Source organism: Deinococcus aestuarii, assembly GCF_018863415.1.
Lineage (GTDB): Bacteria > Deinococcota > Deinococci > Deinococcales > Deinococcaceae > Deinococcus > Deinococcus aestuarii.
In genome coordinates this window covers 1-56,249 of the sequence record NZ_JAHKSN010000028.1, presented here as the reverse complement: position 1 = coordinate 56,249, position 56,249 = coordinate 1, and the positions used below count along the sequence as shown (strand labels likewise).

Below are 56,249 nucleotides of genomic sequence, written 5' to 3'. Positions count from 1 at the left end.
CCTCTCTAACCCGTCACCAGCGGCGCGGCGGTGTCCAGGACAACCTACACCCCACTGGCGAACTGCGGTAGGCCAGGGAAAAGAGCGTCTGGAACGCCCTCTTCCCGTGACACACGCCGTGGCGATCCGCGACCGGAACACCCCAGGAGACTTCACCGAGGCCCCGCGGAGTTCTTCGGGTGTTCCGCGGGCTGAGGAGAGGACGGCGTTCCCTCCCACTGGCGTTGGAGCAACACCACCTGACCCCGGTGGTAGGCGATGTGCCGCAACTGACGCGCCAGCAAGTCACTGAGCGCCCGCTCACCAAATGGGGTTTGCATCCGGTACTCCGGCGCGAACGCCTGCTCGGGAAGGCGTGAGTACCCCTCGCGGGATTGTGCTAAGGCCGCTTCAAGCGCCGTCAGAACAAGGCCTTGTGGACTCGCCTCGTTGACCGCCGTTTCCCCCTGAAGGGCCTGGGTCCAGGGTTCGTTCTCCCACCCGAGGTAGGCATACTTCGCCTTCGGCCCACCCCCTTGTTCTTCCGGGAGGTAGAGGCGGGTCCAGTCGAGGATGTGCAGGGCGATCCAGGCGGCCGAATGTCCACCACAGGGAGAACGGAGCGAAAACCTCTCCTCCGGGATTTCCTGCAAGGCCATCAGAAACACCTGATGCTCCGTCTCGAATTGTTGAAGCAGGAACGTCTTGATACTCATGGTCTCCTCCTTGAAGTTTCCCGGGCGTTTGAGGCCCGCCAGGACTTGAGAGGCGCGGGCTGACTTTGACGTGTTCGGTGAGGTCACTCCACCGCTGCGTTCAGGACCCGCCGTGGGCGGGCCTGCCTTGCCATCGCCTGCCCGATGGCGACGCTGCCCACGATGGACGGCACGGCGATGTAGAGGGCGAACAGCACCGCGCCGTCCCCAAGCGGCTGGACGTTGACCAGAAAGGCCGTCCACGCCGCGATGTACGACGAGCCCATCAGGTTGATGTGACGGCGGAGCCACAGGCCAGCCGCTTCCGCCTGTCCCTCTGAGCGCGCCCGCAACGAACGGCGCAACGCCCCCCAGCCGCCCAGCACCCAGAACAGGATCAGCACGCCGATGGTGAGCAGGAGCCAATTCCCCTGCCGCAGCGAGAGGGGGAGGGACAGGAGGCCCATGCCCACCATGCTCACGGTGTACCCCCGGCCGATCAGACGGTGCCAGCGCGAGTTCCGGCCGAACTTGGGCAGGAAGATGGCGAAGGCGCCGAGGAGGAAGCCCCCCATTCCAAAGACGATGTGTGCCGCGCGCAGAAGGGCGTGAACAACTTCGGGCATGGTCATTCCTCCGGTGGGGTGTAGTCCCGCAACCTGGCCTCGATGAGACCGAGTTGTTCACGCAACGCGAGAAGTTGCGTGGCTTCGATAGTGCCGAGCGTGTAATCGGCCAGGCCGACGGCGCGCGGAACAGCACGCTGGAGCAGGTCCCCTCCTTCCCGGGTGAGGGCGAGCCGGTGAGAACGGCGGTCCTCACCGGGGCGGCGCTCGATCAGGCCGCGTTCCACCAGCGCGTTCCCCAGGACGGAGACGGTGGCGCGTTCGATCAGCAGGTGGTCGGCCAGGACCGAGGGGGCGATGCCCTGTGCTCCTCCCTCCTCCCAGATGGCGAGCAACAGGCGGAACTGGGCCTGCGTGAGACCGAGCGCGGCGAAGTGCTGGTCGAAGCCGGTCGCCATCTTGGTGCCGATCCGCATCAGCGCGGTACAGAGGCGGGAGGTCAGCAGATCATCCATATAGTTAGCTTTATAACCGTTAGGTCTCTAGTCGTATGTAATCTGACCCATAGCGCTGAGCGGTGGACGATGAAGGGCGGGGGTTCGATGGCTCGCTTGTCCACCCACGAGGAGACGTTTTTCTCCACGACCCATCGGGCGACCTCCCGGACACCACCCGCCTGAGAGAGGATGACGACGGACCGAGCTGTCCCAGTGGTAGGACGGGTGGACCGGGACGTCTCCCCGGTCGCGTCAGGCCCGGCACGCGCGGGCGCAGCTCGGCCTCTTCCTGATCTGCGGGCCAAAACGCTTCCGGGAGGGTCGGCGGCTGGTGCTGGAGGCGCGGCGTGGGGGCAGTCCGCTGGCAAACGATTTCTACACGACGATCCCGGGGGGGGTTGAACCTGCCGCTGGGCGTGCTGGCGTTGGTGCGGTGAGACGAGACGCGGGTACCCGGGTACTCCCGACCAACCGCGTGCCCGCCCCTGAGGTCCCGCGCCTCCCCCCCATGTTGATGGCGGCCCGCTTTCCCGCGCTGGTAGGGTTGACGCCATGAGCCTGACGGGGCTGCTCAAAACGAGCCCGGACCTGCGCGACCTGCTCGACGCGGCCCTGAAGCCCGCCCCGGCGCTGCGCGTACCGCCCCCACAGGTGCCTCGGCTCTGCGCGCCCGACCGGGCGAACGTGGTGGGGACGGCCAACGACTACGCGCTGCGCTGGCGCCTCGAACGGTATTACCGCATCAGGGGCGTGCCGGTCGTCCTGGGTCCCTGGGTGGCTGAACATGGGGCGCAGCTCTCCCGGATGGGTTCGGTCGGTGCGGAGGCGGGCCCACTCGTGCAGAACCTCCTCGACGAGGGGCGGCGGGCCCACGCGCGCTTTGTCGGCGGGGACGAAAAGTATCTGAGCGCCGAGTCGTGCCGGGCCCTGCTCGGCCTCGCCGCGCTCGACTTTATCTACCGCCAGGGGGACGCCTCGGTCGTGTTCGCCGGGGTGCCAAAAGAGGATGTTCAGGACCTGATGGGGCTCGCGCGGGTGCGCGACGAGGCGCTGCTGGGCGGGGCCGGGCGGGTGGTCCTCAACCCGCACTTCGGCCAAGCCTCGGAGCTGGTGGGCGGCGCCGACGCCGATTTCCTGCTCGACGGCCTGCTGGTAGACCTCAAGACCGTGCTGCGGCCAAACCTCACCGCCGAGGTGCGCCGTCAACTGCTGGGGTACGTGGTGTGCTGGCAGCTCAACGGGGAGCGGGTGAACGAGGATCTGGCCGTGCGGCTGGAGGAGGTGGGCGTGTGTTTTGGGCGTCATGGGTACACCGTGCGGGAGGGGCTGGAGGAGCTGACCGACGTGGCCCACCTCCCACGTCTCGCCCGCGAGTTCAAGACGCTCGTGCGAGGGGTGGGACGAGGGCGCGGCGGTGTCTCCACCGTCAGACCCCAGACGTCCCCATCACCACGCCGGAAGACGGGCCAGTGAGGGGCCCGTAAGAACAGGCGTGGCACGATGCCAGCCCATGCGACGGATCATGCCTTTTCGGCAGAGAGAGGTTTGGCGCCGATCCCGTCGGTCCCGCCTCACCCCGGAACAGGCCGGGGGCAGGTCGCCTTCAGGAGACCTTTCCGAACGGGAACATCAGATTCGGTGGGGGCGCGTCCTCCTTCGGGTCCGGAAGATCACCCGGGCGCTCGTGGTACGGCCAGGCGTCGTCGGCATCCGCCGGGGGTCGGGGCCGGGCGACGTGGGGTTCGAGCATCAGGGCCAGCGTCTCCCAGTCGGGCGCGGGGGCCGCGGCCCGCAGCGCCCCGTGCACGGTCCGCAGCCGCTCGGCAGCGCGCCCCTCATCCCCGCCCCGAAGGTCATCCGCCGCCTCCCCCAGGGCGTACAGCAGGGTGGCGATATGGTCGTGATTGCTCATGTGGTGATTTCCGTTCCGGTTCTCCCCAGCCTGCCCCAGGCCCAGAGGTGGCTTCTCCACTCAACCCATTGTCCAGTAATGCAGTATTTACTGCATTACTGATCTACGCCTGAGATGGCATTTCTCCCTGGGCAGGATGCATTCAATGGGACGGCCACGGCACTTGCAGGAGGCTTGCGGGATTCGGAAAGCCAGGTTTTCCCATCCGGGTGGCCCCTCTCGGGCGCCTGCCGGGCAACGTTGCGGGATTCCGGGAAGGCGATAGGACACGTTGCGGCCCCGCCCCTCGCGTCCCAGGATGCCGAGTTCGACCAGGCGACTCAGGTCGAGCGCGGCGGTGCGGTCGGACGCGCCGGTCCATTCGCGGTACCCGGCGTTGGTGCTCCGGGCATGTGCTTGCAGGGAGGTGAGGGCTTGGCCCTGCCGCTCTTTGAAGCGCGCGAGCAGTTCGGGCAGGAAGGGATCCCGCCGCAAGGTCACGCGCAACCCGCCGCCGTCCTCCGCAAAGGTGGGTGCGGGAAGCCCCGCCTGGCGGGCCGCCCCGATCATGCGGGTGGTGCCAGTGCCCCAGCGCTCCACCAAGCCGGCCAGGTGAAAGGCGTCCGCGAATTGCAGGTTGCGCCGCCGGGAGGGGTGGCCGGGTTCCAGAAGTCCAGGACGTCCTCATGCACCCGGATCCGGGTGCGACCGCCGCTGAGATAGTCACGGTGGATCAGGGCGTTGACCAGGGCCTCGCGCAGGGCGGGAAGCGAATACGGCCAGACCTCGGCCCGCTGCACCCGCTCCAGCAGGCCGAAGTCTCCCCTCCCCTCCAGCGCGGCGCGGTCCCCGATCTCGTACCCCACTCCCAGGAAGACCCGCAGCGCCTCCAGGGTCTCCCCCACCTGCTCGACGAGCGGCCCGCCGATGACCTCCTGCTGAAAGATTCGCCCGCCTCTGAACTGCGCGATCTGCACCCTGCTCCTGCCCGCCGGGCCCTGCGGACGGCTCCCAAACAGCAGCAGGGCCGTCCGGGTGGGCTAGCCCTCGCGGACCAGGTTCAGGTTCTCCAGCACCCGCTGGGGCGTCACCCGCCGAGGCGTGGGGCAGGCAGGACCCGGCGAGCCGCAGGGAAGCGATCAGTGCCTCCGGCGAGGGGCGCGGGTGATGGCCGCCCACGCTGAATGGGAGGCCGCCCTGCCGGGCGTCCCAGCTTTGCCCGCTGACCTCCAGCGACCGCCGGGCGATCTCGTCCGGTGTCATTTCACGGTTGGAGCCGCCCACCCGCATGAAGGAGCGGCTCTGGTAGGCCACCAGGGTGGGGGACGGCCGAACGCTCAGGGTCAGAACCGTCTGCCCGTTCGGGGCGGGCACGCGCCGGACCTCCGGGGTCAGCCGCAGGGTGTCCACCACGCTGCTCACGATCCGCAACTCCTCCAGGTCGCTGGGGTCGGAACTCCCCACCGTCACCCCGTCGTTCTCGACCCCTAGGACCAGGGTGCCGCCCCGGGTGTTGGCGAAGGCGGCCAGCGCCCGAAGGCACGGCTGCGGGCCCGACCAATCACGCTTGAGGTCCAGGGTGTCACCCTCGACCAGGGGGAGGCTCAGGACCGAGGCGCCCCCAGACTTGATGCCGGCCCACAGCCCCAGAACTACGCGTTCAAGTATTGAAGTAACTCAGCAAAGCAGTACCTCAGCCGCGAAGTGTTTCAACCGGATCCAACATCGAACCCTCAGTCCTTGCTGATTGCAGTAAGGACTGCATTCCTGACTCCAGTATCGGTATGGAGCAGGGCGAGCAGGGCGCGCATGACCTCGCTGGCGTCGGCGTCCGCCTCCAGGGCGAAGCGCTTGAGATTCTTGTGCTGCTCGGGCTCCAGGTCGAGGGTGTAGCGCACCCGGCGCACCCGTGGCGGGGTGGGGGGCGGGGCCGGGGTATCCGACACCTGTGGGGCGGTCTCCGGCGAGGTGCTCACCGGCTTCTCCCGGGTGGTGGTGGCCCGCATCCGGCTCAGGACGTCGCTGGGTTTGCTCTTCGTCATGGCTGTGACACCCTGCCTTTCAGTTCCTGAAGCACGTCCGCGTACTCGCCCAGGTCATCCGCGAGGGCCAGGCCGAAGCCGTTGGCGTACCCCTCGCGCAGGGAGACCTCAGCGCCCAGGACATTCAGGCCCAATTCGAGCAGCACCTCGCGGGCGGCACGGGAGCTGCGGGTCCCCCGGCGCACGCGGGTGAGTAAGCACAGCACCTGCGGCTCGTGCAGCCCCTCCAGCTCCGCCAGCACCTCCAGGGTGGGACGCAGGCGGTCGAGGTCCATCAGGCTGGGAGGAATCGGGATGAGGACGGTCTCCGAGGCCAGCATCGCGCTGCGGGTGATCGCCAGCTCCCCGGGTGGGGTGTCGATCACCACGTGGGCGTACCCCTCGGCGAGCTGGGGCACCCGGCGGTGGAGGTCCCGCACCGGCGCGGCCACCACCGGCAGGGGGAAGTTCCCGGCGGTCTCACTCCACGACAGGGCCGAGCCCTGTGGGTCGGCGTCGATGAGCAAGGTCCGGCCCGAGGCCGCCAGGGCGTTTGCCAGGTACACGGCGGTCGTGGTCTTGCCCGACCCGCCCTTGAGGTTGGCGACGGTGAGTTTCATGACCCCTCCTGCAAGTGCGGCAGAATGCCAGGGGAGGCCACGCCCGGCGATCCACTCACCCACGCCCCCCCTGTCGATGGCCCCTCGTGGGCTGTGATGCGCCGCGTCTTCACTCGCGGGTCCGATAGACACGGCCAGTGCTGAATCACGCAAACACTGTACCACTCAAGTACGGAAATCAGCGGCAGTGCAAGTAAGTATTGCAGTATTTAAGTAGAGCAGCAGCTTGAATCTGGCGGTGGGGCTGAGCGCCCGAGGACACCGGGGGGATGGGTGGTCTCACCCGGCAGGCGTTGGACGCTGCCCCGGAGAGGAGTCGCCTGGAAGGACGAAGGGGTGGAGTGGCTCAAGTCCCCCGCCGTCATTCCACTGGAACACCTGTTGTTCCGGAGCCAGGCCACGGGCCGTGGGCACCGCCCCGCGGTCTTCAGCATTCAAGGAAGTCAGTATAGGTGTAATTACTGCATTACTGTTTCCGCCCGCGCTGAGGTCTCTGGGCCTGGACTCATCCGCCGTCCCACCGCCCAGGCGTGGGGGTGGAGCCCTGAAGCCCGGGATGCCCAGACGCTGTGAGATGTTCGGACGGCCAGCACACCCGAGGTGCCAGACCGAGAGGGGAGAGGGGCAGACCTCAGGTTGAGAAACGTTGTGCAAGCGGGCCATCGGCTTGCCGCCTCCGCCATGTGGCGCTGTCGCCGCAAGGCTTTCTCCGGGTAGCCTGCCACTCGGAGCCGCTCATGACCCGCCTCAAATACCCCCGCACCCCCCACCTGCCCTGGTCCCCTGGCGCGAGTCAGGACGACACCCGCATGGCGGACGTCCACAGCTTCGAGGGTCAGGAGGTGGTCGTGACCGAGAAGCTTGATGGCGAGAACACGACGCTCTACCGGGATGGCCTGCATGCCCGCTCCCTCGACCCCTGCCCCCACCCGTCCCGCGACTGGGTGAAAGGCCTTCAGGGCCGCATCGGGTACCTGATTCCCGAAGGTTGGCGGGTCTGCGGGGAGAACCTGTATGCCCGGCACTCGCTCGCCTACGAGGACCTGGAGTCGTACTTCTCCCTCTTCAGCGTCTGGGACGACACCAACACCTGCCTCGGCTGGGACGAGACCCGGCCGTGGGCCCGGGAATTGGACGTGCCAACGCCGCAGGAGCTGTACCGGGGGCCCTGGGACGAACGGGTGATCCGGGGCATCCAGGTGGCCGAGCGGGAGATGGAGGGGTACGTCGTGCGCACCACGGAAGGCTTTCCCTTCGCCGAGTTCGCCTCGCACGTCGCGAAGTGGGTGCGGGCCGATCACGTGCAGACGGACGAGCACTGGCTGCACCAGGCCGTTGTTTCGAACCGGCTGAGGGGGCAGGGATGAGGCCCTTCCTGCAACAGATTCAGGCGGGAGCACGGCCCGACTTCCCGGCCTTCGTGGAGGCGCTGGGTGACGTGCTGCCCCTGCTCGCCGAGCTGCGCCGCACGCCCCAGGACCCGGCGTGGCACGGGGAAGGCGACGTCGCCACCCACGCGGGCCTGGTGCTGGCCGAGACCTACGACCTCGCCGACCGGGAAGGGCTCGGGCCGGACGACCGGCTGGGGCTGGTCCTCGCCGCCGCGTTGCACGACCTGGGCAAGGCGCTGACCACCCGGCGGGCCGAGGATGCCGCAGGGGAGAGCCGCATCATCTCCCCACGTCACGCCGACCGGGGCCGCTCCTACCTGGCGTACCGACTTCCTGAACTGGGGTTGCCGTATCCGGTCATCCACGCCGTCATGGCGCTCGTCGGACACCATCATGACCTCGGGCGCACCCTGGAGTCTGGGAGCGAGCGGGCGTACCGGCGGCTGGCCCGACAGGTAAACCTGCCCCTGCTCTATCTGCTGGAGGTCGCCGACACCCGGGGCCGCCTCGCCGCCGACCGCACCTCGAAGCTGGAGGACCTGGACCTTTTCCGGCTGGGCGCCGAGGAGTACGGTGTCTGGAACAACCCGGACCCCTACCGGGAGTGGGCCGAGATCATCGACGGGGACCTCGCCGTTTTTCCCCCGGCGTACCGGGATCTGGTGCGCGAGGGGGGCATCCTCGACTACGAGGCGGGGCTGATCCAGACCTCCCACGAGGCCATCGCCCGGGGGTACGCCGCCAGGGCGGGCTTCCCCCAGCTCGTGGTGACCTGCGGACCCAGCGGCTCGGGGAAGAGCGCCTGGGTGGCCGAGCACCTGCCCGACTACGACGTGGTGTCCCTCGACCTGCTGCGGGAGGAACTGGCCGGGAAGCGGGCGGACCAGAGCGTGAACGGGCGGGTCTTGCAGGAGGCGAAGGAGCGGCTGAAAGCGTCGCTGCGCGCGAAACGTCGGGTGATGTGGGACGCGACGAATACCCGGCGGGACTTCCGGGGCATTCCGCTGCGCCTGGGCTTCGACTACGGGGCGCTGACGACGCTGGCGGTGTTCCAGCCGCCTCTGAGTACGGTCTTCGAGCGCAACCCGGCGAGAACCCACGCCGTCCCCGCCCATGTGGTGGCGAGTCAGGTGGAAAACGCCGAGTTCCCGTACCTTACGGAAGTCCACCGCACCCTCGTGCTCGACGAGTTCCTGCGCCCGGTGGCCGCGCGGGGGATGGGCCCCGTCAACTTCGGCGGATGGCCGCAGGGAGACATTCTTTAGGAGGCGCCTCCAGGCCACTGGCGGCTGCCGGCCGGGACCGTGTTCCCAGCCGGGACGTGACGCTGAACGCCCGGCCGTCACCGGGGAGCGACGGGGAGGCGCTGGTGACCGGCCACACCGGGTCGCTCTCCTCGTGGGGACGACCGGCGATGGCCGCTCGCTGGGGCACCCCCTCCTCGCTCCGGGCGGCCTGTCTGTTCAGACCCCTGAACCCGAGCGTGCAGTCAGGCTGAGTCCGGGTTGCTCCGAACAGGGAAGCGGGGCCAGGAAGCTTCCGTTTGGTCACCGTCTTCCCACCCGAGGTTCCAGAACCCCTGATGGAGGAAAGCGGTTATCGCAGCCGGGTAGGGACCTGGAGGTCGCAGATGGTAAAATCCGCGCCCTTGCTGGCCCGCGCCGCGTTGATCATGGCCTGAAACGCTGGACTGGTGGTGTCCATCGCCTCGACGACCGGGCGTTCGGCCTCGGGAAGATCGGCGGCGACGCGGACCTTGCGCATGATGTCCGGGCTCGCGGGCGGTTCCCCCACGTTCAAAGCACCGATAACCTCCTGTCCGATCACGGTGTTGCCCCAGACCGTGTATTGCAGGTCCAGACGGCGTGAGGACGCGCCGCGCATAAAGAAGATCTCGCTGTTGGCGCTGTCCGGGGCCTCTCCCCGTCCCATCCCTGCCACGCCAGGACAGTAGGCGCCCCACACCTGAACGTTGGGCACGGCACGCCGTTTCGTTTCCGTGTTCGAGGCCGTCTGGACCGGAAGGGTTCCCAGGAAGCCCGTGTTGGCATCGGCGCTGCTGCTGACGAGGGTCAGGGGGGTCCCGTCCGGGATGCGTGCAGAGAACTCGGGGGGGAGATTCGGGTACTGGGACGTTCCGCCGTCCTTGTTGTTCGGGTTCCCCGTCTGGGCGACAAAGAGGTCAATCACGCGGTGGAACTGCAACCCGTCGTAGACCCCCTCCCGGGCGAGCCGTTTGACGCGCTCGACCGCTTGTGGGGCCAGCTCAGGATGCATCTCGACGAGCATGCGCCCCTTCGAAGTGTCGATGACCAGCAGGTTGTCAGGACTGAGGGTTCGCCACGCTGCCGCTGGAGTGGTGGTCTGTGAAGGAGCACAGGCACCAAGAAGGCCCAGGCAGGTCAGGCAAAGAAGCTGTTTCATGTCGAGGTTCACTCTTCGCCCCCCGCCCTTCTCCCGTCAAGCGTCAGCCCGGGCGAGGGGACCGGCCCAGGTTCGGGGTGAGCTTGCCTGCGCGCCGGTCGTGGCCGTGTCAACGGGACCTGTCGTCGCGCTGGCGGTGGAGGGTGGGAGGGCTTCACCTCCTTCGGACGTTGAGCACAACGGCTGGCCGACCCGATGATCCAGATGCTGTCTGAGCAGGCCAGTGAGAGGTTCGACGTCCGTGGGCTCGGCCTCTCGTGACGCGAGATGGAAGGATTCGCCCTCAGGGGAGGCGGACGGGGCAGGCGCCCGGTCGGTGGCATGACCGCCCCGGGCCGGGCCAACCAGCCTCCTTTTTGCGACCTGTCCTTCGTCCCGCGTCTGGCCGCAAAAGGTCCGCACGCCTGAGCACGTTCCTCACCTGCACGGCCGTCCACGCCTGACCCGGCCGGGTGCGGTGGCCCTCCTCGCGGAGGGTCTGGGCCACCGCCCGCAGGGAGTTCCCGCCCCGCCGCATCGGGCGGATGTCCCCCGCCACCTTGCCGCAGGCCTCGACTAAGGTTGCCCGCCGCGCACCTGAACGGGGAGACCTGCTGCCGTCCACGCCTTGATCCCACCGTCCAGGTGCGCCACATCGGTGTACCCCATCTGTTGGAGCAGGTCCGCCGCCAGGGCGGAGCGGCCACCGGACGCACAATGCAGGATCATCCGCCGGGACGGGTCAAACTCTTGACGGTGGTACGGGCTGGTCGGGTCGGCCCAGAACTCCAGCATGCCGCGCGGCGCGCTGACCGCCCCGGGAATCACGCCCGTCTGCTCCTGCTCCCCGGGCTCGCGCAGATCCACCAGCACCACCTGCCCCCGCTCAAGTTCGGCCGCGACCTCGGCGGCCGTCAGGCTCTGGACACGTTGCTTGGCCTCCTGCACCAGTTGAGCTGCGGTTTTCATGGCGCGCCCTTCCTTTTCGACGCCGGAACGCTCCAACGCAGGCCGTCACCCGGGTGGCCCCGACGTCGTGAATGCGCCGCCCGGTGACAGGAGCAGCGTAACACGCCCCTCCCTCGGGGGAATTGGAGACAAGGCAGCTTACGTGGCCGCTCCAGTCCAACTTGGCGACCATGCCCGCGGTGATTCCGCACCGGGACGGCCACGCGACAGGGATAAGGATGGGGGGCACGACAGGGTGATGGTGACCGTCAGGGTCCACTCATCTGCGCCGCTCGTTCTCCCAGACCTTGGGGGTTCCTCCTGCTCCGATTTAGCCTCCTGGGCTTGGCCCCCATCCCGCCGGGGAGTCTTTCTGCCAAGGACCTCTGGCAACAGGGGAGGGGGCGCCAGGTGGCCGGGGACGGCCTCGTCACCTCGGGAAAGGCTCGACGAACTCTGCGTCCAGCCCGTTTTCGGGGTGCTCGGGGTCCCCCCCCGGGTTCCATGCGAGCCGCTGCCGCCACACCCCCAGCACCTCCGCGCGGGTCTCATCGTGACAGCCGAGGTCGTCCGCCCGCTTCGTCCGGGTGGGGAGGTCAGGGCTAACCGGCCCCCGCCCTGGTCCTGACGGTACGCGGCATGAAGCAGGTCGGCGAGTTCGAACGGGGAGGGGAGAGGGTGACTTGCGGCGGGTGGTCTTCCGAGTGCTGGGGGTGGCCTTCGTGCCTGCGCCCTTCCCCCGGGCGGTCTGTGCCCGCGTCTTGCCGAGCGTCTGTCCCTTCTCGAAGCTGGCCTGCATCCGGCGCCGGGGTCCGTCGGTGAACCTTGAGGTGGGCTGGGCCGCGGATGAGCCCAAGGCCTGCCGGTAGTCGCGCAGGGCGGCGTGGACCCCAGGCCCGTCGCCCAATCTCCGGCACAGGGCGATAACCGCCTGATGGGCCTCCTCGGACGGCGGATCGAGCCGCAGGGCGCGCCGGTGGTGGGCCAGCGCCTCCCCCGGCGAGGCCGCCTCGACCTGTCGTCCAGCCGCCCACCCACACCCCCTGCGCCCACTCGCCGCGCACCCCCGGCAGGAAGGTCAGGTCGTCGCCAGGGCCCGGCCAGGACGCAAAGGGCGGGGTGGGTCAGAGGCCTCCAGGACGTCTGCGACATCGACCCGCACGAGCGAGCGCCCATGCAGGCGATAGCGGTCGCACTCGCGTGGAAGCGGCTGGGTCAGGGGCTCCGCGCGCAAGCCTCGCGCAAGACCCGCAGGGCGCGCCGAAAAGAGCCCCGGTGCTGGTCATGCGCTGAGCCGGACGTCGGCGGGCCAGCCCAGCCCGGTCCATCCCAAGGGGAACGCCTGGCGGGACCGTCTCCCATCACGCCGTCAGGATAGGGAATACCTCCGAGGGCGCACGGAGCCCGCGGGTGGCCCCTTTAAGGACTCGCCCCGGGGGAGGCGGACGGCGTGCCCTGGGCTGCGGCGCCCAGAAGCCCATCGAGCGTGTCCAGGGTTCACCCGCCACTGGGGGACGGTTGCAGGGGCAGGGTGCGCTCGGTCGGCTCCTCGGTCCTCGCGGTGGCCTGCACCACCCGCACCGTCATGACCGGCACCGTCGCCCCGCGCACGACCGCCTCCGCCACCGAGCCCAGCACCAGGTGTGCCAGGCCACGCCGCCCGTGCGTCCCCATCACGATCAGGTCCGCCCCCAGAATTTCTTCGGCGGGCACACCGGTCACCACCTGCCTGGTTTCGTTCGCCTCCAGGTGGCGTTCCAGCTCATCCCGGGCGAGGTCGGCGCCGCTGTGTGCTGGACGGCCCGAGTCGAGCAGGTCGCGGGCGCTGGCGGCGGAGTCACGGCGGGAGTCCGCCACGTACGGCAGGTGGCGGTGGGCCCCCGGGAAGTGGGTGCGGGCCGTGTCGAGGACGTGGGTGGCGGGGTCGAGAAATCCAGCGGCACCAACATACGCCCGAACATCCTGGGCTCCTTGGGGTCTCGGTGAAGGGAGCAGACGCGGGGCCGGGAGCGGAAGCGGTCGGCTCCGGAGGTCTGGATGCCCGTTGCCCCTCGCTTCAGGCCATCCTCCCCGGCCCTCACCCTCCTCGTCCTCCCGCCCCTTGCCGCGGCGCAGTCCGCCCCTGCTCCGGCCAAGCCCACGCCGTGGATCATGACGGGCGTGGTGCGCAACGCTGCGGGGACTTCGACATGAGTGTCCTCGCCCGGACGGACCAGCAGGGGCGCTACCGCCCCGAACGGCCGCACCTCCCCGTTGCTCTTAACGTTAAGAGCGCCTCGCCTTTTTGCCCTGTTGTCCAGTGAACACCCCCTCCAGTTCGGAGAGCAGGTGCCGCACCTGGTTGCGTTGCTCCTCGCCGAGGCGGGCCATCGTCCGCTGATCGAGCAGGCTCCGCACGCGGTCAAGCTGGTCCTTTTCTACGGGGGCTGGTCGCGCGGCGGCGGTGATTTCACGGACACCGAGGTCCTCATCCAGGGTCCGCTGTGTAAGGGTCTCGCGAAGCTGCCGGTCCTTGAGACGGGCCAGCGCCGCCGCCCGGGTGTACTCCAACTTCCCCTGCCGCATCAGGTCGAGCAGCTCCGCGGGAAAACGGAGCACGCCCGCCTTGTTGGAGGCGAAGGAGCGCCAGGAACTCCGGCCGAGCCGCGCGAAGACCTGGTCCAGTTGCGCCACCACCTCGGGCTGGGGCGCCCGGCGCTGGGCGTGCAGCAGGGGCAAGACTCCATCCACCGTGACCCCGAGCTGTCGTGAAACGATGGTGAGGGTCGCCTCGACCTCATCCAGCGGATTGAGGTCTTCCCGCTGCAAGTTCTCCAACGCCGCCATCAGGTCGGCTTCCTCGTCCGAGACCTGCCGCACGGTCGCGGGGATCTCGGTCAACCCCGCCAGCCGGGCGGCGCGGACCCGCCGTTCCCCCGCAATCAACTCGTACGCCCCGTCCACCTCGCGCAGCAGCACCGGCTGGAGGACTCCCTGTTCACGCACGCTCTGTGCCAGGGAGGCCAGCGACGTCTCATCGAAGAAGCGTCGCGGTTGGCCGGAGCGCAGGGTGATCCAGTCCAGGGCGACCGGCTGCACGGCGGGCGACCGGTCCTCCACCGCGCCGAGCAGCGAGCCGAAGGCGTCGGCCCGGCTCCTCCTGGCGGTCCTAGGCATGGGCGCTCACCCCCAGGGCCGCGAGGAGTTGTTCGGTCGCCAGCATGATTTCCCCCACCGCCGGGCTGCGGTGGGAGTAGGCGGGCAGCGGCTCCCCGTGCAGTTGCGAATCCGGGTACAGGGCGGGCCGATACGCCAGGGGCGCGCTGATGGGCGCGAGGTGGCCGAAGCCCGCCCGCAGTTGAGCCAGGCTCTCCCGGCTGTGGTTGGTCGTGTCGTTGTACTGCGTCACCAGGATCATGGCGAGGGTCAGCTCCGGGTTGGCCTTGCGGAAGCGCGCCAGCATCTGGACCACCGTCTGGAGGCCCTTGAGCCCCTTGCCGCTCGCGGGGACCGGCACCACCACGTAGCGGGCGGCGATCACCGCGAGCGCGCTGAGCTGACCCAGGCTCGGGGGTGGATCGATCAGCACGAAGTCGTACCGTCCCGTCAGGGATCGCAGGGCCTCCTTGAGGCGCAGCACGCCCATCAACTGCCCCGGCAAGACCGGCTCGATGGTGGCGACGTCCAGGTGGCCGGGGATCAGGTCGAGACCGTGCGCACGCACGGGTTCGGGCAACGCGTACTCCGCATCGTCGTCCCCGAGCACGGCCGGGTACAGCGTGTCGCCAAGTTCGACGTCACGGGAGACGCCATCCCGGTCGATCCTGCGCACACCCAGCCAGTCGGTGAGGTTGGCCTGCGGGTCAGCGTCGATCAGGAGCACGCGGTGGCCGAGCTGAGCCAGCGTGAACCCGATGTCGCGCACGCTGCTGGTCTTGCCCACGCCGCCCGCATGGTTGAAAAACGTGATGACCTTCATAGCTGGGGCCATGCTACCCCGCCGGGAGTCGGTCCCGCGGGCCTTCCCCCATTCGTAACGGCAGGCTAGGGGCGGGCGTCCAGGAGGGTCTTGACCTGCCGGGCGGTCTCCGCCCGGTCTTCCTGAGGGCGGCCCAGCAACCGGGCGTGCAGGTCTTGCAGGGTGACCAGCGGCAGGCGCGCGAGGTCCTCCTTGCGCACCCCCTCACCCATCAGCAGAAACGCGAGGGTCCGCGCGAGGTCCTCGGCGGAGGGCGCGCGCATGACCTCATCCGGCGCCCGCATATCCTGTCTGACCCGCACCTGTGCGCGCTCGCGGCCCTCCTCCACCACCCTCGGCGCCTGGGTGCCCTCGGGCCACGCGTACTTGCCGTTGCCATACGAGCGCACCACGTCGAGCACGAAGCCGACGTAATTCTGCGGCGCGTAGCCGCGCTCCACGATCGCCCGCGCCTGTCTGACCCCGTCACGCACGTGCTCCGGATAGTCGAGCGCCACCTTCTTGGCCGCCACGATGGGTACCCTCATGGCGACGAGCAGCGCGACGAGTTCGGCATCGGGCTCCGGGACGGCCTGCCCGAACACGTAGCTCACCACCTGTTTCTTTCCCCGCCCGGTGATCGAGACCTCGCGCAGGTACTTGGCGCCTAGGAGGTCGTCGTGAATGGGCTCGAGCGTGCGGCGAATCTTGTCCGGCTTGTCGCTGGCGATCCCGCAGCGCTGGGCGAGCTCCATCAGGTTGATCTGGAAACTCGCGGCGCGCGACTGGTGCTGGACGGGATCGTGCCGCAAGGCGTCGAGCACCCGGTACGCGGCGCGCGCCGGCTGCCCGAGCTGCCGCAGCAGGGTGCTGCTTACGGGTTTGAAATACCCGTTGCGGATATTGCGCGTGAGTTCTCGCGGCAGGGTGACCGCGATCAGCTTGGCCCCCTCGGTGTCCCGGCGGGCCCGGGTGAATACCAGCTTCTCGATCAGCCGGAACCCGGCCGTAACCCAGTCGTCGTCCTCGTGGCTGCGCCAGGCGCCGCTGATCCAGTACTGCGTGGCACTGAGCCGCTCCAGGCTCTCGCGCATCATCCGGCGGTTGGCGCCGCTGTCGTCCAACCCGCACATTTGCAGCAACCGGTACATCGTGAAGCCGAAGCGCCCGTCTTCCGGGCAACCGTGTTCAATGTAGAGCTCCTGCAACGCCAGGTAGGAGTCGTTGTCGATGCCGTGGGGCACCCCATACTTCTGCGCGCCGTTGCACTCGATCTCTCCCGGAACCCCAGCCCGTTCGAAGGCCACCTTCCAGGAGGCGTAGTCCGGCGCGATCTTGCGCTGAATCGAGATCAGCCCGAGTTGCCCCACGTTGAGGTCCTCGCGAAGCATCATCTCCTGCTCGGGCTGCTTGACCACGCATCCTCCAGAACGTCTTAGTGTAGCCCCCACCAGGGTCCTTCGCCACACCGTTGTGAATGGGGGAAGAGCGCGGACCCCACCCCGTTCCGAATGGGGGATTTTGCCTTTTTGTCCGCGCCAGAACGTCGTTTGTGCTGTTTCCTTCCACACCCCGTTGCGAATGGGGGGAAGCTGGGTGTGGGTCCCGTTATCAATGGGGGATTTGGGAGGCCTGAGCCGTTACGAATGGGGGAAATGGACCCGTTACGAATGGGGGAAATGGACCGTTATGAATGGGGGGAAATGGAGCTATTACCCCGTCATGAATGGGGGGAAAAAGGGGAACGATACCGGTATGAATGGGGGATTTTCCCGTTACGAAAGGGGGGAAATCCCGGTAAAACGCCGTGCTGGACACGACGGCCCCGCCCGCTGATGATGTTTCGTATCAAAGTAGTAAAACAATCAAACAAAGAGATTCATCATTCACGCCCGCTTGTTCCGGCGGCTCTGGGGTCCTGGAAGTGCTGGTCTCAGTGGACCGACCTGTAAGGAAGGGGGACATCGGCAGGGGAGGGGAGACCGGGGAAGGCTGTTCGCACAGTTGACCCGCCCCGGTGGACCGGGAGTTGAGCGGCCCGCGACGCCTGCTCGAACCCGGTGGGGCTGAGGGGCCCAGCGGCGAGTGCCGACGGTCCGTGTTGTCGAACAGCTTCAAGGAGCGGAATGGGCCGACCTGACCTGCCGCCGCGTCTCGTCTACCGGGTCCGCGACCCCTTCCCGCTTGAGACGGGCAGAAGAACGCCTCCCACTTCGGCGCATCGAGCGCGGCGACCCGCCCCGCCGGACACCTCCTGCGCGGGGACTGATCTGAAGCCTCAGCAGGTCCAGGGCGCGCGGGCGGATTGGCCGGAAGTGACGAGGCTCACCGGCCGGCGGGATGACGACGGGATGCTCGGCGCTGGATTCCACTGGACAAAAGGTGCCTGGGAGAGGGGTGTCGCCTCTGCGCGGGCCTCGGCCCGGGACTTCGGCGACCGCCCTGACATCCTGTCCCAGCAGGTGGGTGCTCAGCCCAGTGACCACCAGTTGACTGTCGGGGCCTTGGTGAGAGCCGTTTGCCCTGGTTGCCGGCCGAGGCTGGAATCGTCAGGCTCATGGCGCCTCAGGGTGGTCTGTGGCAGGCCGCTGGCCCGGGCCAGGTCAGCGACATTGAGGAGCCCTGGGGACCGGGCGGCCGGCTGGGTGAGCAGGTTCGGCGACTGCGGGAGGCCCTCGACCCGGGCCAGCTCCTGCACATCGCGGGTGAGGAGGGGAGACCTGAAGAACGCCCGGCGGCGGGCCTCACCTGAGCCAGGTGGTTCTGAAGCCCAGGTAGCTGGTGTTCGGGAAGTGCTAGTACCCCTGCACCCGGCGGCTCGCCGCCTCGTACTGGGTGCTGGAGTACAGGAAGACCATCGGGCTGAGGTCGACCAGCCGACGCTGCACCTGCGCGTAGATGGCTTTTCTGGCCGCCGCCCCGCTGGTCTGTCGCCCCTGATCGAGCAGCCGGTCCAGCCCGGCGTCCTTGAAGTTCGTGAGGTTCCCACCGCTGTCCGACGCGAACGGCGTGTACAGGTAATCGTCCGGGTCGCCCTGTCCGCTCTCGCCCAGGATGGTGGCCGTGTAGTTTTTCTTCAGGATGTCCGGCAGGTACACGCTCCACTCGAGCGCCGTGATGTTGACCCTGATCCCCAGGGGCGCGAGCTGCGCTTGGATGATCTCGGCGGGCGTGCGCAGGAAGTCGTAGGTGCTCGTGACCTTGAGGTCGAGCGTGAAGCCGCTTCCGTAGCCCGCCTCGCGCAGCAGGGCCCGGGCCCGTTCCAGGTCGGGTTTGCCGTAGCTGGCGTCCGGTGCGGCGTAGTAGCTGCCGTTCGGCAGCGGAGTGCCGCGCGAGGGGAGCCCGCCCGTGCCCAGCAGGGCCACGTCCACGATCTCCTGGTTGTTGACGGCGTAGGAGATGGCCCGGCGCACCCGCGGGTCGTCGAGGAACTTTTGCGCCACATTGAAAAACAGCGCCCGGTAGTTCGCGCTCGGCCCGCCCAGCACGCTCACCTGCGGGTTGGCCTGGAGCGTCTTGATGTCCGTGGCGGGCACGTACTCGATCCAGTCGACCGTGTTCGTCCGCAGGGCCGTGACCCGCGCCGTGGGGTCGGGGAGGTAGGTGTAGGTGATGCCGTTCAGGTAGGGGAGCCGGTTGCCCCTCGCGTCCCGGCCCCAGAAGGTGGGGTTTTTTCTCGGCACCATGCGCGTCTGCGGCACGTCCTCCACGAAGGTGAAAGGACACGTCCCGACGGGCCTGGTGTTCAGCGTGGCCGCCGCCTCCCTCGGCACGATGACGTTCAGGCTGAAGGCGAGTTTGCTCAGGAGCGGGGAAAAGGGCTTGCTGAGCGTGACGACGACCGTGTTCCTGCTGGGCGCGGTCACCGACTTCACGAGTTCGAAGTCGCCGCCGCGCGGGGATTTCGTGGCCGGGTTCTTGATTCGGCCCAGGGAATACACCACGTCGCTCGCCTCCAGCGCGCGGCCGTTGTGAAAGCGCACGCCGTTCCGGAGCGTGAAGGTCCAGGTCAGCCCATTCGGGCTCGCCGTCCAGCGGGTCGCCGACACTCACCGGCGCTCCAGCAGCACGTAACTCAGCGTGATGTCCTCCAGCACGACGGCGCGGTGTCGTTCCCCGGCGGGAATGAAGGTCACGTCCCCGGCCTGGATCAGGAACTCACGGTCGCCGCTGACGGCCCGCATCACGCCGCTGTGGATAAAGGAGAGTTCGTCCTCCGCGTGCTGGGTCTCCGGCGGGACCGTTCGGAGGTGCCTCACCGAGGCGGGCAGGGCCTGAAAGCGGCGTTGGCCGTCATGAACGTCGAGCCTTTCCATGAACCCTCCAGGACGCATAAACCGCAGTCAGGTCACAGCAATTTGGGGGTGCCGACCCACAGGATCAGGGTCTCCGTCTCGCCCGGGTTCTCCCAGGCGTGCGGGGTGGTGCTGGTGTGCTGGGCACTGTCTCCGGCGCCCAGGAGGTGACCCTCCTCACCGACCTGGAGCCGCAGTTCCCCGCGCAGGACGTAGAGAAACTCCTCGCCGAGGTGCGTGGCAGGGGGAGAGGTGAAGTGCGGCTCCACATGAGTGAGGAGCGGTTCCATCCTCAGACCCTCCCCACCCCCGGCCAGGCTCTTGATGCGAAAGGGCAGCTCGCGGACGCTCAGGGAGTGGTTGTCGCTCGCGCGCACCACCACGGCGTGGTGCTCCGGCTCGGGGATGAAGAAATTCAGGCTGACCCCGAGGGCCCGGGCGATGCCCGCGAGAGACGTGACCGTGGGGTTCGCCTGATTGCGTTCGAGCTGGGAGAGATACGGGACCGACAGACCGCTGGACTCACTCACGGCCCTCAGCGTGAGCGAGAGTTGACGGCGGCGGGCGCGAATTCGGGAGCCGAGTTGCAGGCGCACCTCCAGTCCACCTGCCGGCGCAGGATCGTGAGTGGAGTGCCGTCACAGTGGCAAAATTATTCTGGGATGTCAAAAAAATTCTGATCAGGCCGGGCAAGGGATGGGTGGAGGGGGCTGAGGTGGGCGCGGATCACATCTGACCCCGCGTCCTGCCGCCTGACGGTGGTCGGGTCGAGCACGCCAGCGACCTCAGCCGGATCAAACAGCGTCCCCACCATCACGTTCAGCGGCCCGAAGCCCAGCTCCATCACCAGGACGAGGACGAGTGCCGGCCCGGTGCAGCCCGGCGCGGTCCAGTTCAGGGGGCGAGTGATGCGCCGCCCCATCCAGGTCACCATCCCCAGTTCGGCCACCGCCAGGACCGAGCCCAGTATGCCCACCCTGACCGCACCCCGGCTCTTGGCGAGGGTGTCAACCACCCCCTCGGGGGAGCAGCGACAGACCACCGGGCCGATCAGGGGGTCGAGGAGGTCCGTTCATGACCACGCCCTTCCTGCCCAGCCCCTCGGACACCGAGGCCGCCCGGGTCCGGCTCGAACAGCTCCAGCCCCAGGCTGGGCAGGTCCCTGCTCGGCTCGCGGGGATCCTCGGTCAACTCGCCGCAGGCAAGGCCGTGCAAGTTGTGACCCTCGACCCGGAGATGACCACCCAACAGGCCGCCGACCTGCTGGGCGTCAGTCGTCCCTCCCTCGTCAAGCTGGTGAAAGAGGGGGCGCTTCCCCACCGCAAGGTCGGCCCCCGGCGGCGCGCAGGGTGAAGTGGAAGGTGCTCCCCTGTCCCGGGACGGACTCAACCCAGAGGCGGCCCCCATGTCCCTCCACGGTCTTCTGGCAGATCGAGAGCCCCAGGCCCGTGCCCTCGTACTGCTCCCTGGAATGCAGCCGCTGGAACATCACGAAGATGCGCTCCAGGTATTCGGGCTCAATTCCGATGCCGTTGTCCGTGACCCGGATGTGCCAGACCTCCCCCTCGCGCCCCACGCCCACGTGCACCTCGGGCCGCACGTCCGGGCGCGTGAACTTCAGGGCGTTCCCGAGCAGGTTCTGGAAGAGCTGCGCGAGTTGCGGCCCGTCTCCCAGCACCGTCGGCAGCGGGTCGTGGGTGACCCGCGCGCCCGTGGCGCTCACCCGGATGTGCAGGCGGGACAGGGCGTCGGCGAACGGCACCTCCAGGTCCAGCGGCCGGAGCGGCACCTGATCCCCCGAGAGGCGGGAGAAGGTGAGCAGGTCGTCCACCAGCGTCTTCATGCGGCCCGTCCCCTTGAGGAGCATGTTCAGGTAAAGGCGGCCCTTGTCGTCGAGGTGCGCCTCGTACTTCTTCAGGAGCAGGCCCGCGAAGCTGGAGACCGTGCGGATCGGCTCTTGCAGGTCATGCGAGGCGACGTACGCGAAGCGTTCCAGCTCGGCGTTGCTGCGTTGCAGGCGCTCGTTGCTGCGCTGCAACTCCGCCGTGCGCGCCGTGACCCGCGCTTCCAGCGAGGCGTTCAGGTCCCGCAGCCGCGCCTGGGCCTCGCGCTGCTCGGTCACGTCGGTGTTGGTGCCGAACCAGCGCACGACCCGCCCACCCTCGTCCCGGATCGGCACCGCCCGCGACAGGAACCAGCGGTACCCGCCGCCTTTGCCCCGCAGCGGGAAGGTGTCCTCCCACACGTCCCCCATCTCGACGGCGCGGCTGAATTTCTCCACCACCCGGTCCACGTGGTCGGGGTGGTGCACCCGCGTCCAGCCCCACCCCTGCATCTCGTCGAGCGTGGTGCCGGTGTAGTCGTACCAGCGCCGGTTGTACCAGGTGATCGCGCCCGAGGCGTCGGTCGTCCAGGCGAACTGGCTCATGTGGTCGGCGAGTTCGCGGAAGCGTGCCTCGCTTCCGGCCAGGGCGAGTTGGGTCTCCTGACGGTCGTGCACGTCCGTCGCGCTGCCCAGCCACTCGCCGTCCGCCAGGGGGCGCACCTGAACGTGGTGCCAGCGGTAGGCCCCGTCGCGGCGCCGAAGGCGCACCTCGCAGGTGTACGTCTGACCCCTCGACAGGCCCTGCTGACGCGCTGCCCGCAGGGCAGGCAGATCTCCCGGGTGAATCACCTGCTCCCAGGCGTCTTGCTCCAGCCTCTCCCCGAGGCCGGTGTACTCGGCCCAGGTGTGGTTGAACTGGACCAGGGTGTCCACCGGGCGCGAGGTCCACATCAGTTGTGGGGCGGCGTCGAGCAGGGCGCGGGCCCGGAGGCGGGTCACCCGTTCCTCCTCGAAGAGGCGCGCGCGTTCCAGGGCCTGCGCGAGCACGCCCGCGAGGGTCAGCATGAAGCGGCGCTCGGCCCCGTCCACCTCCCGGGCCTCCACGAACCCCAGCGTGAGCACCCCGACGGCCCGGCCATCTGTGATCAGGGGCAACAGGGCCAGGGTGCCGGAGGGGGTGTCCTGCCTTCCCACCAGATGCGGATACTGCGAGGCGAAGCGCTCGTAGGGCAGGATCAGGGGCTCCCCGCCGCGCAACACGTCCGCGGCGGGAACGGACAGGTGGGCGGGCAGCACCCGGAAGGCCCGCAGGCCCTCCTCGGGGTAGCCGTGGGCGCCGATCAGGTGCAGCTCACGGCCCCCCGCGCGCAGCACCGTGACGCTGGCGCGCGGGGCGTCGAGCACCCGCGCGCAGAGGGGCAGGGCCCCCAGGACACCGGACACGTCATGGGCCCCGGCGAGGGTGGCCGTGACCTCCTGCACCTGGACGGCGCGTGCCTCGACACGCTTGAGGGCGTGGATGTCGTGCGCGACCGCTACCCAGGAGACTTCCGTCCCCACCGAGGCGCTCTGACCCTGCACGCAGAACCAGCGGTAGCTGCCGTCCCGTCCCCGCAGCCGGGCCTCGTGCTCGCAGGGCGTGCCCTCCAGCCAGGACCGTTGCCAGCTCGCCAGGGCGTCCTCCCGGTCCCCCGGATGCAGCACCTCGGCGAACAGACCGCCTGCACCGTCGGTGGACACGCCGCTGTACCGGGCAAAGGCGCGGTTCACGAAGACGAGGTTTCCCCCGGCGTCCGTGGCCCAGGCGGGCGCCGTCAAGGCGTCGAGGAGCGCGAACGGGGGGCTCACGAGGGACGACTCGGACACCCCATCAGTTTAAGGCTTTCTAAAGAAATGACTGTTCGGTTCTCGACTTCATGAGCAGGGCGGGTCGACGTGGGAGGCTGAGGAAGGTGGCGCCCTCGCCGGGTCGGCCCTCGACCCACACCCTTCTCCCGTGTTTCCCCACGTTTCCGACTGTGGAGCGAGCCGGAGAGCCCTCCTTCGAGGCGGACCAGGGGGCGCTGGCTCGCCCGCTCCAACGGGCGTCACAGCCAGCAGCGCGGCCCCGTTGGCATCGAGGTTCCACCCGGCAGTCTGGCGCCGCTGTTCTCCCCACCCGAACGCCTGCCGACCGGCCCCGAGCCGCGTGGTCTGCGGGTGCTGTTCCAGCCCCAGGACCGTCCCGCACCCCTGGCCGACCTTTTCGAGACCGCCTCCTTCCCGGCCCTCGTCGCCCGCGAGCGCCGCACCCGGCTCCTCGACCTGCTCCGCGGTCCGGGTCTGTTCTCGGTCTTCCAACCGATCATGCGCCTGCACGACCAGGGTACCGGGGTGGACGGGCACCGGGCCCTGCTGGGCGCGACGGTGGACGGGCGGCTCGTTCCCCCCGGCGAGAGGTTCGAGATGGACCGGGCGGAGAGCAGTGCGACCGGGTTCTCCAGCCTCGGGCTCCGGTCCAGGACGCCCTGGGTCGGCAGCAGGGGCAGGGTGAGCTCAATGCCGTTGATGCCGCCCCAGGCGGCCCAGATGTTCCCCACCGCCCTGTTCTCCGCCGGGCAGGGTGAGGGGTTGGAGGTCATGCAGGCCACCTCGTCTGATGCGAGACCCGACCACCTGGGACCGAGCCGGAGCGTCTCAACTCCCCCTCGCCCTCCCGGTGGACCGTTTCGTGCGCCACCGTGGGCGAGATCCTGGTGCGTTCCTCGGCCAGCTCCCCCTGTTCCAACCCGGGTGTCTGCTGGGCGAGGGGACACCCTCCCGGGACGCTCTTCCAGTCTGTTCCCGGCCTCAGGAGGCCACGACCAGGGCCTGCGGCGCCGCCTGCTTGATGCGGGTCAGGAAAAAGGCGATCTGCCGCCTGGTGTCCTTGCCGCATTCCTGGCAGACCTGCTCCAGGTCGTCGTCCCGGAGGGCCTGGGCGGCCTGTTCGAGCACCGTCCAGCAGAGGTGCACCTCGTTCGCGAGCAGCCACAGGTCGTGCAGGTCACGCAACAGCGCCAGGCTGCCCTGACGCGGGCCATGAAAGAGGGCCTTTTCGAGCGCGGCGGGCTCGGGATTTTTGCCCTCGCTGTACTTCTGCACCAGCGGCTTCAGGTGCTCGATGTGTCCCCTCGACCACGACGCGAGGAGTCGGCACGTCTCCTCGATGTCCGGTTCGTCCCCATGGTGCTCGGCGACCCTCGTCAGGGCGTCCACCAGCCGCTTCTCGCTGCCGTGTACCAGACCGAGATAGTTTCCGACGTGCATCTTCAGCCCTCCACCCTTGGCGTGGTCCTGGGCTGCGGGCTCCCCGACTTCGGGCCGGAGACGGGCGCTTCCTTCTCTCCCGACACCAGGTTCTGCACGGCCTCTACCACGCGGCCCAGCAGCCCCGGTTTCGGCAGGGCGTCCGCGCCGTACCTGCTGATGCGCACCGCGGCGTACTTGAAGTGCGGCTGCTTGCTCACGGGGTCCCACTCGGTCAGGGTGAGTTCGTTCGCGGCGCGCGGGCGGCCGGGATCGTCCCAGTAGCCGTAGTGCCAGGGAATGAAGACCAGGCCCGGCTCGATGTTGCCGATCAGCGCCCGCTCGATCACGAACCCGCGCCGCGACTCCACCAGAGTCCAGTCGTCATGTTCGATGCCGTATCTTGCGGCGTCCTCGGCGGAGAGCTGCACGAAGGCGTCTGGTGCCGCGTCCTGCAAGGCTTTCGAGCGGCCCGTCTTGGTCCGGGTGTGGAAGTGGTACACCTGCCGCCCGGTGGTGAGCCACAGGGGGTACTCGTCGTCGGGCACCTCGTGCGGCTCGCGGTACTCGCTCGCCTTGATCAGGGCCTTTCCGTTCGGGTCGTTCGCCCTGTACTCCTGCGCGGTGACGGCGGCCCCGGTGTCGAAGTCCTGCCCGTAGGTCTCGGCGTAGTCCGCGCCCGTGGGGAACTGGTGGTCGGTATAGAGCCGCACGGTGCCGTCCGGGTGCGCCTCGTTCACCGGCCAGGGAATCCCGCTGCCGGAGAGCAGTTGCCCGTAGGTCAGGCCGGTGTAGTCGCAGGGCCGACCGCGCGTGCATTCCTTCCAAGCCTCGAACGCACTCTCCGGGTCATGCCACTTCACCAGGGGCTGCCCGTCCTGATCGCGGAAGTCCATGCGCCGCGCGTAGTCGAGGAAGATGTCGAGGTCGCTCCTGGCCTCGCCGGGCGGCTCGACGGCTTGGCACGAGATATGCACGGTCCGGCTGACGTTCGTGAAGGTGCCGGTCTTCTCGCCCCAGATCGCGGCGGGCAGCACCACGTCGGCATAGCGCGCCGTTTCCGTCATGAAGGCGTCCTGCACGATCACGAAGAGGCCTTTTTGTTCAAGGATGGTGCGGACGCGCCCGAGGTCCGGCAGGGAGACCGCCGGGTTGGTCGCGCTGATCCACAGCAGCTTGATACTGCCCTGCTCGCAATAGCGGAAGATCTGCATGGCGTGGGTGGGCGGGCTCCAGTGCGGAATCCTGTTGAAGGGGACGTTCCAGAGCGTGGCAAGTTGTTGGATATGCTCCGGGTTGCCCCAGTTGCGAAAGCCCGGCAGGTCGCCGTCCGCGCCGGTCTCGCGGGTGTTCTGCGCGGTGGGCTGCCCGTTCATCTGGAGGATGCCGCTGCCGGGTTTCCCGATCAGCCCGCGGATCAGGTGGATGTTGTTCACCTGCACGGCGGCGGCGGTCGCCTGCATCGACTGGTACACCCCTTGCAGGAGGGTGGAGACCAGGGTCTCCGTGTTCGCCAGCAGCTCCCCGGCGGCCCTGAGATCGGCGGCGGGCACCCCGGAGAGCTCCTCGACGTACTCGGGCGTGTACTTCTCCACCGTCTTCCTCAGCTCGCCGTACCCGACGGTGTGCGCCTCCAGGAAGGCGGGGTCGGTCTTGCCCGCCCGGGTGATCAGGTGGAGCAACCCGTTGAGCACCGCCACGTTCGTCCCGACTCTCGGGGCGAGGTGCACGGTGGCCTGCTCGGCGGTAAAGGTGCGCCGGGGGTCGATCACGATGATCTTGGGCGGATTCGTCCCGGCAAGGCGGTCGAGAATACGCGTCCACAACACCGTTTGCTGCGAGGCGATGTTGTGCCCGACGTGCAGGATGGTGTCGGTCACGTCGAGGTCCTCGTAGCTGCCGGGCTGACCGTCGCACCCGAAGGATTCCTTGAGGGCGGCGGCGGAGGTCGCCGTACACAGCCGGGTGTTGCCGTCCATGTGCGGCGTGCCGAGGCCACCCTTCCCGATGACGCTCAGGGTGTAGTACTCCTCTAAGAAGAGCTGCCCCGACGTGTAGAAGCCGATGGCCCCCGAGGTGTGTCTCCCGACGATCTCCCTCGACTTCTGCACGATGAGGTCCATCGCCTCGTCCCAGCTCGCCTCCTGCAACCGGCCCCCCTTGCGGATCAACGGCCTTTGCAGCCGGTCGGGGCTGTCGTTCGCCACCCAGCCGTGCAGGCCCTTGGGTCCCAGGCGGCCCTTGTTGGTGACGTCGGTGGCGAGCCCGCGCACGCCGACGATCTTGCCGTCCTTCACGCCGATGTCGAGGCCGCAGCCGTTGGAGCACAGCACGCACGTTCCCCGGACCCACCGCTCGGGCGCCCCGGACACCCGCTCGTCGACCCGGACCGGCCAGTCCTGCCCGGGGCCGTACGGGGTGCGCTCACCCCAGATGTCGTTGATGCTGTTGCGCGTTTCGCTGGTCATCCCCTTGCCTCCTGCCCCCGTTGATCCGCCGTTGCCTGGAGCTTCTGGTGAAAATGTCGCTTAGCTCATTCTTCCCCCACCGGCGCTTCAGGCTGACCTCGGCATCGTCAGCAGGCGCAGAGCCGCCGTCCGTCCTCTGGCCGTCCCCCGTTCGCCAGGAAAGAAGAGGGCCCCCGCGCTTCATGCGGAACAGGACGTGGCACAGGCCAGAGAGGCGGCGCGTCAAATTCGCTTGACGCGCCGCCAGCCTCACCCCCGCGCCGTCACGGCTGGGCGTTGCCGCCGTTGACCCCGTAGACCTGCCCGGTGGCGTAGCTCGACTCCTGCGAGGCCAGCGTCACGTAGGCCGCCGCCAGCTCGGCGGGCTGCCCGGGGCGCATGATCGGCGTGTTCGCCCCGAACTGCGGCAGCTTGTTCGGGTCCTGGCCGCCGCTGGGCTGGAGCGGCGTCCAGATCGGCCCCGGCGCCACGGCGTTCACCCGGATGCCCTTGTGGATGACCTGCTTGGAGAGCAGCTTGGTAAAGGCCACCTGCGCGGCTTTCGTCTGCGCGTAGTCGAGCAGGTTCGGGGAAGGGTCGTAGGCCTGCTCGGACGCCGTGACGATGATGCTCGCCCCCGGCTGGAAGTGCGGCATGGCCGCCTTGGTGATCCAGAACATCGCGTAGAGGTTGGTCTTCATCGTCCAGTCGAACAGCTCGGTCGTCAGGTCCTCGATGGAGGGCACCTGATGCTGCCGCGCCGCGTTGCTCACCAGGATGTCGAGGCCGCCGAGTTCGCGGACCGCCCGCGCGACGAGTTCCTGACAAAAGGCCTCGCTGCGGAGATCGCCGGGAATGGCGACGGCCTTGCGCCCCGCCGCCCGGATCAGGGCGATGACCTCGCGGGCGTCACTCTCCTCGGCGGGCAGGTAGTTGATCGCCACGTCGGCGCCCTCACGGGCGTAGGCAATCGCCACCGCGCGCCCGATGCCCGAGTCGCCGCCGGTGATGAGCGCCTTGCGGCCCACCAGCCGCCCGGTTCCCTGGTAGCTCGTCTCGCCGTGGTCAGGACGAGGAACCATCTTGCTCGCCAACCCCGGCCAGGGCTGCGTCTGCTTGGGGAAGGGCGGCTTGGGGTACTGGGTGACCGGGTTGCGCTTCACCGACTGCGCGGGGATGCGCCCGCTGCTCCCCAGGTTGCTGTTCTGCCGCGCGAGGGCCGTCGGGATGGTGAGCGCCGCGGCCAGCCCGCCGAGCTTGCCAAGAACCCTGCGTCTGGACTGGATCGTGGGATCAGGAATGGGATCAGGCTCGGTCATGGGCGGTTCCTTTCTGCTGTCCAGTGTGGTGCGCCCCGACAGGGCGCCTCTGTCTTCCCGCGTACCGTTCCCGGACTCAACACAACTTGTCGATGGTGATCGGCAGGTCCCGGACCCGTTTTCCCGTCGCGTGGTAGACCGCGTTCGCCACCGCCGCTGCCAGCCCCACGATGCCGAGTTCGCCCGCGCCCCGCGCCCCGAGGCGGCTCGCGTGGGGGTCGGGCACGTCGAGCACATGAACCTCCACCGCGCCGATGTCCGCGTTGACGGGAAGCTGGTACTCGGCGAGGTCGGCGTTCAGCACCAGCCCCGTTCCCGGGTCCACGTCCGTCTGCTCGTGCAACGCCATCCCGACGCCCCAGATCATCCCGCCGATGAGTTGGCTCTCCGCCGTCTTGCGGTTGAGCACCCGCCCGATGTCGAAGACGCCCACGATGCGGGACACCCGCGGCGTCATCAGGTCGGGGTCCACCCGCACCTCCACGAAGGCCGCCCCGAAGGAATGCCGGGCGTACCCCGCCGCGTCCGCCTCCGTCGAGGCGTTCTTGGCCCCCATCATCTGGTCGAGGCTCTTCGGGTCACCGCCCACCGGCAGCACCTCGCGGTAGACCTCGACGTGGTTGCGGCCCGCGCGCGTCAGGATGTCCTGAAAGGTCTCCCCGCGCGAGGGCTCGTCCCGCTTGAACAGGCGCCCCTCCCGGGCGTCGAGGTCGAGGGGGTTCAGCCCGTGCAGCGGCGACTCCTCGTCCTGCACCGCGATCAGGGCGAGTTCCTGCCGCGCCCCCTGCGAGGCCGCCATCACCACGTCGCCCACGCTGGCCGCCGTGCGCGAGCCGCCCGAGTAGGCGTTCTTGGGGTAGTTGGTGTCGCCCAGCAGGACCTTCACGCTCCCGGCCTCCATCCCGAAGCCGTCGGCGGCGATCTGAGTCAGGATGGTGTAGGTGCCGGTCCCGATGTCCTGCGAGCCCGCCTCGATCTCCGCGCGGCCATCGTCGAAGATGCGGGCGCGGGCGGTCGCGGCGCTGGCGTAGACGGGGTAGGTCACCGTCGCCATCCCCCAGCCGATCAGCGTGTCGCCGTCGCGCATGGAGCCCGGCTCGGGGGTACGCCGCTCCCAGCCGAAGAGGTCGGCGCCCTGCCGGTAGCACTCGCGCAGGAGCTTGCTGCTGTAGGGGAGGCCGCTCTTGGGGTCCGTCTCGGCGTAGTTCCGCAGCCGCACTTCCAGGGGGTCGAGCCCGGCAGCGACGGCGAGTTCGTCCACCGCGCTCTCCAGGGCGAAGGACCCGCTCGCCTCGCCGGGGGCGCGCATCATGATCCCCTCGCCCGCGTGGGTCCGCGCGAGTTCGTGCGAGACCGCCATGTTCGGCACGTCGTAGAGCATCTGGGTCACGCCCGCGACCGGCTCGGGGAAGTCGCCGTTCATCCCCGCCTGGGTCTCGGCCTGGATGGAGATGGAGGTGATCTTGCCGTCCCTCGTCGCGCCGAGTTTGTACTTCTGCACCGTGGCGGGCCGGTAACCCACGCCCGCGAACATCTGCGCCCGGGTGCGCGAGAGCTTGACGGGGCGCTTCACGATCTTCGCCGCCAGTGCCGCAAGCGGCAGGTGCGACCACGTGGCGGCCTTGCTGCCGAAGCCCCCGCCGATGTAGGGCGAGACCACCCGCACGTGTTCGGGGTCCAGGCCGAAGTGGTGGGCCAGGGTGTGTTTCGGGGCCAGAATCCACTGGCTCGGCTCGTACACGGTGAGGTGCGTCTCGCTCTCCCACACGGCCAGGGTGCCGTGCATCTCCAGCGGGTTGTGGTTCTCCTGCGGGGTGGTGTAGGTGAGGTCAAGCTGAATTTCGGCCTCCGCGAACGCCTTCTCGGCCTCCCCGCGCTGATACTCCTCGTCCTCCACCGGCTCCCGGAGGTCTGCACGCCCACTCTTCAGGCTCTCCTCCAGCGTCCCGATGAAGGGCTCCTCCTCGTACTCGGGCTCGATGAGGACGGCCCCGTGTTGCGCCTGCTCCAGCGTCTCGGCCACGACGACGGCGACGACCTGCCCGCGCTGCTCGATCTTGTCCGTCTGGAGGGGCAGCAGGGCCGTGCCCGAGGTGCCCTCCGGGAAGGGGGCCTCGACGGGTTTGAGCTTTACGCCCCCCGACTCGTGGGTCAGTACCGCCAGCACGCCGGGCACCGTTAGGGCGGCGGAGGTGTCGATGCGCCTCACACGTCCATGCGCGATGGAGGACGTGACGAGAACGGCGTGGGCGACGTTGGGCACCTCGTACTCGACCGCATAGGTGGCGTGGCCCGTCACCTTGTCGGGGCCGTCCACCCGGTCCAGCCGCCGACCGATGGCGCCGCCGGGCACGTCCAGGGGGAGGGGCTTGGGGAGTGCGCGGGTCATGCCCTTTCTCCAGTCATGGGTCCTCCGGTCACGCGCTCCAGCGCGCGGACGATGACGTTTCTCGCCAGGCCGACCTTGTAGGCGTTCTGCGCCAGGGGCCGGGCGTCCCGCAGGGCGACGCGGGCGGCCTCCTCGAAGGCGGCGCGGGTGGCGGGCTGGCCGCGCAGGGCCTCCTCCGCCTCCCGCGCCCGCCACGGTACCGTCCCGACCCCGCCGAGGGCGATCCGCACGTCCCGCACCGTGTCACCGTCCAGATCGACGGCCACCGCCGCCGAGGCCAGCGCGAAGGCGTAGGACTCGCGCTCGCGGACCTTGAGGTAGGTGCCGTTCACCGCCCAGGGCAGCGCGGGCAGGTTCAGGCTTACGATCAGCTCGCCGGGCTTCAGATCATGCTCCAGCTCCGGGTGATTTTCAGGCTTCAGCAGGAAGTCGGTCAGCGCCACCTCCCGCTCGCCCTCCGGCCCGTGCAATGTCAGCGAGCAGTCGAGCGCGACGAGCGCCACCGCCGCGTCCGAGGCGTGGACGGCGATGCAGCACTCGGAGGTGCCCAGGACGGCGTGTTTGCGGTGGTCGCCCTCGATGGCGCCGCAGCCGCTGCCGATGTCGCGCTTGTTGCACCTGGGAAAGTCAAGGTTGCGGAAGTAGGGGCAGCGGGTCCGCTGCATCACGTTCCCCGACATGGAGGCCATGTTGCGAATCTGCTGGGAGGCCCCGGCCAGGATCGCCTCGCTGAGCAGGGGGTAGCGTTCCCGCACCAGGGGATGCTCGGCGGTCGCGGTGTTGCTGGCAAGCGCCCCGATCCGCAGCCCGCCCCCCGCGTTCCCGATCTCCCGCAGCGGCAGGCGGGTGATGTCGGTCACCAGCGAAGGGCGTTCCACGTCCAGCCGCATCAGGTCGATCAGGGTGGTGCCGCCCGCGAGGAAGCGACCGCCGAGCGTCAGGGCCTGCCCCTCGTTCTCCGCCCGCCCGTACTCAAAGGGCCGCATCGCTGACCTCCCCGGTGCCCGCCACGCTCTGAACCGCCTTCACGATCTGCGGGTAGGCGGCGCAGCGGCAGAGGTTGCCGCTCATGAAGTCCTTGAGGTCGGCCTCGCCCTGAGCGTGCCCCGTCTGCACGCAGGCGACCGCCGACATGATCTGCCCCGGCGTGCAGTACCCGCACTGGAAGGCGTCGTGCTCGATAAAGGCCCGCTGCATGGGGTGTAAGGCTTCCCCGTCCGCCAGGCCCTCGATGGTCGTGACGGAGCGCCCCTCCAAAGTCGCCGTCAGGGTCAGGCACGAGAGGTAAGGCTCGCCGTCCACGTGGACCGTGCAGGCGCCGCACTGCCCGTGGTTGCAGCCCTTCTTGCTGCCCGTCAGACCCAGCCGCTCGCGCAGCACGTCGAGGAGGGTGGCTTGTGGCGGGACCTCGACCTGCCGGGCCTCGCCGTTCACGTACAGGGAGACGCTCAGCTCCTGCCTGGTCCGTTCGCTCCGGGTCGTCGTCATAGGGTCCTCCTCCGGGCCTGCTTGACGTTCATGGTGCGGTGGGTGGGGTCGGCGCGGGTTCATCCGGTGTCACGCGCGCCTCGCGGAGCGCCACCCTGCCGGGACGACCCTCCCTGGACCGATCAGGGCCGTTCGGGTGATCGCCGGGTGCAACGCGGCCTCGGTGTACACGCTCGCCTCCTGCACGCCCCAGAGTAACCGCCCCGGTGGGCTGGTTCAGGCCGTTCTCCGCGCGGGTTGAGGCGGCTGGGGACTCTTGGAGCCCTCTAAACAGATTGCCTCCTCCACCTTGTCGGTCGCTCGGGGCGCCAGGCTTCCCAATAGGGCCAGGCCCCGGGCGCCCCCGCCGACGCACACGTCCCGGTTGGGGTGCGCTGCGGCGTGCAGGAGGGTCCGGGCCACTGCCTCCGGGGCAGAGACCGGCGGGGCGTGCTCGGGCTCGGCCTCCAGGTAGTTCCTGGCATGGTGCGGGTAAGGGATGTCGATGGTGGCGGGCTTGACCAGGGTGACCGGGACGGGCGCGCCCGCGTGCTCCAGCTCCATCCGCAGCGCGTGGGTGAAGCCCTCTACGGCATGTTCTCCGGCACTGTAGATGCCCTGAAGCGGGATCGCGCGGTCCGACAGGACGCCGATGTCGATCAGGGCCCCACCGTGCGTCCGCAGGTGGGCCACCGCCCCACGCGAGCCGTAGATCAGGCCCCACACGTTGATCTCGAACAGACGGCACATGTCCTCCACAGGCACCTCCGTCAGCTCGCCGCATATCGAGACGCCCGCATGATTCATCCGGGTGTCGAAGCCGCCGAAGTGCTCCCGGACGACTTCAGCGATGCGCCGCACGTCCTCTTCCCGGCTCATGTTGGCGACGGCGTGTGCCACCTGACCCCCTGACCTCGAAGCTCCCCGGTCAACCGCCGCAGGGCGTCCCTCGCTGCGGACAGGACCAGCCGGGTCCCTTACCTCACCGCAGGATCACGGGCTGGGCGTTCACCTTCACCCGGAAGAGGGCGTAGGGCTTCACCCGCTGGTCGATGCCGTAGTGGTAGCGGCCCTGCCGGTTGAGCTGGTTACTCAGGATGTAGAGGTACCCGCCCCGGATCGCCAGCGTGTCGGGCCAGATCAGGCGGGGGTCACGTACGACCGTCTCGAACTCGCCGTTCGGCAGGCGGCGGATGATCGCGTTCTGCTCATGGTTGGTGGTGTACAGCCGCCCGAAGGTGTCCTCGGCCATCCCGTCGGAGACGCCTTTCTCGCCCAGGTCGCGCACCTGGGCCTTGACTTGCGCGTCACTCAACGACTCGTCGCGCAGGGCCGCCGTGGGCACCGCGTACAACCGGCGCGAGGCGGTGGGGGCGTAGTACAGGGTGCTCCCATCCGGGCTGATGGCGATGGAGTCGGCCCCGAAGGAGAGGGTGCGCGCGGGCCCGCCCTGTGGACGCTCCAGCAGCGCGCGCCCGTCCGCGAAGGAGACGAATCCCGGCACCGGCTTCACCGTCGCGTCGCCCGTCAGCTTGCGCCAGCTTCGCCCCGAGGCGAGGTCCACCACGATCAGCCCGGCCCCCGACTTCGCCCCCGAGTCGGTGATATAGGCTACCCCGTCCGCCCCGAAGCGCAGGTCCACCCGCAGGTCGTTGAGATAGGTGTTCGGCAGCACCACGCCCGCGGGGAAGCGGATCGTCTTGACCACCCGGTTCGTGCGCGTGTCGATCCCGACGAGCTTGGGCGCCCGCTGATCGACGACGGGCCCGAGGTTGATCGTGCCCGTGTCGAGCACCCACAGCCGGTCCCTGCCGTCCACGAGGAGGCCCTGCACGCCCACGAAGGAGTCGTAGTTGTTCGGGATCTTGAGGGTGTTGAGGTCCCGGTTGGGGTAGGGCACCTCGCGCCCGCCCCTGATCTCCGCGACCGAGAAGGGCACGATGTCCTCCCAGCGCGGGTACGACACGAAGATGCGTCCCTGGCTGTTCACGGTCACGCCCACGGGCATATGCCCGGAAAAGGTGTGGACGAGTTCGAGGGGAGCGCCCAGGCGCGCGGGCGACGCGGGCAGCGAGGCGGCGGGCTGCGCCGGAGCGGGCGAGGACGCGAGGGTCAGGGCCAGGAGGCTGGGCCATAGGGAGAGGGAACGGAGCATGTGGGTTCCTTCCGAGCCGGTGATGGAGACGGAACATCGAATGGTCGTTGGCGTGAGCGGCACCACCGAGGGAGGCAGAACTCGAGCCCAGTTCTCGAATGCCGAGGAAATTCTCCACCCCTGCCCGGGCGTTTCCTTTCAGGAAATGCAGAGCCGGAGCACATAAGGTTCTCGACCTTCGACTCGGCAGGCGCCGCACCACGCCTACCCCAGCGCCTCGACCGCGAGGATGCCCTCCGCAACGTCCTTCAAGGTCTGGCCCGTCACATCCGGCTTCGGGGCGGCTGGACCGAGCACCTTGCCGGCTCGTCCCACGAACGCTGTGCGGCAACCTGCATTCGCCGCGCCCGTCACGGCCCAGGGATGCGCGGCGACGAGCCACAGATCGCCCGTCGTTACGCCCAGCTTCTCGGACGGGGGTTTGAGCCGCTTCACGTCATCGGCCGAAAGGGCCTGCTCGAAGAAGTTCCGCAGACCCGCCGAGTTGGTGAGGGTCGCCAGGCGATAGCCCGCCTCCCGCAGTCGTTCCGGGGCGGGCGGTGCGTCGAGGTGGGCGGCGGCACCGACCGTCACGCCGCGCTTCCCGGCAAGCATGGTCAGGGTGCCCGATCCCAGCGGCTCGAAGGTGCGGTGCTCGCCCACCATGGTGGAGACGAGTGCGTTGTGCAGCAGGCGCTCGAACCAGGCCGCCCGCGCTCCCGGATCGCCGAACACCTCGGGATTGGACTTTCCAGTGGGTGTACTGGGTCGGCCCTCACCGCCCGCACCCTGTGGCGTCTGCCCACCCGGCCGGTCGCACCGACTCCCGGAGCCCGGTCAACCTGAGCATGCCGAGTCGGAGAGAGGCTTGGAGCATTTGCCGAGCGCAGAATTGTCACCCTGAACGACGTGAAGGGTCTCGCCCGGCCCGTTGGAGAGGTTTCGCTGCGCTCAGCATGACAGTCTTCTCGTGTCAAATGCTTTGGATGCGGTCGGGTCTCTCCTTCCTTTTCCTGGACGGAAGCCGGGCGGTGGGCGGGCTCAGCCCAGCACCATTGCCCGGCTCAGGCGCTCGTGGCGCTCCAGCAGGGGCGGCAGGTCCAGCGTGACCAGCTCGCCGCCCTCCACGACGACCCGGCCTCCCACCATGCTCAGCGCCACGCGCGGCGGGCTGCACAGGGTCAGGGCCGCGAGCGGGTCGTGCCGTGCCCCGGCGAAGGCGAGGTCGTTGAGGTTCACGGCGATCAGGTCGGCGGCGAAGCCGGGTGCGAGTTGCCCGAGGTCCTCCCGGCCCAGCACCTCCGCCCCTCCCCGGGTGGCGAGCCAGAGGGCCTCGGAGGCGCTCAAGGCGTCCGCCGCGCGGGGTGCCTCGCCGGGAGCCCCGCGCACGCGCGAGGAGAGCAGCGCCTGTCGCGCCTCCCCGAGCAGGTGCGCGCCGTCGTTGCTGGCGCTGCCGTCCACCCCGAGGGCCACCCGCACGCCCGCCTCCAGCAGCTCCCGCACCGGGGCGATGCCGCTCGCCAGGCGCATGTTGCTGCTCGGGCAGTGGGCGACGCCGCAGCCGCACCGGCCCAGCCGAGCCGCGTCCGCCGGGCTGAAGTGGACCCCGTGCGCGAACCACACGTCCGGCCCCAGCCACCCCAGCGACTCGGCGTAGTCCAGGGGCCGCAGGCCGAAGCGGGCCAGGCAGAAGGCGTCCTCGTCGGCCGTCTCCGCGAGGTGGGTGTGGAGCCGGACGCCGTGGACGCGAGCCAGGCGGGCGCTCTCGCGCATCAGGTCGCCCGTCACCGAGAAGGGCGAGCAGGGCGCCAGCGCCACCCGCGTCAGGGCCAGGGGCCGGGGGTCGTGGAAGGCCGCGATCACCCGCGCGCTGTCGCGCAGGATGTCGTCCTCCCGCTCTACGGCGCGGTCGGGGGGCAGCCCGCCCTGCGACTCCCCCAGGCTCATGCTGCCGCGCGTCGCGTGGAAGCGCAGGCCGGTCTCCCGCGCCGCGTGGATGGTGTCGTCCAGCCGCACCCCGTTCGGGTAGAGGTATAAGTGGTCGCTGCTCGTCGTGCAGCCGGAGAGCGCCAGCTCGGCCAGCCCCACCTGCGCGCTCACGAAGGCCGCCTCCGGGGTCAGGCGCAGCCAGATGGGGTAGAGCGTCCGCAGCCAGTCGAACAGCCCCGAATCGGGCGCCAGGCAGCGGGTGAGGTTCTGGTAGAGGTGGTGGTGGGTGTTGATCAGCCCGGGCAGGACGACGTGCCCGCCGAGGTCGCGGACGTGGTGGCCGGGGGCCAGCAGTTCGGCGGGCAGCTCCCGTTCCGGGCCGACCCAGCGCACACGCGGTCCCTCGATCAGCACGGCGGCGTCGGAAATCGGCGGTGAGGGGGCCTCGCGTTCGCCCCCCATCGTCAGCAGGGTGTGGATGCCGCGCAGCAGCGTCTGGGGCTCGTGGGGTGCGGTCATGGAAAGCCTCCTGAAGAAGAAAGGTCCCGGCCACGCGGACCAGGACCAGGAGTTGGGGGAAGGGGGCCGGGGCCGTGCTACTCGCCGACCAGCCAGATGTAGCGGATGAGGAGCAGCGCGGCGACGCCGTAGAGGATGGGGCTGACCTGCCGCGCGCGCCCGCTGAAGAGCTTGATCGCGCAGTAGCTGATCACGCCTAAGGAGACCCCGTTGGCGATGGAGAAGGTCAGCGGCATGGCAATGACAGTCAGGAAGGCCGGCAACCCCTCGCTGATGTCGTCCCAGTCCACGTGCCGCACCCCCTCCATCATCAGCGCCCCCACCAGGATCAGGGCGGGCGCGGTCGCGGCCCCCGGAATCGCGGCGGCGAGCGGCCACAGGAACATGGCGAGCAGGAACAACACCCCGACCGTCACGGCGGTGAGCCCGGTGCGGCCCCCCTCCCCGATGCCGCTGGCCGACTCTACGTACGCCGTCGTCGTGCTCGTGCCCATAAAGGCACCGAACATCGCGGCCAGCCCGTCCATCGCAAAGAGGCGCCGGGCGCGCGGCATGTTGCCGTGCTCGTCCAGAAAGCCTGCCCGCTGCGACAGCCCCGTCAGCGTCCCCGTCGCGTCGAAGAAGTCCACGAAGAAGAAGGTGAACACCACGCTCAGGAGGCCCAGGCCGAGCGCCCCCGCCAGGTCGAGTTGCCCCACGAGCGAGGAGGGCCAGACCGGCGTGCCGAAGATGCCCAGGAACGTGCCGTCGAAGCCGGGGAAAGCCCGCAGCGCCCCGTTCTCCCCGCCTGCGTACACGGCGGCGCCGGTGAGGATGGCGACGGCGGTGGTGGCGAGGATGCTCCACAGGATGGCGCCGGTCACGCGGCGGCTCATCAGGACGGCGGCGATGATCAGCCCCAGCAGCGCCAGCCACACGGTCGGGGCGCGCAGCGAACCCAGGCCGAGCAGGGTCGCGTCGTTGCTGACGACCAGCCCGGCGCTGCGCAGCCCCAGAAAGGCCAGAAAGGCGCCGATGCCGCCGGTGATGGCGAACTTGAGCGAGGTGGGGATGGCCTGCACGATGGCCTGGCGCGCACCCAGGACGCTGAGCAGGACGAAGAGCACGCCGCTGATGAAGACGGCGCCCAGCGCCGTCTGCCACGGGACGCCGAGGCCCTGCACGACCGTGAAGGCGAAGAAGGCGTTGAGGCCCATGCCGGGTGCCTGCGCGAAGGGGTACTTGGCGATCAACCCCATGACCAGCGAGCCGAAGGCGGCGGCGATGGCGGTCGTCATCAGGAGCTGCACGAAGGCGTTGGGCACCTGGATCGCGGCGGACAGGACCTGCGGGTTGACGAAGAGGATGTAGCTCATCGTGAGGAAGGTCGTCAGGCCCGCGCGCAGCTCGCGGGGGACGGTCGAGCCGGAGGCGCTCAGACCGAAGAAACGGTCGAGGCCGGAGCTGGCCGCGGGACGGGGGGCAGAAACGTCGGACATGCTCAGTCTCCTGTCGGAAAGCCCTCGGCCTGGGGCAGGTCCCCGAAGGCTGGAAAACTCGGGAGAATGGAACGGCCACCCGAGCAGCCGACGTGGCCTGTCCGGGACGGAGTGGCAGCGGCCTGCCTCAAGCCGGGGGACCGTCCCGGGCACGGGAGAGCCGGGTCATACGCCGACCTCGCTGGGGGTGGCGGGCCGTTCGTACACCTGATCGCCCTCCACCCAGACCCGGGCCACGTCCGCCTGGGTCCCCATGGTGAACAGGGCCGCCAGGACGCGCTCACCACTCTCCGCGTGCCGCAGCACGGTTGCCAGCGTGCTGCCCCCCGGGGGGCGCAGGTACACCGCGTCGAAGGCCTTGCCCACGCCGAAATCGCCCGTCCGGTCGTGCAGGTCGAGCGCCTGGGCGCCCGCCCGCGTCGCCAGGTACAGCAGGTGCGCCGGTGCGAGCGGCTGTCCCGCCTCGCCGAGGAGCTGCTGCATGAAATAGGCCTGGAGCCCCTCCTTGAGCATCGAAAAGCCCGTGCCGCCCCCCACGTCGGTGCCCAGCGAGACGTGGACGCCCGCCTGGAGGTGGCGGCGCAGCGGGAAGAGGCCGCTTCCCAGGGACGAGTTGCTGCACGGGCAGTGCGCGGCGGTGCAGCCACAAGCCGCCATGACGTCCAGCTCGCGCCCGGTCGGGTGGACGTTGTGGGCGAGAACGCTGTGGCGGGTGACCAGCCCCGCGCGCTCGTAGGTGTCGAGGTAGTCGCGGGCGCCGGGAAAGAGCCCGCGCACCACCTCGACCTCGCGGCGGTTCTCGTTGATGTGGCTGGTGAAGCGCACGCCCGGGAACTCGCCCGTCAAGGCCGCGCAGGCGTCGAGGATCCCCTCGCTCGCCGACAGGGCGAACCGTGGCGTCACGGCATACAGGGCTCGGCCCATCCCGTGCCAACGTTCGATCAGCGCCCTCCCCTCGGCGTAGGCCCGCTCCGGTGTGGTGTGGAGTTCGGGGCGCAGCAGGCGGTCGGAGACGACCTGCCCGGCCACCACCCGCAGGCCGCTGCGGGCCGCCTCCCCGAAAAAGGCGTCCATCGCGGCGGCGTAGTGGCTGCCGAACACCAGGGCGGTCGTCGTGCCGTTCGCCGCGAGGGCGGACAGAAATTCGCGGGCGACCGCCCCGGCGTAGGTGGCGTCGGCCAGGCGCGCCTCCTCCGGCAGGGTGTTGCGGTCGAGCCATTCGAGCAGCCCCATCCCCAGCCCGCCCAGCACCCGGACCTGCGGGTAGTGGACATGGGTGTCCACGAAGCCGGGCAGCAACACGCCGCCGCGCAGATCGACGACCTCGGCGCGGGGGTGCGCGGCCCGCAGGTCCGGGTAGGGCGACGCGGCCAGGATGCGGCCCCCCTCCACGAGCAGGGCGCCGTCCTCCAGGACGTGCAGCGCGTCCGGCGTGTCGAAGGGGCTCGCGGGGGTGTGCATCAGGGTGGCGCGGTAGAGCTTCATGGGGTCCTCTGGGGAGTGGGGACGGAAGAGACGGCGCAGGGCTCGGCCGCCTCCAGCACCTGCTGGAGTTGCGCGGCCACGCTCAGGGCGATCACCGCCGGGCTCTTGCCCCGAATGCCGGGAAGGCCGATGGGCGTGGTGATGCGGGCCAGGGTCTCCTCGGCATGACCCACTGCCCGCAGTTGCTCGCGGAAGCGCGCCCACTTGACCTTCGACCCGATGAGTCCGGTGAAGCCCAGATCGGGGCGGCGCAGGGCGGCGTCGCACAGGGCGGCGTCCTCGGCGTGGTCGTGGGTCATGATCAGGAGGTGGGTTCCGGCGGGCAGCTCCGCGAGGGCCAGCTCGGGAATCGGTGCGTGATGGACGTGCAGGCGGGCGGCGCCGCCCGCGAGCCCGGCCAGGCGCCCGGGGGTGAGCTGCGTGGTGCGCGAGTCGATCAGGTGGAGGTGCACGGGCAGGGTGTTAAGAATGCCTGCCAGCGCCAGCCCCACGTGGCCCACCCCGAACACGGCGAGGTGCGGGCGCGCGGTCGCCAGGGGTTCGAGGAGCAGCGTCACCTCCCCGCCGCAGCACTGGCGCCCGTACTCGTTCGGGGCCCGGTCGGTCAGCCGCAGGGTGAGCAGTTCGGGGGTCGTCGCCCGGCAGGCGAGCAGCGCCCGGGCCCGCTCGACGGCGGTCGCCTCCAGGTTGCCGCCGCCCACGCTGTCCCAGCTCTCCGTCGGGCCAACGACCATCTTCGCGCCCGCCTCGCGCGGGGCGTGGCCTCGCACCGCCGCGACGGTCACGAGGACGCCGGGTTCGCCGCGGTCCGCGAGGCCCTGCACCGCCTCCAGCCAGCCCGGCACGTCAGTCCGCCGCCACGTGGGGCGAGGGGGTGGGCCGGGCGCTCGCCTGCCGGGCCGCGTCGAGCGCCCAGAAGACGGCCTCGGGGGTGGCGGGGCTCGCCAGCTCCGTCACCCGCCCCTCCGGGCCGAAGGCCGCCGCCGCCTGCCGCAGGGCCTCGCGCACGCTGATCGCCAACATCAGGGGCGGCTCGCCCACCGCCTTGGAGCCGTACACCACGCCGCTCTCGGTGGCCCGCTCCAGCAGCGCCACGTTGAAGACCTCCGGCATCTCGGAAAAGCTCGGCAGCTTGTAGGTGCTCGCGGCCTGGGTGGCGAGGCGGCCCCGGTGCGGCCCGTCCGACGTGTCCCAGCGCAGCTCCTCCAGGGTCAGCCAGCCCGCCCCCTGCACGAACCCGCCCTCCACCTGCCCGAGGTCGATCAGCGGCGAGAGGCTGTCGCCCACATCGTGCAGGATGTCCACCCGGCGCAGGCGGTAGGCCCCGGAAAAGCCGTCCACCTCCACCTCGCTGACCGAGGCGCCGTAGGAGAAATATTTGAAGGGCTCGCCCTGCATGGTGGTGCGGTCCCAGTGCAGGCCCGGCGTGCGGTAGAAGCCCGCCGCCCAGAGCTGCGTCCGCAGGTGGTAGGCGTCGTGGACGACCTGCCGGAAGTCCATCCCCAGTTCGGGGTGCCCGACCGGGAAGACGCGCCCGTTCTCGAAGCGCACGTCGTTCGGGTGGACGCCCAGCGCCCCCACCTTCGCCGCCAGCGTGCCCAGCGACCCTGCCGCCACCGCCGCCAGCCGCCCCTTGATCTGCTCGCAGGCGTCCTTGATTGCCCCGCCGTTGAGGTCCGCGCCGCTGCTCGCCGCCGTGGCGGAGGTGTTGGGCACCTTGTCCGTCCGGGTAGGGGCGAGGCGCACGCAGGAGAGCGGCACGCCGAGGGCGGTCGCCGCCACCTGCATCATCTTCGTGTGCAGCCCCTGGCCCATCTCGGTGCCGCCGTGGTTGATCAGGACCGAGCCGTCCTTGTAGACGTGGACGAGGGCGCCCGCCTGGTTGTACGCCGTGAAGTTGAAGGAGATGCCGAACTTGACGGGCGTGACGGCGAGGCCACGTTTGGTGTGCGGGTGCGATTCGTTGAAGGCCCGCACCTCCTGCGTCCGCGCCGCGAAGTCCGAGCGGGAGAGCAGGGTGGTCCAGAGGTCCTCCAGCCGCTCGGCGTGGCGCACGGGCTGGCCGTAGGGGGTGGCCTCGCCGGGCTGGTAGAAGTTGCGCGCCCGCAGCTCGTGCGGTTCGAGCCCCAGCAGCGGCGCGCAGCGGCCCAGGAGGTCCTCGATCACCAGCATGCCCTGCGGCCCGCCGAAGCCCCGGAAGGCCGTCTGCGAGGTCTTGTTCGTCTTGGCGATGCGCCCGTGGACCTCGACGTGGGGGATGAAGTACGCGTTGTCGATGTGGCACAGGGCGCGGGCGAGCACCGGCTCGGAGAGGTCGAGGCTCCACCCGCCGTCCGAGGTGAGGGTGGCCTGGAGGGCGAGCAACCTGCCGTCCTCGTCGAAGCCAACCCGCCAGCTCGCGTGGAAGGGGTGCCTCTTGCCCGTCAGGGTGAGGTCCTGCTGGCGATTGAGGCGCAACCTCACCGGGCGGCCCGTCAGCACCGCCCCCAACGCGGCGATGGCAGCGTACCCGTGCGGCTGCATCTCCTTGCCGCCGAAACCGCCGCCCATCCGCAGGCACTGGACGGTGACCTCGCTGCTGGTGCGGCCCAGCACGTGCGCCACGATTTCCTGCGTCTCGGTGGGGTGCTGGGTGCTCGACTGCACGAAGACCTGCCCCCATTCGTCCACGTGGGCCAGCGAGGCGTTCGTCTCCAGGTAGAAGTGTTCCTGCCCACCGAACTCGAATTCGCCCTCGAAGACGTGGGTGGCCTGTTCCAGCCCGAAGGATGCGTCGCCCCGGCGCAGGGTGGGCTGGCTCCCCTGGAAGGATTCGGCGGCGATGGCCTCGTGAATGGTCACCAGGGCGGGCAGCGGTTCGTACTCGACCTCGATCACCTGCGACCCCAGCCGCGCGGCCTCGATGCTCTCGGCGAGCACCCAGCAGACCGCGTGGCCGTGGTACATGACCTCGGTCGGGAAGAGGGGCTCGTCGTGCTTCACGCCCGCGTCGTTCACCCCCGGCACGTCGTCGGCCGTCAGCACCCGGACCACGCCGGGCACCTCCAGGGCGGGCGCGACGTTCAGCCGGGTCACGCGGGCGTGGGCGTGGGGGGCCTGGAGCGGCCACGCGTGGAGGAGGTTCTGGAGCCGCACCCCCAGGTCGTCGGTATAGAGCGCGGACCCCGTGACGTGCGCTTCGGCGCTCTCGTGGGGGATGGCTTCGCCCACCGCACCCACCGGGGGCCTCTCGAACAGGCTGGTCATACGGTCACCTCCTGGCCGGTCTTCTCGAAGGAGAACTTCAGCAGGGCCTGTTCCAGCATCGCCGCGCGGTAGGCGGCGCTGGCGCGGAGATCGTCGAGCGGCGTGCCCTCCTCCCGCAGCACGCGGGCGGCCTCGCGGACCGTCCGCTCGTTCCAGGGTTGGCCGGTCAGGGCCTCCTCGGTAGCCCAGGCGCGGAGCGGGGTCGCCGCCACGCCGCCCAGCCCGATGCGGACCGAGCGCACCACGTCGCCGTCGAGGTCGAGCGCGATGGCGACCGCCACGGAGGAGATGTCGTCGAAGCGACGCTTGGCGATCTTGGAAAAGCCGGTGACGGGCGCCAGGGGAAGCGGAATCCGCACGGCCCGGATGAGTTCGCCGGGCTCACGCCGCGTGCGCCGGTAGCCGGTGAAGTATTCGGAGAGCGGCACCTCGCGCTCGCCCGCCCGCGAGGCCAGCACCACCCCGGCGTCCAGCGCCAGCAGCACGGGCAGGCTGTCCCCGATGGGCGAGGCGGTGCCCAGGTTGCCGCCCAGCGTGGCGCTGTTGCGGATCAGGCGCGAGGCGAAGAGGGGGAAGAGTTCGTCCATGAGCGGCACCCGCCCCGCGAGCCGCCGCTCGACCTCCGAGAGGCTGAGCGCCGCGCCGATCTCCACATGGGCCGTGGTCCACTCCAGGGTCCGCAGCTCGGGCAGCCCGTCGAGCGCGATGGTCGTCGCGGCGCGCGAGTGGCGGAGATTCACGTCCACCGCCCAGTCGGTGCCCCCCGCGAGGAGCACGGCCCCGGGGTGCGCGGCGAGCAGGCCCAGCGCCTGCGCGAGCCCCGTGGGGCGCCAGAACTCGCCGTCCGGGGTGGACAGGTGGGTGGCCTGCGGGACGGGCGCGGGGTGCTCGCGGCGGCGGGCGAAGGCGTCCTCCTGCGCCGGGGCGCCCAGCGCGAGGGCGGCGTCCTGAATCGGGCGGTAGCCGGTGCAGCGGCAGAGGTTGCCGCTCAGCGCGTGGATGTCAAAATCCGTTGCGGGCCGGTCCTCCCGGTAATATTCGGCGGCCATGCTCACCACGAAGCCGGGCGTGCAGTACCCGCACTGCGAGCCGCCCCGCACGGCGAGTTCGCGCTGGACGGGGTGAAGGCATCCCGGCGTCCCCAGGCCCTCGGCGGTGACGACCTCCTGCCCGTTCAGGGCCGCGAGCAGGACGAGGCAACTGTTCACGGACTCCAGCCGGGTGCCGCCGTCCTTGGCCGGGCGAGCGACCAAGACGGCGCAGGCGCCACACTCGCCCTCCGCGCAGCCCTCCTTGCTGCCCGTCAGACCCTGGTCTCGCAGCCAGTTCAGCAACGTGGTATGGGGCTGGACTCCGCGCGCCTCGCGGGGAACGCCGTTGACGGTCAGGATGATGCTGTCCATGCTGGCTCCTTGCTTCTGGCGGTGAGTCGCCAAAAAGGCGTCCGCCTCGTGTCTGGCACACGCCGACCGGGAGAGGTCAAGCGCATGGTTGACGCACGAGGCGGACCGCTGGTTATCCATGCAGAACAGTGGTCTGGGTTGTCGTTACGAAGGGATGATACTGAGACGCCTATCTATTTGCAAGAGGTCAGGCGCAAGGTGCGTTGAACTCAGTCCAGAGAGAGGGGCCTCGCGCTCGGGGCACAGACCAGGGGTGTTCGGGTCCCGGCATCTGGCCGAGGTGCGACCAGTGTACGACTCCAGCGCGCTGCTCAACGCGGGTCGGATCGAGGGAGCTGGGCGTGCTGTCCTTCGGGTGATTCTGGCGCAAGGTCCTCGTTTCTACATAGGGTTCATGCTTTGCAAGCTGGCCGGGTGCAGAGTCTGTCCCTTCTGACGAAGGCGCTGGGCGGCAGCGGTGTCTCTGAGGTCCGTGCGAGGGCGTTTTGCCGCCATGCAGGCCTGCTCGGCGCGCAGGGGAAGGCGGGACCACCGGACCCATGAAGGCAGGGTGTCGCAGGCGCAGCAGCGGGTGGCGCACCTCGGGGTGGGGTGAGTCCGCTGAATCCGGCCCCGCTCCTCCCCGTCAGGGTGACAAAAGGATGCAAGGGGGTTCGGCATTGAATGGCTATGACGACACTTCCCTATCCTGGGTCCATGACCGTGCCGCCCGTCACCTCGACCGACCAGCTTCGCCTGATGGCGAAGATCGCCCGCCTCTACCATCAGGGCAACGTCAAGCAACCGGAGATCGCGGCCCGGCTGGGCCTCTCGCAGGCCAGGGTGTCGCGGCTGCTCAAGCAGGCGGAGACGGTCGGGATCGTCAAAACGACCGTGCACATGCCCCTCGGCGTGTACGCCGACCTGGAAGAGCAGCTTGAGGAACGCTACGGGCTGCGGGAAGTCATGGTCGTCGATACGGGCGACGAGACCGAGCACGTGATCCCCGCCCTGGGCGCGAGCGCCGCGAGCTACCTGGAGACGGCCCTGGTGGGGGTCGAGTGCATCGGCATCTCCTCGTGGAGCGAGACCCTGCTCGCCACCGTCAACGCGATGCGCCCGCTGGGCAAGAGCGGAACGCGGCAGGTCATTCAGGTGCTGGGGGGCCTGGGCCGTCCCAGCTCGCAGGCCCACGCGACCACCCTCACGGAACGCCTGGCATACTACCTGGGGGCGCAGGCGGTCTTTCTCCCCGTGCCCGGCGTGGTGCATTCGGCGGGCGTGTCCCAGAACCTGCTGGAGGACCCGGGCGTGGCGAGCGTGTTCGCCTCGTTCGATCACCTGTCGCTGGTGCTGGTCGGCATCGGCAGCCTCAACCCCTCGCGGCTGATCCGGGAGAGCGGCAACGTCATCAGCGATCAGGACCTGCGGGCCCTGCACGAGGCGGGCGCGGTCGGGGACGTGTGCCAGCGGTTCTTCGACGTGAACGGGGGGTACATCGAGACCGTGATGCACGACCGGGTGATGGGCATCAGCCCGGAGCAGCTCAAGAGGACGCCCCGGCGGGTAGGGATCGCCGGTGGAAGCAGCAAGTTCGACGCGATCCGGGCGGCGGCCCGGGGTGGGTGGATCGACACCCTCATCACCGACCAGCATGTGGCGGGGCGGCTTTTGCAGGAGGGGTAGTCGGGAACACGCCCTGCCCCGGGAAAGAGAGCAGGCACCGGGCAGGGGTTGGCTCACGCCGGAAAATGAAGTCCGGGTAACCAGGGTGATATTCGCGCGGATGGGAGAGCGCCACGTTCAGGGAGCGCTCGTGACTCAAGGAAAACTTGCCCACACCACCTCAACCGCTTCCTTTGCCTGCCGTGCGGCTCTGTCGCTCGTGCTTAGCGCGGGCCTGCTGGCCTGTGGTCAACAGGCCCACGGCTTCCAGCCCCTTGCAAGGGGAGGCCGAGGCAGGCGCCATCCAGACCTTCACGACCCCGCAGACGGTCGCCGACCCGCGCACCCCCACCCCACGTGGGGTCCCGTCTTTCGGGCGGAGGTGAGGCTGGGACGAGAGGCGTGGCTGGTCGCCACGAGACGCGGCCCGGTCTTCCGCTGATTGATCTCTTTGCTGCTAGGTCTTCGCCCAGGCGTCGTAGCCCCCAGCGAGTTCTACAACCTGAAAGCCCTCGGCCCGCAGCAGGCTGGCGGCGGCGGCGCTGCGGGTCCCGCCCTGACAGTGCACGACGATCTCACGGCCCTTCGGCAGGGTGTCGAGCCGCCAGGGCAGGCGTCCGGCGTGAAGCTGCCGGGCCCCGGGGATGTGCCCCTCCTCGTACTCGGTGCTGGCCCGCACGTCGAGGATCAGGGCGTCCCCGTGCTGGGGCAGTTCCTCGGCAGGAAGAGGCGGGGCGGATGCCGTCTCCAGACCCTCGGCGCTGGGGATGAAGCCGATCACGTGGTCCAGCCCCACCATCCACAGGCGGCGGCGCAGGACCTCGGCACGCTCGGCGGGCGCAAGCAGGATCAGCTCGCGGTCCGGGGTCAGCAACCACCCGGCCCAGGTCTCGAAGGTCTTGCCGTCGGGGAGATTCACACTGCCGAGTGGGACGGCGGCCTGGTGCTCCTCTTTCTTCCGGGTGTCGATCAGGCGGGCACCCCTGGCGAGGCGGGCCTTCACGTCCTGCTCGCTCAGTTCGGGCAGCGGCATGACCTCACCCAGCAGGGCGGGGCCGTCGCGGTTTTCGGTCTTCATCCGCCCGTAGTACAGCGGCGCGTCGGGCTGGCCGGACAGGAGTTCCCGCGTGAACGCCTCCTCGTCGCCCCGCTCGACCAACTTGCCCCACCAGCTCAGCGCCCGCTCGTAACCGACGGTCGTGGTCGGGACGGCCCCCAGCGCCTTGCCACACGCACTCCCCGAGCCGTGGCCGGGCCACACCTGCACGTAGTCGGGCAGGGTCAGGAACTTGCCCCGCAGGCTGGCGAACATCTGCCGCGCTCCCTCGAAGCGGGTGTCCTGCCCCCCCGCCGCCTCGTCGAGCAGGTCGGGGCGGCCCAGGTCGCCCACGAACACGAAGTCGCCCGTCAGGATCATGGAAGGGGGATCGCCACGCGGAGTGTCGGTGACGAGGAAGCTCAGGTGCTCCGGTGTGTGGCCGGGCGTATGAATCGCCTGAATGCGGACGTTCCCGACCATGAAGGTGTCGCCGTCGTGCAGCCGCGTCTGGTGGCCGTCGTCGTAGGTGTACCGCCACCCCTCGCCGCCCTCATCGGAGAGCAGGAGCCCTGCACCTGTAGCTTTCGCCAGCTCACGGGCGCCGGAGAGGTAGTCGGCGTGGATGTGCGTCTCGGTGACGTGCGTGACGCGTAGCTTCTGGCTCTTGGCTTCTTCCAGATACCGGGAGATGTCGCGCACCGGGTCCACCACCAGGCACTCGCCGGTCTGCTGACAGCCGACCATATAGGACGCCTGGGCCAGGTCGTCGTCGTAGAAGCGTTGGAAGTACATGCCCGGATCGTATACCCCCTCCCCCTATCTGTCAAATACCCCAGGGGGTATACTGGGAACATGACCGCGAGCGTGCCCGTGAGTGACCGTGAAGCCGAGAAGACGAAGATTCTCAACCGCCTGCGCCGACTGGAGGGGCAGATTCGGGGGTTGCAGAAGATGGTGGCGGAGGAGAAGGGCTGCGTGGAGGTGATGAGCCTGTACGGCAGCGCCAAGAGTGCGTTCGAGTCCACCGGGGACGTGATTCTGGAGACCTACGTGGAGAGGTGCCAGGCACGCGGGGAGAGGCCCGCCGACCTCATGCGGCTGCTCAAGCTCGCCCGGTGAGATCGGCTGGAAAGCGGGTTTCGTCCTGGTGCAACGTTCCGGGGCAGGGAGTCGGCCCGTTCAAGCTTGACGCCACGCCCATCTTCCACGCCCCGTGTCGTCCCCGCCGCCTCCGCGCCGAAGTGCTGGCAGGACGCGGGGCACAGGCGCGGCCGGGACCTGAACGACTCACGGCGCAGCATCTCGTGCGGATGTGGAGGCGACGCCGTTAACGACGCGAAAACGAACGCCAAGGTTGCCCCTCGGGTTGAGGGGATGGGGTAGGCGGCCCTTGAGCGTTCGCCGCGCGGGAGACCGTGTGAGGCACCTCGCTCGTCCCGATCCCGTTTTACTGCCGGGTCCCTGCCGTGTTCGGGCCTGCAAACGGCCAGCGCCGCGGCGTTGGCCCTCCGCGTTCTCGAAACGCGAGACGAACGTTCAGGCGGAGTCGGGACAGAGGAGGTCGCGCCCCGCTACAGCTTTTTCAACACATTGGCCGTTTCGACCACCGCCAGCAGCGCCTCCGTTCCCTTGTTCCCGGCCTTGGTGCCCGCGCGTTCGACCGCCTGCTCGATGGTGTCGGTGGTGAGCACCCCGAACGCCACCGGTACGCCCGTCTCCAGGCTCACCCGCGCCAGCCCGGAGGCCGCGTTCCCGGCCACGAAGTCGAAGTGGTCGGTCGCGCCCCTGATCACGGCGCCGAGGCACACCACCGCGTCGTAGCGTCCGCTCTCGGCGAGTTTCCTGGCGATCAGCGGGACCTCGAACGCGCCCGGGGCCGTGACCAGGGTGAGGTCCTCGCTCTTGCCCCCGTGCTGGACGAAGGCCGTCTCGGCGCCCTCCACCAGGCGGTCCACGATGAAGTGGTTCCAGCGGGTGTTGACGATGGCGATTTTCAGGTTCGTGGCGATCAGGTCGGCTTCGATTCGGTGCATGGGTTCTCCAGAAGGGGGGCGGAGACTGCCCCCCCGGGGGTTCAACTGAGGTGGCCGAGTTTGGTCTGTTTGGTGGCGAGATACCGCGCGTTGTGGTGATTGGCCCCGACATGCAGGGGCACCCGCTCGACGACCGTGAGCCCGAAGCCGGAGAGCGAGTGCAGCTTGCGCGGGTTGTTCGTCAGGACCCGGAGCTGACGCGCGCCGAGCAGGAAGAGCATCTGCGCCCCGATTCCGAAGTCGCGGGCGTCGGCGGGCAGACCCAGTTGCACGTTGGCCTCCACCGTGTCGGCCCCGCCGTCTTGCAGCGCGTAGGCGCGAATCTTGTTGAGCAGCCCGATGCCCCGGCCCTCCTGACGCAGGTAGATCAGGACCCCCCGGCCCTCCCCGGCGATGGCGCGCAGGGCCGCGTCACGCTGGGGGCCGCAGTCGCAGCGCAGCGAGTGGAAGCCGTCCCCGGTCAGGCACTCCGAATGCACCCGCACCAGCAGGGGCTCCTCCGTGACCTCACCCAGCACCAGCGCGACATGCTCGGCCCCCGAGAGGGTGTCCTCGAAGCCCACGATGCGGAAGTCGCCGTCCTCGGTGGGCAGGTCGGCCTCCGCCACCCGGGCCATGAACGGGTCGTGTTCCATGCGGTAGGCGATCAGGTCCGCGATGGAGCCCACCAGGAGGCCGTGCTTCTCCCCGAAGGCGAGGAGGTCGGGCAGGCGGCTCATCTCGCCGTCGTCGCCCATCACCTCGCAGATCACCCCGGCGGGCGCAAAGCCGGCGAGCCGTGCCAGGTCGCACCCCGCCTCGGTGTGTCCCGCCCGGCGCAGCACCCCGCCGGGCCGCGCGAGGAGCGGGAAGATGTGGCCGGGACGGCGAAAGTCGCCCGCTTTCGCCTCCGGGTCAAGGAGGGCCGCCACGGTCGCCGCGCGGTCGTAGGCGCTGATGCCGGTCGAGTTGCCGACGTGATCCACGCTGACGGTGAAGGCGGTGCTGTTGGGATCGGTGCCCGCGCCCACCATCGGGGTGAGGTCGAGGTCACGGGCGCGTTCCGGGGTCAGGGTCACGCAGATCAGCCCCCGCCCCTCGCGCGCCATGAAGTTGATCCACCCGGGTGTGGCGGTGGCGGCGGGCATCAGCAGATCGCCCTCGTTCTCGCGGTCCTCGTCGTCCACCAGGATCACCGGGCGCCCGGCGCGCAGTTCGGCGAGGAGGTCGGGAATGGAGGCGAGCCTCACCGGACCACCTCCGGCGCGGGCTGGGCCTCCCGCTCGCGCATCAGGATCAACCTCTCGACGTACTTCGCCATCTGGTCGGCCTCCAGGTTCACGCGCGTGCCCGCCCGCCAGGTGTGCAGGGTCGTGACCTCCAGGGTGTGGGGCACCAGCCAGAGGGTGAACTCGTCGGGGGCGAGGTCGGGGCGGCTGCCCCCAGGACCGCCCACGTCCACGACCGTGAGGCTCACGCCGTCCACGGTGACGCTGCCCTTGGGGACCAGGAATTTGGCGAGGTGACGGGGGGCGCGCACCCGCATGGTGTGGGCCCCCGGCTCCGGGCGGACCTCCAGCACCTCGGCCACCCCGTCCACGTGCCCGCTCACGACATGGCCGCCGAAGCGGGCGGAGGCGCTCATGGCCCGCTCCAGGTTGACGGTTGCGCCCACCTGCCAGCGGGGCGCGGTCTTGTTCAGGGTCTCGCGCGACAGGTCCACGGTAAAGGTCGTGTCGTCCCAACCCGTCACGGTGAGGCAGGTGCCGCCCACGGCGATGCTCTCGCCGGGGTCGAGGTCCCGCCACATCCGCTCGGGAGTGATCTCCAGGGTGAGATGGCCGCTTCGTTCCTCGGCACGCGTCACGCGGCCGATCTGCTCGACGATTCCGGTAAACATCGTTGTGCTCCTTCAGAAGGGGGCCAGGGCCGCGCCCTGGTCTTCGAGCTGCGGGACTCCTTGCAACAAGCCCCGCATAAGAACGTCCGACCCGACAGGCGTGACGGTCACGTCGGCCAACGCCCGCGCCTCACCCATCCGCTCCCGGCCAGGGGCCGCCAGGGGACTGATCCCGGCCCCCAGCACCTTGGGCGCGACAAAGACCCGCACCTCGTCCACGAGGTCGGCGGCGAGCAGGGCCCCGGCCAGGGTGGGGCCGCCCTCCAGCAGGAGGCTGGTGATGCCCAGTGCGCCCAGCCCGGTCAGGGCGTCGGCGAGGTCCCCGGCCCGCAGAAGGTGGACCCCCGCCCGCTCCAGGTGCCCGGTGTCGGTGTCCGGCGCGGTGACGATGACCGTGCCGGGCCGCAACGCCCGCGCCCCCCCTGGTATGCGGCCCCGACGGTCGAAGATGACCGGCCGGGGGTCGCGCCCGGCGGGCAGGCCACGCGCCGTGAGCTCGGGGTCGTCGGCGAGCACCGTCCCGCTTCCCACGGCCAGGGCGTCGAACTCGTCGCGCCAACGGTGGACCAGGGCGCGCGCCGCCTCGCCGCTGACCCAGCGGCTGTCACCCGTCACGGCCGCCACCCGGCCGTCCAGGGTCATGGCGTACTTGTACACGACCCAGGGGCGCCCCCGCACGATCAGGCTGCGAAAGCCCGCCTGTTGCCGCAGGGCCTCGTCCGCGAGGACACCCACCACCACCTCGAGGCCCGCCGCACGCAGCCGCTCCATACCGCGTCCGCCGACCCGTGGGTTGGGGTCGGGGGCCGCGACCACGACGCGCGACACGCCCGCCGCGATCAGGGCGTCCGCGCAGGGCGGGGTGCGGCCGAAGTGGCTGCACGGTTCGAGCGTGACGTACGCCGTTCCGCCGCGCGCCTGCTCGCCAGCCTCCCGCAGGGCGAACACCTCGGCGTGGGGCTCCCCGGCCCGGGGGTGAAAGCCGCGGCCGACCATCTGGCCGCCCCGCACGATCACGCACCCGACGGGTGGGTTGGGGGCGGTGCGGCCCAGCCCGCGCACGGCGAGTTCCAAGGCCTCTCGCATGAACTCTTCGTCTGGAGGATGAATCCCGGTATACACGTCGGACGCCAACCCGCGGGGTGCGAGTCGGCTCCCTCCTTCTCTCATCCGGACTGTGACCGTCGGCCTCGGAGTCGCACCGAGTCGGGCCGGGCCTGAACTGCATCTGGGCCGGGCTTCGCGGGCTGACACGCCGGGGGGTTGGGGACCCTGACGTGATCACCGCCGGTGGGGAATTGCACCCCGCCCCGAAGGATGGCTTGCGCCAGAGGTCACTGTAGGGGCGCGGACTCCGCCCACCAAGGGCAAAGCTCACGAAGGGCGGATCGCTCGGGGCAGGTGGTCCACATCACTCCCCGCCTACCGGTGCCGTCCTGCTGGCCCTGACAGGCTCGCGCGTGCGAACTCGTCCGGTCCCTCTCATCGGTAACGGTGAGCTGCGCCAGGGCCGGTGGCGGGGGCGCCGAAGTCCTGACGCTTCGTCGGGTCGTCCAGGCAGGCTGGGGGTCTTGAGGGCGGCCAGCGGCGAGCGCAGGTCGTGGGCGGCCGCCCGGGTAAACTCTTCTTCGCGCTCACGCACGTCGGCGAGCTGGGCGAAGGACGTTTGCAGGGTCCCGGCCAGCCGCCCGAGCTCGTCGTTCCGGCCCACGCCGGGAAGAGGCGTCCGCAGCTCACCCCCGTGTCCGACCCGGGCGGCCGCCGCCTGCAACCGGGCCAGGGGCCGCAGCAGCCGCCCGGCCAGGATGAAGCTCAGCAGCGCCACCAGCGCCGCCGCCGTGGGGACCGTGACCGCCAGCGCCCGCAGGTAGGCCCGCAGGGGGTTGACCACCCCCAGCACGTCGCTGGCAAGTTGAACCGTGGCCGCTTGGCCCCGCAAGTCCACCGTGGTGACGAGGACGTCGTGCCCGGCGCGCGGGGCGTACCCGGCGGGCAGCCCCAGCGGGATGGGCGGGAACTCTTCCGTCACGGCCACCACCCGGCCGTCCAGAATGACCCGCGCGTCCACATTGCGCGGCAGCGCGGTGATCTCCAGCGGCGGCGCGGCCACGGGGCGGCCCGCCAGCTCCTGTTCGAGACGCGGGATCAGCGTCTCCAGCCGTTCGTACTCCGCCAGGGCCAGGAAGGAGCGCAGGGCGAGGAACTGCACGGCGGCGACCACCAGGATCACCACGGCCGTTTGAAGGGCAACCCCGAGGGCAATCCGGGTGCGGATGCTCATGGCACCCGGTACCCCAGTCCCCGTGAGCTCTCCAGCACGCTGGGAGAGAGCTTGCGCCGGACGTAGCTCACGTACACGTCCACCACCCGCGCCTCACCCCCGAAGTCCGGGCCCCAGACCCGCGCAACCAGCTCCTCGCGCGTGAACCAGCGCCCCTGCGAGAGCACCAGAACCTCCAGCAGGGCATACTTGCGCGCCGTGAAGCCCACGACCTCCCCCTGCCACCACACCTGGCGGTGCCGGGCGTCCAGCAGTCCGGCACCGCCACCAAAGGCCACCCGGGCGCTGCGGACGTTTTGCCCGCGCCGCACGACCGCGCGCAGGGTGGCGAGGAGTTCGGGCAGCTCGAAGGGCTTGACGAGGTAGGCGTCCCCGCCGAGATCGAGGCCGTCCACCCGGTCGTGCAGGGCTCCCCGGGCGGTGAGAAAGACGATGGGCACCTCGGCGTCCTCGGCGCGCAGGACCCGCGCCACCTCGAAGCCGTCCAGGCCCGGAAGCATCACGTCGAGCAGCAGGGCGTCGTACCGTCCGCACCGTGCCGCGGCCAGTCCCCGCACCCCGTCCGGCTCGACGTGCGTCTCGTGACCGGCATCCGAGAGGGCCCGTGCGGTGGGCAGCGCAATACGCGGGTCGTCCTCCACGAGCAGCAGCCGCACTTCAGTGCCCCCCAGCCCCGCCCGAAGGCGAGAAGGAGCCTGGGGACACGCGCATGGGGACACCTTAACCACCCGAGATCAGACGAACGTAAGAACGCCCGATGAGTGGAGCTTGAGAAGACGTTGACGCGCTCGTCTTTCTTGCATCTGTCTAACAGGGGGACCCTACGGTCAGGCGAGTTGCCATTGGTTCGGCATCCAGAGAAGGAGACCTATGAAAAACGTGTTTCTCGTGACCGCCCTCCTCGTGAGTTCCGCCCTCGCCGGCGGAGCAGGTGCCCAGAGCGCCGGTGCGGGTGTGCCGTCCACCAACGTGAACGAGCTCGCCCCCAACACCGGCCAGCCCACCGCCCAGAACACGGGCACGGCCTCGCCGCTGCCCTCTAACCGGGCCACGACCCTGCCCGCCTCCGGGACCACCGACCTGAAAAAGAGCGTTCAGGCCCTGCAAAACACCCTGCCCGAGCTTCAGGCGCTGCAACTTCGGACCAAGCAGGCGCACTGGAATGTCTCGGGCACCCTCTGGTACACCCTGCACGAGCTGCTTCAGGAGCACTCCGAGGGCATCAGCCAGTATGCCGACGACGTGGCCGAGCGCCAGCTCTCGGTGGGGGCGTCGAGCGACGGGCGGGCCATCACCATCGTCGCCGCCTCGCGCCTGCCGGAAATTCCCGGCGGCTTCATGGACGACAGCCAGGTGATCCAGTTCTTCACCTACCAGTACGAGACGGTGGGCCAGCGCATCTACGGGCGCATCAAGGACGTGGAGGACGCCGACCCCACCACCGCCAACCTGCTGCAAGAGGTCGAGCACGCCATCGAGAAGTACCAGTGGCAGATGCGCGCCTTCCTCCAGACCACGCCGCGTGACCCCAACACCGGCTTCGATATCAACAACGGTCAGCCCGTCCCCCTGCGCGGGAAGTAAGCAGACATGGGGATGGAGACGGGAGGGAAGCTTCTCTCCCGTTTCTCGTCTCTGGAACACGAGATCGTCAAGGCGGCCAGAGCCGCTTCCATGACAGGCTGGAGGACCCCATGCAGCGAGACCCTCGACCCCATGTCCGTTTGGCGGCCCACCCGCCCAGCCCGCGCGACGTGAGGCCCATCTACAAGTCCGGATCAGCCTCTCTCCCTTGATTCATGCCCGTGTATTTGCACGCCGTTGAAATGGCCGTCCCGGAGACGGCCTACCCGCAGGCGGTCATCCGCGACATCCTGCGCGCCCAGCCCGAACTCGACCGCCTGGGCCAGCGCCTCACCACCTCGATCTTCAACGCCTCGGCCATCGACCGGCGGCACAGCGTGGTCCGCGACTTTCTGGGCGGCCCGCAGGGCGGGCCCGCCCTCTTCTACGACCCCGCCACGGGCCGGATGCTCAAACCCGGCACCGGGGCGCGCAACGATTTTTACACCGTCCACGCGACCGAACTCTTCGTGCGGGCGGCGCGGCGGGCGCTGGAGGCGAGCCCGGGCCTGACGGCTGCCGACATCAGCCACGTCGTCACCGTCTCCTGCACGGGCTTCTTCGCCCCGGGGCCGGACTATGCGGTCGTGCGCGCACTCGGCCTCGCGCCGGGGGTCGCCCGCTTCCACGTGGGCTTCATGGGCTGCTACGCCGCCTTCCCCGCGCTGAAGATGGCCAAGGCCTTCTGCGAGGCCGACCCGGCCGCCGTGGTCCCCGTGGTCTGCGCTTCGAGGGGCTGGAGTTGGTCCGGCCCTTTTTGAAAGCTGACGTGCCCATCACGGGCGGCATGGTCTTTGGGCCGGACGGGTTCCTTGACGAACTGAGCTTCCGCGCCGCCTCGCCCCGCTCCCCCTCTATCCTCTCGCTGCCCCAAAGGGAGACGGAGGGCGTGCTGGAGCGGAGGTTGGGAGACCTCGCCCGGGACCGACCGCGACGGGCTCGCGGCCGTCTCGGTGCGCAACGTCGGCAAACAGCTCGGCGTGGAGGCGATGTCGCTCTACCACCACGTCGCGAGCAAGGACGACCTGCTCGACTGGGTTTTCACGCTGATTCATCTTCCGGCCCCCGGCGAGCCCTGGCGTGCCGCCATGCGGGCGCGGGCCCTCTCGCTGCGCCGGGTGCTGTCCGAACACACCTGGGCCCTGGCCCTGACCGAACTCAAGCTGCCTTTCGGGCCTGCCGAGGGCGCACACACCTTCGCGGCGGAGCTGAACCTGAGCGCCCAAGATTACCCGCACCTCGCCGAGTTGGTGATCGGCCGGTCCTACCGCTACGCCGACGAGTTCGAGAACGGCCTGACCTTGATGTTCGACGGTCTGGCGAGACAGGTGGGGCCCCCGCCCGGACGCCGGAACCGGACCTGAGAGCCCTTTCTGGCCGGGGCCGCCGGGCAGCGTTCCGGCAGGGATTTGGAGAACCGGGAAGGGGAGGGTGTCGGGGGAGCTGCGGCAAGACGCAACGGGGCAAAACCCGCGCCTTAGAGGCTGGGCAAAGCCCTATCCAAAAAATGGCTTGATTTTCGCCAGCATCAGAACGCAAGCGGCAACAAAGTGAAAGCCGATCAGAGTAGAGGACAAGCGTTCTAAATCTCGTCCCAGG

At 69.6% G+C, this 56,249-nt stretch carries 50 protein-coding genes, 4 pseudogenes and 1 riboswitch; of the genes and pseudogenes, 10 read left to right on the top strand and 44 right to left on the bottom strand.

The features are described from left to right. Positions 1–152: 152 nt before the first annotated feature. The 3 genes from IC605_RS22260 to IC605_RS22250 all read right to left on the bottom strand — a co-directional run bounded on the left by IC605_RS22260 (position 153) and on the right by IC605_RS22250 (position 1,755). The gene (locus IC605_RS22260) at positions 153–695 is read right to left on the bottom strand and encodes a DinB family protein (protein ID WP_216329100.1); all 543 of its coding nucleotides are present in this window, start codon (positions 693–695) and stop codon (positions 153–155) included. 83 nt (positions 696–778) lie between these two features. Continuing rightward, positions 779–1,300 carry a DUF2306 domain-containing protein gene (locus IC605_RS22255; RefSeq protein ID WP_216329098.1) on the bottom strand — a complete coding sequence of 174 codons (522 nt, stop codon included), beginning with the start codon at positions 1,298–1,300 and terminating at the stop codon, positions 779–781. 2 nt (positions 1,301–1,302) lie between these two features. Further along, complete coding sequence (locus IC605_RS22250; RefSeq protein WP_216329096.1) at positions 1,303–1,755, bottom strand: MarR family winged helix-turn-helix transcriptional regulator; 453 nt, start codon at positions 1,753–1,755, stop codon at positions 1,303–1,305. A 534-nt stretch (positions 1,756–2,289) separates the two neighbouring features. Here IC605_RS22250 and IC605_RS22245 point away from each other — a divergent pair. Beyond that, positions 2,290–3,210, top strand: coding sequence for a hypothetical protein (locus IC605_RS22245; protein ID WP_216329094.1), 921 nt, complete (start codon positions 2,290–2,292; stop codon positions 3,208–3,210). A gap of 130 nt (positions 3,211–3,340) precedes the next feature. Here the strand turns inward: IC605_RS22245 and IC605_RS22240 are convergent, their stop codons facing one another. From IC605_RS22240 to IC605_RS22220, 6 genes and pseudogenes are all read right to left on the bottom strand, one after another. After that, positions 3,341–3,649 carry a hypothetical protein gene (locus IC605_RS22240; protein WP_216329092.1) on the bottom strand — a complete coding sequence of 103 codons (309 nt, stop codon included), beginning with the start codon at positions 3,647–3,649 and terminating at the stop codon, positions 3,341–3,343. Positions 3,650–3,736: 87 nt separating this feature from the next. Continuing rightward, entirely contained in the window at positions 3,737–4,228 is a 492-nt protein-coding gene (locus IC605_RS22235) for a hypothetical protein (RefSeq protein WP_343216692.1), read from the bottom strand. Continuing rightward, entirely contained in the window at positions 4,195–4,605 is a 411-nt protein-coding gene (locus IC605_RS24905; protein WP_246581175.1) for a hypothetical protein, read from the bottom strand. Before IC605_RS24905 ends, IC605_RS22235 begins: the two co-directional genes overlap by 34 nt. 292 nt (positions 4,606–4,897) lie before the next feature. Further along, positions 4,898–5,206: pseudogene (locus tag IC605_RS25640) on the bottom strand (AlbA family DNA-binding domain-containing protein); the annotation flags it as partial. Between the two features lie 155 nt (positions 5,207–5,361). Next, on the bottom strand, positions 5,362–5,670 hold the full coding sequence (locus tag IC605_RS22225; RefSeq protein ID WP_216329090.1) for a hypothetical protein: 309 nt from the start codon (positions 5,668–5,670) through the stop codon (positions 5,362–5,364). Next, positions 5,667–6,269 (bottom strand): ParA family protein, encoded by a 603-nt coding sequence (locus IC605_RS22220; RefSeq protein WP_216329088.1) that lies wholly within the window; start codon positions 6,267–6,269, stop codon positions 5,667–5,669. The genes IC605_RS22225 and IC605_RS22220 overlap by 4 nt, the downstream gene beginning before the upstream one ends. Before the next feature lie 737 nt (positions 6,270–7,006). On the opposite strand from IC605_RS22220, the gene IC605_RS22215 reads away from it, so the two are divergent. Continuing rightward, positions 7,007–7,636 carry an RNA ligase family protein gene (locus IC605_RS22215; RefSeq protein WP_216329086.1) on the top strand — a complete coding sequence of 210 codons (630 nt, stop codon included), beginning with the start codon at positions 7,007–7,009 and terminating at the stop codon, positions 7,634–7,636. Continuing rightward, positions 7,633–8,925 (top strand): AAA family ATPase, encoded by a 1,293-nt coding sequence (locus IC605_RS22210; protein WP_216329084.1) that lies wholly within the window; start codon positions 7,633–7,635, stop codon positions 8,923–8,925. Before IC605_RS22215 ends, IC605_RS22210 begins: the two co-directional genes overlap by 4 nt. Before the next feature lie 331 nt (positions 8,926–9,256). On the opposite strand, the gene IC605_RS22205 is transcribed toward IC605_RS22210, so the two are convergent. The 7 genes from IC605_RS22205 to IC605_RS22180 form a co-directional block, all read right to left on the bottom strand. Next, the gene (locus IC605_RS22205; protein ID WP_281416491.1) at positions 9,257–10,084 is read right to left on the bottom strand and encodes a peptidylprolyl isomerase; all 828 of its coding nucleotides are present in this window, start codon (positions 10,082–10,084) and stop codon (positions 9,257–9,259) included. Between the two features lie 283 nt (positions 10,085–10,367). After that, a complete protein-coding gene (locus IC605_RS25635) occupies positions 10,368–10,601 on the bottom strand; it encodes a recombinase family protein (protein ID WP_425514240.1) in 234 nt (77 codons plus the stop codon). A 38-nt stretch (positions 10,602–10,639) separates the two neighbouring features. Next, complete coding sequence (locus tag IC605_RS22200) at positions 10,640–11,032, bottom strand: rhodanese-like domain-containing protein (protein WP_216329081.1); 393 nt, start codon at positions 11,030–11,032, stop codon at positions 10,640–10,642. Between the two features lie 1,476 nt (positions 11,033–12,508). Further along, on the bottom strand, positions 12,509–13,006 hold the full coding sequence (locus IC605_RS22195) for a universal stress protein (RefSeq protein WP_425514239.1): 498 nt from the start codon (positions 13,004–13,006) through the stop codon (positions 12,509–12,511). A gap of 270 nt (positions 13,007–13,276) precedes the next feature. Beyond that, on the bottom strand, positions 13,277–14,167 hold the full coding sequence (locus IC605_RS22190; protein WP_216329077.1) for a ParB/RepB/Spo0J family partition protein: 891 nt from the start codon (positions 14,165–14,167) through the stop codon (positions 13,277–13,279). After that, positions 14,160–14,969, bottom strand: coding sequence for a ParA family protein (locus IC605_RS22185; RefSeq protein ID WP_216329075.1), 810 nt, complete (start codon positions 14,967–14,969; stop codon positions 14,160–14,162). Before IC605_RS22185 ends, IC605_RS22190 begins: the two co-directional genes overlap by 8 nt. A 65-nt stretch (positions 14,970–15,034) precedes the next feature. Next, positions 15,035–16,366 (bottom strand): replication initiator protein A, encoded by a 1,332-nt coding sequence (locus tag IC605_RS22180; protein ID WP_216329072.1) that lies wholly within the window; start codon positions 16,364–16,366, stop codon positions 15,035–15,037. A 1,139-nt stretch (positions 16,367–17,505) separates the two neighbouring features. On the opposite strand from IC605_RS22180, the gene IC605_RS22175 reads away from it, so the two are divergent. Then, on the top strand, positions 17,506–17,700 hold the full coding sequence (locus IC605_RS22175) for a hypothetical protein (protein ID WP_216329071.1): 195 nt from the start codon (positions 17,506–17,508) through the stop codon (positions 17,698–17,700). 43 nt (positions 17,701–17,743) lie between these two features. Here the strand turns inward: IC605_RS22175 and IC605_RS22170 are convergent, their stop codons facing one another. From IC605_RS22170 to IC605_RS22155, 4 genes are read right to left on the bottom strand one after another with little or no spacing between them, the layout of a single operon-like run. Beyond that, positions 17,744–18,997, bottom strand: a complete 1,254-nt coding sequence (locus IC605_RS22170; protein ID WP_216329069.1) for an ABC transporter substrate-binding protein — start codon at positions 18,995–18,997, stop codon at positions 17,744–17,746. Next, on the bottom strand, positions 18,998–19,264 hold the full coding sequence (locus IC605_RS22165) for a cupin domain-containing protein (RefSeq protein WP_216329067.1): 267 nt from the start codon (positions 19,262–19,264) through the stop codon (positions 18,998–19,000). Positions 19,265–19,296: 32 nt separating this feature from the next. After that, a complete protein-coding gene (locus IC605_RS22160) occupies positions 19,297–19,839 on the bottom strand; it encodes a helix-turn-helix domain-containing protein (protein ID WP_216329066.1) in 543 nt (180 codons plus the stop codon). Between the two features lie 56 nt (positions 19,840–19,895). Beyond that, complete coding sequence (locus IC605_RS22155; protein ID WP_216329064.1) at positions 19,896–20,258, bottom strand: hypothetical protein; 363 nt, start codon at positions 20,256–20,258, stop codon at positions 19,896–19,898. Positions 20,259–20,317: 59 nt separating this feature from the next. On the opposite strand from IC605_RS22155, the gene IC605_RS22150 reads away from it, so the two are divergent. Beyond that, a complete protein-coding gene (locus IC605_RS22150) occupies positions 20,318–20,596 on the top strand; it encodes a helix-turn-helix domain-containing protein (RefSeq protein ID WP_216329062.1) in 279 nt (92 codons plus the stop codon). Here the strand turns inward: IC605_RS22150 and IC605_RS25470 are convergent. The 16 genes and pseudogenes from IC605_RS25470 to IC605_RS22070 form a co-directional block, all read right to left on the bottom strand. After that, positions 20,532–22,934: a PAS domain S-box protein gene (locus IC605_RS25470; protein ID WP_216329060.1), complete on the bottom strand. Its 2,403-nt coding sequence runs from the start codon at positions 22,932–22,934 to the stop codon at positions 20,532–20,534. The two genes, IC605_RS22150 and IC605_RS25470, sit on opposite strands and share 65 nt — an antisense overlap. A 963-nt stretch (positions 22,935–23,897) precedes the next feature. Further along, complete coding sequence (locus tag IC605_RS22140) at positions 23,898–24,356, bottom strand: hypothetical protein (RefSeq protein WP_216329057.1); 459 nt, start codon at positions 24,354–24,356, stop codon at positions 23,898–23,900. Between the two features lie 2 nt (positions 24,357–24,358). Continuing rightward, positions 24,359–26,803, bottom strand: a complete 2,445-nt coding sequence (locus IC605_RS22135; protein WP_216329056.1) for a molybdopterin oxidoreductase family protein — start codon at positions 26,801–26,803, stop codon at positions 24,359–24,361. A gap of 263 nt (positions 26,804–27,066) precedes the next feature. Continuing rightward, positions 27,067–28,101 (bottom strand): SDR family oxidoreductase, encoded by a 1,035-nt coding sequence (locus IC605_RS22130; protein WP_216329055.1) that lies wholly within the window; start codon positions 28,099–28,101, stop codon positions 27,067–27,069. Between the two features lie 76 nt (positions 28,102–28,177). Further along, entirely contained in the window at positions 28,178–30,490 is a 2,313-nt protein-coding gene (locus IC605_RS22125) for a xanthine dehydrogenase family protein molybdopterin-binding subunit (RefSeq protein WP_216329054.1), read from the bottom strand. Further along, positions 30,487–31,476, bottom strand: a complete 990-nt coding sequence (locus IC605_RS22120; RefSeq protein ID WP_216329053.1) for an FAD binding domain-containing protein — start codon at positions 31,474–31,476, stop codon at positions 30,487–30,489. The genes IC605_RS22125 and IC605_RS22120 overlap by 4 nt, the downstream gene beginning before the upstream one ends. Next, the gene (locus tag IC605_RS22115; protein WP_216329052.1) at positions 31,463–31,978 is read right to left on the bottom strand and encodes a (2Fe-2S)-binding protein; all 516 of its coding nucleotides are present in this window, start codon (positions 31,976–31,978) and stop codon (positions 31,463–31,465) included. The genes IC605_RS22120 and IC605_RS22115 overlap by 14 nt, the downstream gene beginning before the upstream one ends. 216 nt (positions 31,979–32,194) lie before the next feature. Then, a pseudogene (locus tag IC605_RS22110) lies at positions 32,195–32,887 on the bottom strand (SDR family NAD(P)-dependent oxidoreductase); the annotation flags it as partial. 52 nt (positions 32,888–32,939) lie between these two features. Further along, positions 32,940–34,112 (bottom strand): L-dopachrome tautomerase-related protein, encoded by a 1,173-nt coding sequence (locus tag IC605_RS22105; protein ID WP_216329050.1) that lies wholly within the window; start codon positions 34,110–34,112, stop codon positions 32,940–32,942. A 204-nt stretch (positions 34,113–34,316) separates the two neighbouring features. Beyond that, positions 34,317–34,826 carry an HAD family hydrolase gene (locus tag IC605_RS22100; RefSeq protein WP_216329049.1) on the bottom strand — a complete coding sequence of 170 codons (510 nt, stop codon included), beginning with the start codon at positions 34,824–34,826 and terminating at the stop codon, positions 34,317–34,319. A gap of 306 nt (positions 34,827–35,132) precedes the next feature. Continuing rightward, positions 35,133–36,539: an 8-oxoguanine deaminase gene (locus tag IC605_RS22095; RefSeq protein WP_216329047.1), complete on the bottom strand. Its 1,407-nt coding sequence runs from the start codon at positions 36,537–36,539 to the stop codon at positions 35,133–35,135. 77 nt (positions 36,540–36,616) lie between these two features. Continuing rightward, entirely contained in the window at positions 36,617–38,017 is a 1,401-nt protein-coding gene (locus IC605_RS22090) for an NCS2 family permease (protein WP_216329046.1), read from the bottom strand. A 165-nt stretch (positions 38,018–38,182) separates the two neighbouring features. Beyond that, positions 38,183–39,502 carry a guanine deaminase gene (gene guaD / locus IC605_RS22085; RefSeq protein WP_216329044.1) on the bottom strand — a complete coding sequence of 440 codons (1,320 nt, stop codon included), beginning with the start codon at positions 39,500–39,502 and terminating at the stop codon, positions 38,183–38,185. Further along, the gene (gene xdhC, locus IC605_RS22080) at positions 39,499–40,347 is read right to left on the bottom strand and encodes a xanthine dehydrogenase accessory protein XdhC (RefSeq protein ID WP_216329043.1); all 849 of its coding nucleotides are present in this window, start codon (positions 40,345–40,347) and stop codon (positions 39,499–39,501) included. Before xdhC ends, guaD begins: the two co-directional genes overlap by 4 nt. A gap of 1 nt (position 40,348) precedes the next feature. After that, on the bottom strand, positions 40,349–42,748 hold the full coding sequence (gene xdhB / locus IC605_RS22075; protein WP_216329041.1) for a xanthine dehydrogenase molybdopterin binding subunit: 2,400 nt from the start codon (positions 42,746–42,748) through the stop codon (positions 40,349–40,351). Continuing rightward, positions 42,745–44,151 carry a xanthine dehydrogenase small subunit gene (locus IC605_RS22070; RefSeq protein WP_216329039.1) on the bottom strand — a complete coding sequence of 469 codons (1,407 nt, stop codon included), beginning with the start codon at positions 44,149–44,151 and terminating at the stop codon, positions 42,745–42,747. Before IC605_RS22070 ends, xdhB begins: the two co-directional genes overlap by 4 nt. Before the next feature lie 696 nt (positions 44,152–44,847). On the opposite strand from IC605_RS22070, the gene IC605_RS22065 reads away from it, so the two are divergent. After that, positions 44,848–45,816 (top strand): sugar-binding transcriptional regulator, encoded by a 969-nt coding sequence (locus IC605_RS22065; protein ID WP_216329037.1) that lies wholly within the window; start codon positions 44,848–44,850, stop codon positions 45,814–45,816. A 436-nt stretch (positions 45,817–46,252) separates the two neighbouring features. Here IC605_RS22065 and IC605_RS22060 read toward each other — a convergent pair whose 3' ends face one another. Then, on the bottom strand, positions 46,253–47,626 hold the full coding sequence (locus IC605_RS22060; RefSeq protein WP_216329035.1) for an MBL fold metallo-hydrolase: 1,374 nt from the start codon (positions 47,624–47,626) through the stop codon (positions 46,253–46,255). A gap of 60 nt (positions 47,627–47,686) precedes the next feature. Here IC605_RS22060 and IC605_RS22055 point away from each other — a divergent pair, with 60 nt between their 5' ends. Further along, entirely contained in the window at positions 47,687–47,953 is a 267-nt protein-coding gene (locus tag IC605_RS22055; protein ID WP_216329033.1) for a metal-sensitive transcriptional regulator, read from the top strand. Between the two features lie 452 nt (positions 47,954–48,405). On the opposite strand, the gene ribH is transcribed toward IC605_RS22055, so the two are convergent. The 6 genes from ribH to IC605_RS22025 form a co-directional block, all read right to left on the bottom strand. Then, a complete protein-coding gene (gene ribH, locus IC605_RS22050) occupies positions 48,406–48,867 on the bottom strand; it encodes a 6,7-dimethyl-8-ribityllumazine synthase (protein ID WP_216329031.1) in 462 nt (153 codons plus the stop codon). A 41-nt stretch (positions 48,868–48,908) separates the two neighbouring features. Next, the gene (locus IC605_RS22045; RefSeq protein WP_216329030.1) at positions 48,909–50,096 is read right to left on the bottom strand and encodes a bifunctional 3,4-dihydroxy-2-butanone-4-phosphate synthase/GTP cyclohydrolase II; all 1,188 of its coding nucleotides are present in this window, start codon (positions 50,094–50,096) and stop codon (positions 48,909–48,911) included. Next, complete coding sequence (locus IC605_RS22040) at positions 50,093–50,746, bottom strand: riboflavin synthase (protein WP_216329028.1); 654 nt, start codon at positions 50,744–50,746, stop codon at positions 50,093–50,095. Before IC605_RS22040 ends, IC605_RS22045 begins: the two co-directional genes overlap by 4 nt. 12 nt (positions 50,747–50,758) lie before the next feature. Continuing rightward, positions 50,759–51,832 carry a bifunctional diaminohydroxyphosphoribosylaminopyrimidine deaminase/5-amino-6-(5-phosphoribosylamino)uracil reductase RibD gene (ribD, locus tag IC605_RS22035; RefSeq protein WP_216329026.1) on the bottom strand — a complete coding sequence of 358 codons (1,074 nt, stop codon included), beginning with the start codon at positions 51,830–51,832 and terminating at the stop codon, positions 50,759–50,761. 68 nt (positions 51,833–51,900) lie between these two features. Continuing rightward, positions 51,901–52,068, bottom strand: a riboswitch (FMN riboswitch). An 89-nt stretch (positions 52,069–52,157) separates the two neighbouring features. Next, positions 52,158–53,027 carry a HAMP domain-containing protein gene (locus tag IC605_RS22030; protein WP_216329024.1) on the bottom strand — a complete coding sequence of 290 codons (870 nt, stop codon included), beginning with the start codon at positions 53,025–53,027 and terminating at the stop codon, positions 52,158–52,160. Then, positions 53,024–53,683 carry a response regulator transcription factor gene (locus IC605_RS22025; protein WP_216329022.1) on the bottom strand — a complete coding sequence of 220 codons (660 nt, stop codon included), beginning with the start codon at positions 53,681–53,683 and terminating at the stop codon, positions 53,024–53,026. The genes IC605_RS22030 and IC605_RS22025 overlap by 4 nt, the downstream gene beginning before the upstream one ends. Positions 53,684–53,897: 214 nt before the next feature. Here IC605_RS22025 and IC605_RS22020 point away from each other — a divergent pair, with 214 nt between their 5' ends. From IC605_RS22020 to IC605_RS22010, 3 genes and pseudogenes are all read left to right on the top strand, one after another. Beyond that, positions 53,898–54,611, top strand: a complete 714-nt coding sequence (locus IC605_RS22020; protein ID WP_216329020.1) for a Dps family protein — start codon at positions 53,898–53,900, stop codon at positions 54,609–54,611. Between the two features lie 215 nt (positions 54,612–54,826). Continuing rightward, positions 54,827–55,411, top strand: coding sequence for a hypothetical protein (locus tag IC605_RS22015; RefSeq protein WP_216329017.1), 585 nt, complete (start codon positions 54,827–54,829; stop codon positions 55,409–55,411). Positions 55,412–55,594: 183 nt separating this feature from the next. After that, positions 55,595–56,014, top strand: a pseudogene (locus IC605_RS22010) (hypothetical protein); the annotation flags it as partial. Positions 56,015–56,146: 132 nt separating this feature from the next. Here the strand turns inward: IC605_RS22010 and IC605_RS22005 are convergent. Beyond that, positions 56,147–56,249 (bottom strand): annotated as a pseudogene (locus IC605_RS22005) (IS5/IS1182 family transposase); the annotation flags it as partial.

Excerpts from the sequence above, each read along its gene's own strand:
- IC605_RS22260 (WP_216329100.1), bottom strand. The coding sequence starts at position 695 with ATGAGTATCAAGACGTTCCTGCTTCAACAATTCGAGACGGAGCATCAG.
- IC605_RS22255 (WP_216329098.1), bottom strand. The coding sequence starts at position 1,300 with ATGCCCGAAGTTGTTCACGCCCTTCTGCGCGCGGCACACATCGTCTTT.
- IC605_RS22250 (WP_216329096.1), bottom strand. The coding sequence starts at position 1,755 with ATGGATGATCTGCTGACCTCCCGCCTCTGTACCGCGCTGATGCGGATC.
- IC605_RS22245 (WP_216329094.1), top strand. The coding sequence starts at position 2,290 with ATGAGCCTGACGGGGCTGCTCAAAACGAGCCCGGACCTGCGCGACCTG.
- IC605_RS22240 (WP_216329092.1), bottom strand. The coding sequence starts at position 3,649 with ATGAGCAATCACGACCATATCGCCACCCTGCTGTACGCCCTGGGGGAG.
- IC605_RS22225 (WP_216329090.1), bottom strand. The coding sequence starts at position 5,670 with ATGACGAAGAGCAAACCCAGCGACGTCCTGAGCCGGATGCGGGCCACC.
- IC605_RS22220 (WP_216329088.1), bottom strand. The coding sequence starts at position 6,269 with ATGAAACTCACCGTCGCCAACCTCAAGGGCGGGTCGGGCAAGACCACG.
- IC605_RS22215 (WP_216329086.1), top strand. The coding sequence starts at position 7,007 with ATGACCCGCCTCAAATACCCCCGCACCCCCCACCTGCCCTGGTCCCCT.
- IC605_RS22210 (WP_216329084.1), top strand. The coding sequence starts at position 7,633 with ATGAGGCCCTTCCTGCAACAGATTCAGGCGGGAGCACGGCCCGACTTC.
- IC605_RS22205 (WP_281416491.1), bottom strand. The coding sequence starts at position 10,084 with ATGAAACAGCTTCTTTGCCTGACCTGCCTGGGCCTTCTTGGTGCCTGT.
- IC605_RS25635 (WP_425514240.1), bottom strand. The coding sequence starts at position 10,601 with ATGCGGCGGGGCGGGAACTCCCTGCGGGCGGTGGCCCAGACCCTCCGC.
- IC605_RS22200 (WP_216329081.1), bottom strand. The coding sequence starts at position 11,032 with ATGAAAACCGCAGCTCAACTGGTGCAGGAGGCCAAGCAACGTGTCCAG.
- IC605_RS22190 (WP_216329077.1), bottom strand. The coding sequence starts at position 14,167 with ATGCCTAGGACCGCCAGGAGGAGCCGGGCCGACGCCTTCGGCTCGCTG.
- IC605_RS22185 (WP_216329075.1), bottom strand. The coding sequence starts at position 14,969 with ATGAAGGTCATCACGTTTTTCAACCATGCGGGCGGCGTGGGCAAGACC.
- IC605_RS22175 (WP_216329071.1), top strand. The coding sequence starts at position 17,506 with ATGGCGCCTCAGGGTGGTCTGTGGCAGGCCGCTGGCCCGGGCCAGGTC.
- IC605_RS22165 (WP_216329067.1), bottom strand. The coding sequence starts at position 19,264 with ATGGAAAGGCTCGACGTTCATGACGGCCAACGCCGCTTTCAGGCCCTG.
- IC605_RS22150 (WP_216329062.1), top strand. The coding sequence starts at position 20,318 with ATGACCACGCCCTTCCTGCCCAGCCCCTCGGACACCGAGGCCGCCCGG.
- IC605_RS22140 (WP_216329057.1), bottom strand. The coding sequence starts at position 24,356 with ATGCACGTCGGAAACTATCTCGGTCTGGTACACGGCAGCGAGAAGCGG.
- IC605_RS22135 (WP_216329056.1), bottom strand. The coding sequence starts at position 26,803 with ATGACCAGCGAAACGCGCAACAGCATCAACGACATCTGGGGTGAGCGC.
- IC605_RS22130 (WP_216329055.1), bottom strand. The coding sequence starts at position 28,101 with ATGACCGAGCCTGATCCCATTCCTGATCCCACGATCCAGTCCAGACGC.
- IC605_RS22125 (WP_216329054.1), bottom strand. The coding sequence starts at position 30,490 with ATGACCCGCGCACTCCCCAAGCCCCTCCCCCTGGACGTGCCCGGCGGC.
- IC605_RS22120 (WP_216329053.1), bottom strand. The coding sequence starts at position 31,476 with ATGCGGCCCTTTGAGTACGGGCGGGCGGAGAACGAGGGGCAGGCCCTG.
- IC605_RS22115 (WP_216329052.1), bottom strand. The coding sequence starts at position 31,978 with ATGACGACGACCCGGAGCGAACGGACCAGGCAGGAGCTGAGCGTCTCC.
- IC605_RS22105 (WP_216329050.1), bottom strand. The coding sequence starts at position 34,112 with ATGCTCCGTTCCCTCTCCCTATGGCCCAGCCTCCTGGCCCTGACCCTC.
- IC605_RS22095 (WP_216329047.1), bottom strand. The coding sequence starts at position 36,539 with ATGACCGCACCCCACGAGCCCCAGACGCTGCTGCGCGGCATCCACACC.
- IC605_RS22090 (WP_216329046.1), bottom strand. The coding sequence starts at position 38,017 with ATGTCCGACGTTTCTGCCCCCCGTCCCGCGGCCAGCTCCGGCCTCGAC.
- guaD (WP_216329044.1), bottom strand. The coding sequence starts at position 39,502 with ATGAAGCTCTACCGCGCCACCCTGATGCACACCCCCGCGAGCCCCTTC.
- xdhB (WP_216329041.1), bottom strand. The coding sequence starts at position 42,748 with ATGACCAGCCTGTTCGAGAGGCCCCCGGTGGGTGCGGTGGGCGAAGCC.
- IC605_RS22070 (WP_216329039.1), bottom strand. The coding sequence starts at position 44,151 with ATGGACAGCATCATCCTGACCGTCAACGGCGTTCCCCGCGAGGCGCGC.
- IC605_RS22065 (WP_216329037.1), top strand. The coding sequence starts at position 44,848 with ATGACCGTGCCGCCCGTCACCTCGACCGACCAGCTTCGCCTGATGGCG.
- IC605_RS22060 (WP_216329035.1), bottom strand. The coding sequence starts at position 47,626 with ATGTACTTCCAACGCTTCTACGACGACGACCTGGCCCAGGCGTCCTAT.
- IC605_RS22055 (WP_216329033.1), top strand. The coding sequence starts at position 47,687 with ATGACCGCGAGCGTGCCCGTGAGTGACCGTGAAGCCGAGAAGACGAAG.
- ribH (WP_216329031.1), bottom strand. The coding sequence starts at position 48,867 with ATGCACCGAATCGAAGCCGACCTGATCGCCACGAACCTGAAAATCGCC.
- IC605_RS22040 (WP_216329028.1), bottom strand. The coding sequence starts at position 50,746 with ATGTTTACCGGAATCGTCGAGCAGATCGGCCGCGTGACGCGTGCCGAG.
- ribD (WP_216329026.1), bottom strand. The coding sequence starts at position 51,832 with ATGCGAGAGGCCTTGGAACTCGCCGTGCGCGGGCTGGGCCGCACCGCC.
- IC605_RS22030 (WP_216329024.1), bottom strand. The coding sequence starts at position 53,027 with ATGAGCATCCGCACCCGGATTGCCCTCGGGGTTGCCCTTCAAACGGCC.
- IC605_RS22020 (WP_216329020.1), top strand. The coding sequence starts at position 53,898 with ATGAAAAACGTGTTTCTCGTGACCGCCCTCCTCGTGAGTTCCGCCCTC.
- IC605_RS22015 (WP_216329017.1), top strand. The coding sequence starts at position 54,827 with ATGCCCGTGTATTTGCACGCCGTTGAAATGGCCGTCCCGGAGACGGCC.